This window comes from Faecalibacillus sp. (assembly GCF_047023275.1).
GTDB lineage: Bacteria > Bacillota_I > Bacilli_A > Erysipelotrichales > Coprobacillaceae > Faecalibacillus.
This window is the reverse complement of record NZ_JBKYAR010000008.1, coordinates 1-57671: the sequence shown is the minus strand read 5'-3', so window position 1 is coordinate 57671 and position 57671 is coordinate 1. Positions and strand designations below refer to the sequence as shown.

General features: G+C 28.6%; 55 protein-coding genes, 1 rRNA gene, 2 pseudogenes and 1 other annotated feature (1 of these 59 running past the window's edge). Of the genes and pseudogenes, 45 read left to right on the top strand and 13 right to left on the bottom strand.

From position 1 onward, the window contains the following. The 3 genes in view from ACLVEP_RS04120 to ACLVEP_RS04110 are tightly spaced (at most 10 nt apart) and all read left to right on the top strand, a layout consistent with a single transcriptional unit that may run on beyond the window. Positions 1-408: the 3' portion of an SDR family NAD(P)-dependent oxidoreductase gene (locus tag ACLVEP_RS04120; RefSeq protein ID WP_412583018.1), read on the top strand. Its footprint begins 363 nt before the window's first position; the window shows 408 of its 771 coding nt (coding positions 364-771); the start codon falls outside the window, past its left edge; the stop codon is at positions 406-408. Between the two features lies 1 nt (position 409). Beyond that, the gene (locus tag ACLVEP_RS04115; RefSeq protein ID WP_412583016.1) at positions 410-724 is read left to right on the top strand and encodes a hypothetical protein; all 315 of its coding nucleotides are present in this window, start codon (positions 410-412) and stop codon (positions 722-724) included. 10 nt (positions 725-734) lie between these two features. Continuing rightward, on the top strand, positions 735-1574 hold the full coding sequence (locus ACLVEP_RS04110) for an N-acyl homoserine lactonase family protein (protein WP_412583014.1): 840 nt from the start codon (positions 735-737) through the stop codon (positions 1572-1574). An 11-nt stretch (positions 1575-1585) separates the two neighbouring features. Here ACLVEP_RS04110 and ACLVEP_RS04105 read toward each other — a convergent pair whose 3' ends face one another. Continuing rightward, positions 1586-2203, bottom strand: coding sequence for a TetR/AcrR family transcriptional regulator (locus tag ACLVEP_RS04105; RefSeq protein ID WP_412583012.1), 618 nt, complete (start codon positions 2201-2203; stop codon positions 1586-1588). A gap of 153 nt (positions 2204-2356) precedes the next feature. Between ACLVEP_RS04105 and ACLVEP_RS04100 the strand changes: the two genes are divergently transcribed. The 8 genes and pseudogenes from ACLVEP_RS04100 to ACLVEP_RS04065 form a co-directional block, all read left to right on the top strand. Then, on the top strand, positions 2357-4450 hold the full coding sequence (locus tag ACLVEP_RS04100) for an efflux RND transporter permease subunit (RefSeq protein ID WP_412583010.1): 2094 nt from the start codon (positions 2357-2359) through the stop codon (positions 4448-4450). A 1-nt stretch (position 4451) separates the two neighbouring features. Beyond that, on the top strand, positions 4452-6023 hold the full coding sequence (locus ACLVEP_RS04095; RefSeq protein WP_412583009.1) for a hypothetical protein: 1572 nt from the start codon (positions 4452-4454) through the stop codon (positions 6021-6023). A 203-nt stretch (positions 6024-6226) separates the two neighbouring features. After that, positions 6227-6598 carry a DUF6465 family protein gene (locus ACLVEP_RS04090; protein ID WP_412583007.1) on the top strand — a complete coding sequence of 124 codons (372 nt, stop codon included), beginning with the start codon at positions 6227-6229 and terminating at the stop codon, positions 6596-6598. A 117-nt stretch (positions 6599-6715) separates the two neighbouring features. After that, positions 6716-7584, top strand: a pseudogene (locus tag ACLVEP_RS04085) (aldo/keto reductase). Positions 7585-7674: 90 nt separating this feature from the next. Continuing rightward, positions 7675-7907, top strand: a binding site (T-box leader). A gap of 33 nt (positions 7908-7940) precedes the next feature. After that, the gene (gene lysS / locus ACLVEP_RS04080; RefSeq protein WP_032091192.1) at positions 7941-9431 is read left to right on the top strand and encodes a lysine--tRNA ligase; all 1491 of its coding nucleotides are present in this window, start codon (positions 7941-7943) and stop codon (positions 9429-9431) included. A 525-nt stretch (positions 9432-9956) separates the two neighbouring features. Further along, positions 9957-10799 (top strand): MerR family transcriptional regulator, encoded by an 843-nt coding sequence (locus tag ACLVEP_RS04075; RefSeq protein WP_331873208.1) that lies wholly within the window; start codon positions 9957-9959, stop codon positions 10797-10799. A gap of 24 nt (positions 10800-10823) precedes the next feature. Next, the gene (locus tag ACLVEP_RS04070; protein ID WP_412583005.1) at positions 10824-12281 is read left to right on the top strand and encodes a PDDEXK nuclease domain-containing protein; all 1458 of its coding nucleotides are present in this window, start codon (positions 10824-10826) and stop codon (positions 12279-12281) included. A gap of 232 nt (positions 12282-12513) precedes the next feature. Further along, positions 12514-12678: pseudogene (locus ACLVEP_RS04065) on the top strand (amino acid--tRNA ligase-related protein); the annotation flags it as partial. 86 nt (positions 12679-12764) lie between these two features. On the opposite strand, the gene ACLVEP_RS04060 reads toward ACLVEP_RS04065, so the two are convergent. Beyond that, entirely contained in the window at positions 12765-13418 is a 654-nt protein-coding gene (locus ACLVEP_RS04060) for an EcsC family protein (protein WP_227352298.1), read from the bottom strand. A 196-nt stretch (positions 13419-13614) separates the two neighbouring features. Here ACLVEP_RS04060 and ACLVEP_RS04055 point away from each other — a divergent pair, with 196 nt between their 5' ends. After that, positions 13615-13938: a MerR family DNA-binding transcriptional regulator gene (locus ACLVEP_RS04055; protein WP_227352297.1), complete on the top strand. Its 324-nt coding sequence runs from the start codon at positions 13615-13617 to the stop codon at positions 13936-13938. Further along, complete coding sequence (locus ACLVEP_RS04050; RefSeq protein ID WP_412583003.1) at positions 13935-14858, top strand: DUF6591 domain-containing protein; 924 nt, start codon at positions 13935-13937, stop codon at positions 14856-14858. Before ACLVEP_RS04055 ends, ACLVEP_RS04050 begins: the two co-directional genes overlap by 4 nt. Positions 14859-14896: 38 nt before the next feature. Here the strand turns inward: ACLVEP_RS04050 and ACLVEP_RS04045 are convergent, their stop codons facing one another. Then, complete coding sequence (locus ACLVEP_RS04045; RefSeq protein WP_117575546.1) at positions 14897-15412, bottom strand: helix-turn-helix domain-containing protein; 516 nt, start codon at positions 15410-15412, stop codon at positions 14897-14899. Positions 15413-15541: 129 nt separating this feature from the next. On the opposite strand from ACLVEP_RS04045, the gene ACLVEP_RS04040 reads away from it, so the two are divergent. The 14 genes from ACLVEP_RS04040 (at position 15542) to ACLVEP_RS03975 (ending at position 30861) form a co-directional block, all read left to right on the top strand. Beyond that, positions 15542-15688 (top strand): hypothetical protein, encoded by a 147-nt coding sequence (locus ACLVEP_RS04040; protein WP_227352325.1) that lies wholly within the window; start codon positions 15542-15544, stop codon positions 15686-15688. Then, a complete protein-coding gene (locus tag ACLVEP_RS04035; RefSeq protein WP_227352324.1) occupies positions 15681-16067 on the top strand; it encodes a YkvA family protein in 387 nt (128 codons plus the stop codon). The genes ACLVEP_RS04040 and ACLVEP_RS04035 overlap by 8 nt, the downstream gene beginning before the upstream one ends. A gap of 67 nt (positions 16068-16134) precedes the next feature. Then, the gene (locus ACLVEP_RS04030; protein WP_227352323.1) at positions 16135-16800 is read left to right on the top strand and encodes a DUF4230 domain-containing protein; all 666 of its coding nucleotides are present in this window, start codon (positions 16135-16137) and stop codon (positions 16798-16800) included. A gap of 180 nt (positions 16801-16980) precedes the next feature. Then, positions 16981-18402, top strand: a complete 1422-nt coding sequence (locus tag ACLVEP_RS04025) for a hypothetical protein (protein WP_412583000.1) — start codon at positions 16981-16983, stop codon at positions 18400-18402. Positions 18403-19100: 698 nt separating this feature from the next. Then, entirely contained in the window at positions 19101-20219 is a 1119-nt protein-coding gene (locus ACLVEP_RS04020; RefSeq protein ID WP_227352320.1) for an aldo/keto reductase, read from the top strand. Between the two features lie 117 nt (positions 20220-20336). Next, positions 20337-20930 (top strand): metalloprotease family protein, encoded by a 594-nt coding sequence (locus tag ACLVEP_RS04015; protein ID WP_412582998.1) that lies wholly within the window; start codon positions 20337-20339, stop codon positions 20928-20930. Positions 20931-21088: 158 nt separating this feature from the next. Further along, positions 21089-21757 (top strand): response regulator transcription factor, encoded by a 669-nt coding sequence (locus ACLVEP_RS04010; RefSeq protein WP_227352186.1) that lies wholly within the window; start codon positions 21089-21091, stop codon positions 21755-21757. Continuing rightward, on the top strand, positions 21750-23318 hold the full coding sequence (locus ACLVEP_RS04005; protein ID WP_227352187.1) for a sensor histidine kinase: 1569 nt from the start codon (positions 21750-21752) through the stop codon (positions 23316-23318). Before ACLVEP_RS04010 ends, ACLVEP_RS04005 begins: the two co-directional genes overlap by 8 nt. A 91-nt stretch (positions 23319-23409) precedes the next feature. Beyond that, positions 23410-23892: an RNA polymerase sigma factor gene (locus tag ACLVEP_RS04000; protein ID WP_227352188.1), complete on the top strand. Its 483-nt coding sequence runs from the start codon at positions 23410-23412 to the stop codon at positions 23890-23892. Continuing rightward, positions 23882-24514, top strand: coding sequence for a hypothetical protein (locus tag ACLVEP_RS03995; protein WP_227352189.1), 633 nt, complete (start codon positions 23882-23884; stop codon positions 24512-24514). The genes ACLVEP_RS04000 and ACLVEP_RS03995 overlap by 11 nt, the downstream gene beginning before the upstream one ends. 52 nt (positions 24515-24566) lie before the next feature. Beyond that, on the top strand, positions 24567-25271 hold the full coding sequence (locus tag ACLVEP_RS03990; protein WP_227352190.1) for a hypothetical protein: 705 nt from the start codon (positions 24567-24569) through the stop codon (positions 25269-25271). 99 nt (positions 25272-25370) lie between these two features. After that, the gene (locus ACLVEP_RS03985) at positions 25371-26189 is read left to right on the top strand and encodes a Cof-type HAD-IIB family hydrolase (RefSeq protein ID WP_412582994.1); all 819 of its coding nucleotides are present in this window, start codon (positions 25371-25373) and stop codon (positions 26187-26189) included. Between the two features lie 57 nt (positions 26190-26246). Next, positions 26247-27671: an SWIM zinc finger family protein gene (locus ACLVEP_RS03980; RefSeq protein WP_227352192.1), complete on the top strand. Its 1425-nt coding sequence runs from the start codon at positions 26247-26249 to the stop codon at positions 27669-27671. Continuing rightward, positions 27655-30861, top strand: a complete 3207-nt coding sequence (locus ACLVEP_RS03975) for an SNF2-related protein (RefSeq protein ID WP_412582991.1) — start codon at positions 27655-27657, stop codon at positions 30859-30861. The genes ACLVEP_RS03980 and ACLVEP_RS03975 overlap by 17 nt, the downstream gene beginning before the upstream one ends. Positions 30862-30881: 20 nt before the next feature. Here the strand turns inward: ACLVEP_RS03975 and ACLVEP_RS03970 are convergent, their stop codons facing one another. From ACLVEP_RS03970 to ACLVEP_RS03955, 4 genes are all read right to left on the bottom strand, one after another. Beyond that, complete coding sequence (locus ACLVEP_RS03970; RefSeq protein WP_227352194.1) at positions 30882-31658, bottom strand: transglutaminase family protein; 777 nt, start codon at positions 31656-31658, stop codon at positions 30882-30884. Beyond that, a complete protein-coding gene (locus ACLVEP_RS03965) occupies positions 31659-32318 on the bottom strand; it encodes an alpha-E domain-containing protein (protein ID WP_227352195.1) in 660 nt (219 codons plus the stop codon). Next, positions 32300-33616: a circularly permuted type 2 ATP-grasp protein gene (locus tag ACLVEP_RS03960; RefSeq protein ID WP_227352196.1), complete on the bottom strand. Its 1317-nt coding sequence runs from the start codon at positions 33614-33616 to the stop codon at positions 32300-32302. Before ACLVEP_RS03960 ends, ACLVEP_RS03965 begins: the two co-directional genes overlap by 19 nt. A gap of 79 nt (positions 33617-33695) precedes the next feature. Next, positions 33696-34322 (bottom strand): DUF5052 family protein, encoded by a 627-nt coding sequence (locus ACLVEP_RS03955; RefSeq protein ID WP_227352197.1) that lies wholly within the window; start codon positions 34320-34322, stop codon positions 33696-33698. Positions 34323-34411: 89 nt separating this feature from the next. On the opposite strand from ACLVEP_RS03955, the gene ACLVEP_RS03950 reads away from it, so the two are divergent. The 6 genes from ACLVEP_RS03950 to ACLVEP_RS03925 all read left to right on the top strand — a co-directional run bounded on the left by ACLVEP_RS03950 (position 34412) and on the right by ACLVEP_RS03925 (position 38576). Next, a complete protein-coding gene (locus ACLVEP_RS03950; protein WP_227352198.1) occupies positions 34412-35299 on the top strand; it encodes a LysR family transcriptional regulator in 888 nt (295 codons plus the stop codon). An 82-nt stretch (positions 35300-35381) separates the two neighbouring features. Next, positions 35382-35933: a flavodoxin family protein gene (locus ACLVEP_RS03945; RefSeq protein ID WP_412582988.1), complete on the top strand. Its 552-nt coding sequence runs from the start codon at positions 35382-35384 to the stop codon at positions 35931-35933. Then, positions 35926-36438 carry a flavodoxin gene (locus ACLVEP_RS03940; RefSeq protein WP_412582986.1) on the top strand — a complete coding sequence of 171 codons (513 nt, stop codon included), beginning with the start codon at positions 35926-35928 and terminating at the stop codon, positions 36436-36438. The genes ACLVEP_RS03945 and ACLVEP_RS03940 overlap by 8 nt, the downstream gene beginning before the upstream one ends. Before the next feature lies 1 nt (position 36439). After that, entirely contained in the window at positions 36440-37186 is a 747-nt protein-coding gene (locus ACLVEP_RS03935; RefSeq protein WP_412582985.1) for a carboxymuconolactone decarboxylase family protein, read from the top strand. Beyond that, complete coding sequence (locus ACLVEP_RS03930; RefSeq protein WP_412582983.1) at positions 37186-38016, top strand: SDR family oxidoreductase; 831 nt, start codon at positions 37186-37188, stop codon at positions 38014-38016. Before ACLVEP_RS03935 ends, ACLVEP_RS03930 begins: the two co-directional genes overlap by 1 nt. Before the next feature lie 2 nt (positions 38017-38018). Next, on the top strand, positions 38019-38576 hold the full coding sequence (locus ACLVEP_RS03925; RefSeq protein ID WP_412582981.1) for a sugar O-acetyltransferase: 558 nt from the start codon (positions 38019-38021) through the stop codon (positions 38574-38576). Between the two features lie 201 nt (positions 38577-38777). Here the strand turns inward: ACLVEP_RS03925 and ACLVEP_RS03920 are convergent, their stop codons facing one another. After that, positions 38778-40343 (bottom strand): DDE-type integrase/transposase/recombinase, encoded by a 1566-nt coding sequence (locus ACLVEP_RS03920; RefSeq protein WP_412582242.1) that lies wholly within the window; start codon positions 40341-40343, stop codon positions 38778-38780. A gap of 209 nt (positions 40344-40552) precedes the next feature. On the opposite strand from ACLVEP_RS03920, the gene ACLVEP_RS03915 reads away from it, so the two are divergent. The 4 genes from ACLVEP_RS03915 (at position 40553) to ACLVEP_RS03900 (ending at position 44275) form a co-directional block, all read left to right on the top strand. Beyond that, positions 40553-41734, top strand: coding sequence for an iron-containing alcohol dehydrogenase (locus ACLVEP_RS03915; RefSeq protein ID WP_412582979.1), 1182 nt, complete (start codon positions 40553-40555; stop codon positions 41732-41734). A 52-nt stretch (positions 41735-41786) separates the two neighbouring features. Then, positions 41787-42047 carry a hypothetical protein gene (locus ACLVEP_RS03910; RefSeq protein WP_320096965.1) on the top strand — a complete coding sequence of 87 codons (261 nt, stop codon included), beginning with the start codon at positions 41787-41789 and terminating at the stop codon, positions 42045-42047. A 51-nt stretch (positions 42048-42098) separates the two neighbouring features. Next, on the top strand, positions 42099-43145 hold the full coding sequence (locus ACLVEP_RS03905; RefSeq protein ID WP_412582977.1) for a MerR family transcriptional regulator: 1047 nt from the start codon (positions 42099-42101) through the stop codon (positions 43143-43145). Positions 43146-43249: 104 nt separating this feature from the next. Continuing rightward, entirely contained in the window at positions 43250-44275 is a 1026-nt protein-coding gene (locus ACLVEP_RS03900) for a MerR family transcriptional regulator (protein WP_412582975.1), read from the top strand. Here ACLVEP_RS03900 and ACLVEP_RS03895 read toward each other — a convergent pair. Continuing rightward, positions 44272-44964, bottom strand: a complete 693-nt coding sequence (locus ACLVEP_RS03895) for an alpha/beta fold hydrolase (RefSeq protein WP_412582973.1) — start codon at positions 44962-44964, stop codon at positions 44272-44274. The two genes, ACLVEP_RS03900 and ACLVEP_RS03895, sit on opposite strands and share 4 nt — an antisense overlap. A 2-nt stretch (positions 44965-44966) precedes the next feature. Next, entirely contained in the window at positions 44967-45410 is a 444-nt protein-coding gene (locus ACLVEP_RS03890) for a MerR family transcriptional regulator (protein ID WP_412582972.1), read from the bottom strand. Positions 45411-45513: 103 nt separating this feature from the next. Between ACLVEP_RS03890 and ACLVEP_RS03885 the strand changes: the two genes are divergently transcribed. The 4 genes from ACLVEP_RS03885 (at position 45514) to ACLVEP_RS03870 (ending at position 49141) form a co-directional block, all read left to right on the top strand. Further along, the gene (locus ACLVEP_RS03885) at positions 45514-46056 is read left to right on the top strand and encodes a flavodoxin family protein (RefSeq protein ID WP_412582971.1); all 543 of its coding nucleotides are present in this window, start codon (positions 45514-45516) and stop codon (positions 46054-46056) included. 91 nt (positions 46057-46147) lie between these two features. Then, positions 46148-46489 carry a cyclophilin-like fold protein gene (locus ACLVEP_RS03880; protein WP_412582970.1) on the top strand — a complete coding sequence of 114 codons (342 nt, stop codon included), beginning with the start codon at positions 46148-46150 and terminating at the stop codon, positions 46487-46489. Between the two features lie 6 nt (positions 46490-46495). Next, entirely contained in the window at positions 46496-47587 is a 1092-nt protein-coding gene (locus ACLVEP_RS03875; protein ID WP_412582968.1) for an MBL fold metallo-hydrolase, read from the top strand. An 87-nt stretch (positions 47588-47674) separates the two neighbouring features. After that, on the top strand, positions 47675-49141 hold the full coding sequence (locus ACLVEP_RS03870) for a glycoside hydrolase family 1 protein (protein ID WP_412582967.1): 1467 nt from the start codon (positions 47675-47677) through the stop codon (positions 49139-49141). Positions 49142-49180: 39 nt separating this feature from the next. Here ACLVEP_RS03870 and ACLVEP_RS03865 read toward each other — a convergent pair whose 3' ends face one another. After that, entirely contained in the window at positions 49181-50539 is a 1359-nt protein-coding gene (locus tag ACLVEP_RS03865) for an MATE family efflux transporter (protein WP_412582965.1), read from the bottom strand. 9 nt (positions 50540-50548) lie between these two features. Beyond that, positions 50549-51118 carry a histidine phosphatase family protein gene (locus ACLVEP_RS03860; RefSeq protein ID WP_412582963.1) on the bottom strand — a complete coding sequence of 190 codons (570 nt, stop codon included), beginning with the start codon at positions 51116-51118 and terminating at the stop codon, positions 50549-50551. Between the two features lie 236 nt (positions 51119-51354). Between ACLVEP_RS03860 and ACLVEP_RS03855 the strand changes: the two genes are divergently transcribed. From ACLVEP_RS03855 to ACLVEP_RS03845, 3 genes are all read left to right on the top strand, one after another. After that, on the top strand, positions 51355-52896 hold the full coding sequence (locus ACLVEP_RS03855; protein WP_412582961.1) for a prolyl oligopeptidase family serine peptidase: 1542 nt from the start codon (positions 51355-51357) through the stop codon (positions 52894-52896). Between the two features lie 223 nt (positions 52897-53119). Beyond that, positions 53120-53878, top strand: a complete 759-nt coding sequence (locus ACLVEP_RS03850; protein WP_412582960.1) for a hypothetical protein — start codon at positions 53120-53122, stop codon at positions 53876-53878. A gap of 25 nt (positions 53879-53903) precedes the next feature. Next, a complete protein-coding gene (locus ACLVEP_RS03845) occupies positions 53904-54605 on the top strand; it encodes a hypothetical protein (protein ID WP_412582959.1) in 702 nt (233 codons plus the stop codon). A 25-nt stretch (positions 54606-54630) separates the two neighbouring features. Here the strand turns inward: ACLVEP_RS03845 and ACLVEP_RS03840 are convergent, their stop codons facing one another. Next, a complete protein-coding gene (locus ACLVEP_RS03840) occupies positions 54631-56271 on the bottom strand; it encodes an aryl-sulfate sulfotransferase (protein WP_412582957.1) in 1641 nt (546 codons plus the stop codon). A gap of 315 nt (positions 56272-56586) precedes the next feature. Here ACLVEP_RS03840 and ACLVEP_RS03835 point away from each other — a divergent pair. Then, positions 56587-57671: ribosomal RNA gene (locus ACLVEP_RS03835) — 16S ribosomal RNA — on the top strand; the annotation flags it as partial.

Sequence of the window (57671 nt, the reverse complement as noted above, 5' to 3'; positions counted from 1 at the left end):
AAACAAATGAAAGAAAGAGGTCAAGGTAGAATTTTAAATATAGCTTCTGTTGCTGCATTTTCTTCAGGGCCTTATATGTCGTTGTATTATGCAAGTAAAGCTTTTGTTTTATCTTTTTCACAAGCTATAAATAAGGAGTTGGAAGATACAGGTGTAACCGTAACTGTCATGTGTCCTGGTCCAACGATAACAGGATTTGAAAAGAATGCGAATATGAAGCAAGCAAAGATGTTTCATTTATTTCCTCAAACGGCTAAAAGTGTTGCTAAGGCAGGATATAAGGCAACAATGAAAGGCAAAAGTCTTCAGTATCATGGAATTGTTACTTATAGTTATAATATTCTGGCGAGAATTTTACCAAGAAAATTAGTAAATCAAATGGCTTATAAAATAGATAAAGGAGAGTAAAATGGTTAAGATAGGTATATTATTTATAATTATTTTATTTATGATGAAATTAGTAAATGATGAAGAAATAAAAAAATATTTTTTATATGGACATATAGGATTGGGATGTTTATTGATTGTTTATGGAATTATGCATGGGATGCATTATTTTTTAACTGCAAGTATTATGAAAAAAATAAGTGGAATTTTAATATTGATTGTATTATTAAGTGAAATACTGTTAGGTATTTTTGTTATGAAAGGCAAAGGAAGAAAAATTCATAGACTGCTGGGGATTACTTTAATTTGTTTTATAGTTTTACATGTAATTGGATAGGAGATATTTTATGGATAAAAAAATCAAAATACATATATTTGAAGTAGGAAAGGTATGTGTAAGTCCAGCACTTCCTTTTGGTGGTCAGAATTGTTCTTTAATCAAAGCATCAGGAATTTTTACAAGGAAATCAAAAAGAATGTGGTTACCTGTATCTTCTTATTTGATAGAACATCCTAAAGGAAAGATTTTAGTGGATTGTGGATGGGATAGAAGTATGTCACCTTGTAGAATATATGATCGCCATGCTCAAATAAAATCATTGGGGTCACCAATATTATATTTTGTAAATCAGGGAGTTGTAGATAAAACAATTGATGAGTATTTAAAAGATATGAATATAAAAACAAGTGACTTAGATTATGTTTTATTAACACATTTAGATTGTGATCATGCAAATGGATTAAATCAAGTGAAGGATGCAAAAAGAATAATGACTGCAAAAGATGAAATGAATTTTGCTTTAAAGCATTCATTTGTTCGTTATCAGAAAAAATGGTGGAAAGATATAAATATTCATTTATTTGATTGGAAAGATCAAGCAGGTCCCTTTTTAAAATCTTATGATTTATTTAATGATCATAGTATAGAATTAATAAATATTCCAGGTCATAGTGATGGACTATTTGCTGTAAAGATTACTAATGATGAAGGGAAGTATGTCTTATTATATTCTGATGGTGGTTATGCGAGAAAATCATGGGAGAAACTTATTCCCTCAGGTGTGGCAGCTAATAGAAAAGATCAAATGAAGTCTTTAAAATGGATTAAGGAAATGAGTGAAAACGACTTATGTGTAGCATCATTAGCTAATCATGAAAAGACAAATCAAAAAATAATTGTTATATAAAAAGATAGAAATTAATCTATCTTTTCATTAATAAGTAAACGGATTGTTTTATAGAGATGAGGTTTAAATTCATCTATTGGAAGTGGTTGTTTTTCAACAATTGAAGTAAAAACAGTTGAACTGACAAGTTCAATAATCATAAATAAAGTCATTTCAGGATATTCTAAAGGAATATCCTTTTCTTTTACTTCTCTTACAAATAATTCCTTAATTCCTAATTCTTCACTGTCTAATAAATCAGTTAATTTTTCACTATAAAGTCCTAAAGACAAGTTCTTTTGAATAAACTTAAGAATGTTAGGACGATCAATTAATTCATTAATAATAGAATCAATAATAAAAACAATTTTATCATCTAAACGATCAAAGTGATGTTGATTGGCTTTTTTACAAGCATTTGCAAAAAATTCATGAGAAGTCTTTGCAAGTAAAACATCTTGAAGTTCATATTTATCTTTAAAATACAAATAAAAAGTTCCTTTAGCAATTCCTGCTTCATGAACAATATCTTGAATAGATGTTTTTTTAATTCCTTTTTCAGTAAATAAATGTAAAGCGGTATTTAAAAGCTTACGTTCTTTTTCTTGTTTATTATCATTTATCTTTGATTTTATATCTTGAATTGCCATTTTAACACATCCTTTTAGAAATATTTTATGTTCTAAAATTTGAAAAGTCAAATAAAAATATAAAAAAATGACTTTTAGTCATTTGTATATTGACCAATGGTCATTTTAGTGCTACTATCATAACTGACCAAAGGTCATTTAGGAGGGTGAACTATGAAAAAGCTAGGAGAAGCAATTGGTAAATTTGTTGTAAAACATAGAATACTAATTGTTATTGCATCAATTCTTCTATGTATTCCATCATTATTTGGATACATCAATACAGATATCAATTACGATATTCTTGTTTATTTACCAGAAGATATTGATACAATGAAAGGACAAGATATATTAGCTAAGGATTTTGATATGGGATCTTTTGCAATGTGTGTTGTCGAAAATATGTCATCAAAAGATGTCTTAGATTTAGAAGAAAAATATAAAGATATTGAGGGAGTTGTCAAAGTTGTATCAGCCAATGATATGATTGGAACAACGATTCCTAAAGAAATGTTACCAAGTGATGTAACAAAACAGTTTAAAAAAGGTAATAGTGAATTGATGTTGGTTACTTTTAAAGATAGTACAGTAGCCATTGATGCAATTACGCAAATGAGAGAAATCACCAGTGATGAAGTTGTTCGAATTGGTGGAATGTCAGCTTCTACTTTAGATACAAGTATTGTTGCTGATAGTGAAATTATTACTTATGTTATTGTTGCTGTTATTTTAGTTTTAATTGTTTTAATGGCATCGTTAGATAGTTATGTTGTTCCATTTCTATTATTAGGAAACATCGGACTCGCAATTCTTTATAATATGGGATCTAATATTTTCTTAGGTCAAATTTCATATATTACAAAAGCCATTGCTGCTGTTTTACAATTAGGAGTTACAACAGACTTTTCAATTTTCTTATATCATAAATATGAACAAGCTAAATTGAAAGTAAAGACAAATGATGAAGCTATGACATTAGCCATTGGTGATACACTTGTTTCTATTGCAGGAAGCTCACTTACAACTATTGCTGGATTTTTAGCGTTATGTACAATGCAATTAACATTAGGTTCAGATATTGGTATTGTAATGGCAAAAGGTGTCTTTATTGGGGTTCTTTCAACAGTTACAATTTTCCTAGCATTTTTATTAGTGTTTGATAAACTTGTCTTTAAGACAAAACATAAACCAATTATTCCATCATTTAATGTTGTTAAAAATTTTGTTGTTAAACATTATAAAATTATTTTATTAGTCGCATTAATTGTTGCTTATCCAGCTTATTATGGAAATGCACATGTTAAAAGCTATTACAATTTAACAAAAGATTTACCACAAGATTTAAAAAGTTGTGTCGCTAATAGTGAATTAAGTGATGAATTTGATTTAGTTGCTTCACAAGTTATTTTAGTAAATAAAGATATTAAAGATAATGATTTAAATAAAATGGTTGATGAAATAGAAAATGTTGAATCTGTTAATCTTGTTTTATCACCATCAGAGTTATCAAATCTAGCAATTCCTGATGAAATGATCCCGGATGATGTAAAAGATATCTTTGAAAGTGATCGTTATAAAATGATATTTGTCAATTCTACTGAAGAGATTGCAACCAATAAATTAAATAAAGTGATTGATAAAATTGATCATATTATCAAAAAGTATGATAAAAATGCTATAATGGCAGGGGAAGGTCCATGCATGAAGGATTTGGTTAATATAGCAGATGAAGACTTTAAGAATGTAAGTATTGCATCTATTGGAATTATCTTTGTCATTATGTTATTTGTTTTAAAATCGGTTTCACTTCCAGTATTGTTAGTTTCTGGAATTGAACTTGCTATCTTTATCAATATGGCAATCAGCTATTATACATGTGATGTTTTACCATTTGTTGCCTCTATTGTTATTGGAACAATTCAACTTGGAGCAACAATTGATTATGCTATTTTACTTACAACAAAATATTTGGAAAATAGAAAAAATGGTATTGATAAGATTAAAGCAATGGATAATGCAATTAGTAATTCTGCAGGTTCAATCTTTGTTTCTGGAATGTCATTCTTTGCAGCAACATTTGGAGTAGGAATGATTTCTAAATTGAATATGATTGGATCATTATGTAATTTAATGTCAAGAGGAGCACTTATTTCAATGTTTATTGTTATTTGTGTTATTCCAGCAATCTTACTTGTATTTGATAAAGTTATTATTCATACTTCTATCGGTTTTAAACAATTAAAAAATAATGTAAAAGGGGAATGTTAAGATGAAAAAAGCAAAATTAATCACTTCTTCAGCAGTTGTAATGACAATGGTCATGAGCTCAATTGTTCCTGCCTTTGCCTATTCAAAAGAAGAAACAGTTTATAGTAAGTTAAAAACAAATGGTTCAGAAAAAACAACAGTTGTTTCTGAACATCTTATCAATGATCAAAATGAAACATCATTAGATGATGAATCATCATTAAAAAATATTAAAAATGTTAATGGTAAAGAAACATTTAAACAAGATGGTTCTAGTTTGGTATGGCAAACAACAGATGGACAAGATATTTATTACCAAGGTAAAACAACAAATTCATTACCTGTTTCAATGAAAGTAACTTATAAATTGGATGGTAAGAAAACGAAGTTAAAAGATATGCTTGGTAAAAAGGGTAAAGTAGAAATTCAAATTGTTTATACAAATAATGAAAAACAAACTGTTGATGGTAAAGAACTTTATGTTCCTTTTGTCGTTACAACAGGAACAATGTTACCAACAAAAACAAATTCTAATATTGAAGTTACAAATGGTAAAGTAATTAGTAATGGTTCTTCTAATATCATTATGGCAATTGCTGCTCCAGGATTATCAAAGAACTATGATAATAATAAAGATTTAGAAAAATTAAATTCTGTAACAATTAAATATGATACAACAAAGTTTAAATTAAATAGTTTAATGTCAGTAGCAACACCATCATTATTATCTGAAACAGATATTAATTTTGATGATTTAAATGATGTTTATGATAGTGTAGATACATTAAATTCATCATTTGATCAAATTATTGCTGGTGGGCAAACATTACAATCAGGCTTAAAACAATATGCTTCTAAATACAGTGAATTTGATCAAGGCGTAGAATCTTTAAAAACAGGTGCAGCTTCTGCTTTTGTAGGATCACAAAAATTAACAACAGGTATCGAAACACTTTATAATGGATTAATTACTTTAGATGGACAAAGTGCAACATTAGTTGGTGGAGCAAAACAAGTATTTAATACTTTATTAACAACAACACAAACACAAATTAATAATCAATTGGCTGCTACAGGAATGTCTATTGAATTGACAATTGATAATTATCAAACAGTTTTAAATGGTTTAATGGCAAAATTACCAGCAGAAAATCAACCATCAATCAAAACAGCTTTAGCACAATTAGATTCATATAACAAATTCTATCAAGGATTACAAAGTTATACAGGTGGAGTTGCTCAATTAAAAGAAGGAGCTAAGAGTGCTGTTGATGGTTCTAAACAATTAAGTGAAGGATTATCTTCATTAAGTGATGGATCTAATACTTTAGTACAAGCAAGTAGTCAATTAAAAACGGCATCAAATCAATTAGCTCAAGGTAGTGATGCTTTAGTTGATGGTTTAACTTTATTTAAAAGTAAAGGTTTAGATAAGATTTCTAGTGTTTTAAATGATACAGTGAAAAAAGATGTAGATACAACACAAAAACTTGTTGATTTAGCTAATGATTATAAAACATTTGCAGATAGTAAAGATGGTGTAGAAGCTAAAACTAAATTTATCATGATTATTGATTCAAAATCTAAGAAATAGAATTGGGTTTCCAATTCTATTTTTTTACAAATTAAGATAAAAGGTTTGAAGATAAAACAATATTTTATTATTATGATAAGTGATTAGAGAAAAATGTTGATTTCATGCGCTTTTTCTTAAGAAAAACACTTTACAAATAAAAAAAATAGTATAGAATACTTACCAAGGAGGAAGTAAAAACTGAGGTTTTGAAGTGAGAGAATATGAAAACAATGATCGAAGTACAATACCAAGAAAAAAATGTTAAAGATGGTGATTTAGATAAATACGTTAAAGAAACTTTAAAAGAACAAGGTGTAAAAACAACAGAAGTTGAAACTTTAAATATTTATTACTTACCTGAAACTGCTAAAGTTTTCTTTGTAGCAATTAAAAAAGATGGTTCTGAATTAAAAGGTGAATTAGATGTTAATGCTATGCCTGAATATCCAGTAGTTGTTAAAAAACCAGCTGCAAAAAAAGCACCAGCTAAAAAAGCTCCTGTAGCAAAAGCACCAGCTAAAGCTGTAGCTGCTAAAGAAGCTAAACCAGTTGTTAAAAAAGCAACAACTGCTAAAAAAACTACTAAAAAATAATAGAGGAGAACCGAGAGGTTCTTTTTTTATGCTTTAAATGTATGATAGATGATAGTTAATAAGTATTTGAAGATTTATATAGATGATTTAAAATATAAGCAAAAGGGGGATCATATAATGGAATATGTTACATTAAATAATGGTTTAAAAATGCCAATGGTAGGTTTTGGTGTTTTTAGAGTACTAGATAAAAAAGAATGTGAAGAATCAGTTTATCAAGCAATTAAAGCGGGATATCGTTTAATTGATACAGCTGCTGCTTATTATAATGAAGATGCTGTGGAGCTGCTGTAAAAAGAGCAATTGCTGATGGTCTTTGTACAAGAGAAGATTTATTTATTACTTCTAAATTATGGGTACAAGATATGATGGATTACGAAAGTGCCCAAAAAGGAATTGAAGCTTCTTTAGAAAAAAGTGGTTTAGAATATTTTGATTTATATTTATTACATCAAGCTTGTGGTGATTATTTCAGTGCTTGGAGAGCCATGGAAACTGCTTATCAAGAAGGTAAATTAAAAGCAATTGGTGTTTCTAACTTCTATCCAAATATACTTACAAACTTCTGTGAAGTTGTTAAAGTAAAACCAACAGTTAACCAAGTAGAACTTCATCCATACTATACACAAGAAAAAGCATTAGAAACAATGAAATATTATGATGTTATTCCAGAAGCATGGGCACCACTAGGTGGAGGAAGATATAATCCATTTGAAGATGAAATGTTAAAAGGAATTGCAGCTAAATATAATAAGTCTGTAGGACAAGTAATTCTAAGATGGAATGTACAAAGAGGAGTTGTTGTTATTCCAAAATCAACACATGTAGAAAGAATAAAAGAAAATATAGATATCTTTGATTTTGAATTAAATGAAGAAGAAATGAAACAAATTTCATCATTAGATATGGGATATTCAGGATCAAGAGCTAAACATTTTGAACCTGATTTTGTAAGAATGGTTTTAAATAATAAGATTCATGATTAATGCACTTATGTGCATTTTTTCATTATTAAAACTAATTTTATCGCTTATATTGACAATAAATTTGAATTAAGTTAAGATAACGAAGTAGAAATAAAGGCAATGAATAGATAAGTAATAATAGCCCTTCATTCAAAGAGAGTCTTGGTTGGTGGAAAAGATAATGAAACTATTATGAATAAAGACTAGGAGCTGCATCTTGGATGTTTTGATAAGATGACGTAAGCCACGTTATAGGCAAGACTATTAATAGATAGTTATTGAGGTTAATAGGGTGACCTATTAATGAATTTGGGTGGTAACACGATTTAGCTCTCGTCCCATGGGATGGAGAGTTTTTTATATTTTAGGAGGAAATTATGGAAGAAAGAAAGTTTAGTGAACAAGAACTTGTTCGTAGAGAAAAAATGCAAGAACTTATTGATAAAGGGATTGATCCTTTTGGTCAAAGATTTGATGTAACTGCTTATTCAAAAGGTATTAAAGAACAATATGGTGAAAAAACTCATGAAGAATTAGAAGAAATGGCTGTTGAAGTATCTGTAGCTGGTAGAATTATGACTAAACGTCGTAAAGGTAAAGTATGTTTCATGCATATTCAAGATAGAGATGGACAAATCCAATTATATGTAAGAAAAGATACTATTGGTGAAGATGCTTATGAAATCGTTAAAAAAGGTGATATTGGAGATATTATTGGGGTTAAAGGTACAGTATTTATGACAAATACTGGAGAATGTTCAATTAAAGTAAGTGAATATACACATTTAACAAAAGCATTACGTCCTTTACCAGAAAAATTCCATGGTTTAAGTGATATTGAAGAAAGATATAGAAGAAGATATGTTGACTTAATCATGAATGAAGATGCTAAAAAAATTGCGTTTACAAGACCAAGAATCATCCGTTCAATTCAACATTATTTAGATAGTAAAAACTATGTAGAAGTTGAAACACCTGTATTAAATCCAATCTTAGGTGGAGCAGCTGCAAGACCATTCGTTACACATCATAATACATTAGATACTGATTTCTATTTACGTATTGCTACTGAATTATCTTTAAAGAGATTAATTGTTGGTGGTATGGATGCTGTTTATGAAATTGGGCGTTTATTCAGAAATGAAGGTATGGATAGAACTCATAACCCTGAATTTACTACTATTGAAGTTTATAAAGCATTTAGTGATCTTGAAGGTATGATGGATTTAACTGAAGGTATTATTTCTAATGCTGCTATGGAAGTTAATGGAACTTATGAATTAGATTATAAAGGACATCATATTTCTTTAGCTCCAGGATTTAAACGTGTTTCTATGACAGAAGCTATTAAAGAAAAAACGGGTATTGATTTCAATGAACATATGTCATTTGAAGATGCTAAAAAATTAGCTGAAGAACATGGTATTGAAGTAGAAGCTCATTTTGGTTATGGACATATTATCAATGAATTCTTTGAAAAATATGTAGAAGAAACAATTGTTGAACCAACATTTGTATATGGTCATCCAATTGAAATCTCACCACTTGCTAAAAAGAACTTAGAAGATCCACGTTTCACACAACGTTTTGAATTATTCATCTGTGGAAACGAATATGCTAACGCATTTACTGAATTAAATGATCCAATCGATCAATATGAAAGATTTGCTGATCAATTAAAAGAAAAAGAATTAGGAAATGACGAAGCAAACGAAATGGATTTAGATTACGTAGAAGCTCTAGAATATGGTTTACCACCAACAGGTGGAATGGGTATGGGTATTGATAGATTAGTTATGTTATTAACAGGACAAGAATCTATTCAAGAAGTTATCTTATTCCCTCAAATGAAGCCAAGAAACAAATAAAACATCGATAAAATCAACGCTTTTTAGATTTTGAATTTGTGTTTGATACATAAAAGTAAGACACATTTATTAATGATAAATATACTTAAAATAATACTTATATTAGGTATAAAAATCATTGATTAGATGTGTTTTTTTTATTGCTTAAAAGAAGTAAATAAACATTAAAATTAGGGTAAATGGCCTCAAAATGACCAACTTTTTTGATAAAAAATGTGGACAGTTACGTTACTTGGTATGTTCGATAAAAAATATATATGATTCGTATCAAAGTGATATTATTTAATAAAGAAAAAAATTTTTTAATGACAACTTCATTTTAATATTAAAAAAAATAAAAGACCACTTTTCACATAAATTAAAATTTATAGTAATTAGATAACAGTTTGTAATTTCAAGAAAATCTAAAAATAAAATTTTTTGTTTAGTTACAATCATGAGAAAGATGGTCTTTCACTTAAAAAAATGTTGACTATATTCCTAGCATATAGTGTTTAATGAAGACAAAGGAAGGAAGATTTAATTATGAAAACACATGATGTAGAAGAACAATTAGGTATTACTAAACAAGCATTGATTTATTATGAAAAAGAAGGATTGATTAATCCTATAAGGGATAAAAATAATTATCGACAATATACTCAAAATGACATAGAAATCCTTCAAGTTATTTTATTGTTACGTTCTTTTGAAATTTCTATCGATGAGATAAAGCTTATTCTTTCAGGAAAACTGTCAATAAGAAGTTGTCTTGATACTAAACAAAATTATTTAAAAAATGAAAAAGATAAGATAAAAAAAATAGAAGAAAAAATTAAAGAATATACAAAAAGAACAAAAGTGGAAATTGGTAACAATGGAATTGAATTAGAGGAAGATTATATTCGTTTTAGTTATTTTAAGGAAAAGATGAAATATGGGAAAAATGAAATAAATGTCGATGATGTTCAATCTGTTGATATTTCATTATGTTGTTCAAAAGGTGAAAAAGATAAGTATTTTATTATATATAATCTATATTTTATTTGTCTTGATATTAATACTATATACGATACTTATTCCATTCAAATAATGAACAATAACCAAGTAGTGCGTTTCTTTAAATACTTAAAATCATTGGATTGTACTATCAATGATCCGATGGAACTTATTAAACTCTTTGAAGAGAAAAAAGAATATATAGAAGCTTATTATTCTATCAATAAAAACTTTTCTAAGTGGCAAAAGCAATATCATTTAGAAATACAAAATAATATTATTAAAGAATATATGGAATCTTCAAAAGTTACGAAAAATGAAGATGTTCCAACAATAAAGGAACAATTATTAGAATTAAAAAATGAATATAAGAATATTTTAAAAAAGTGACAAAATAGAAAAGAAATCAAAATTATGAGTTACATGGAAATTAGAAATTTAAAGAAAGTATATAATCCTTATGGTATTCATCCAAAGGTAGATTTAAATGGATTAAATTTTGAAGTAGAAAAGGGAGATTTTATTTGTATCATGGGAACCTCTGGTTCAGGGAAAACAACACTGGTTAATATCTTGTCAACGATTGATGAAGCAACTCATGGACAAATTCTTCTTAATCAAAAAGATTTACTTCTTTTATCAGAAAAGGAAAAAGCAAATCTAAGAAAAGAAGGAATTGTTTTATCTTTCAAAACTATAATCTTTTTGAATCGTATATCTCTTTTATGTGTTATTATATTTATAATAAATTGCAATTTTAAAATAAAATATAAAGGAGCAATGAACATGAATAATAAATTAGAAAAAAACGTACAAAATAGTTTTATGGATAATTTTATTAAAACAGATGATATCTTAAATGATATGTGTGGAATTATTGAATCTTCACAAAAAGCAGCATATCAGGTAGTTAATATTGCACTTGTTCAAAGAAATTGGCTCATTGGATATCGAATTGCAGAGGAAGAATTAGGTGGAGATGAGCGTTCTGAGTATGGAGTAGAAGTAATAAATGAAATTTCTAAAGAACTAACAAAAAGATATGGAAAAGGCTATGATAGAAGCAATCTATATCATTGTTTAAAATTTTATAAAACCTTTCCAAAGATTGTCGACACAGTGTGTCGACAATCTGGTACTTTACTTTCGTGGTCACATTATAGAACTTTATTACAGGTTAAAGATTCTGAAGCTCGTAATTGGTATGAAAAGGAAGCTATAGAACAAACATGGAGTGTTCGTACTTTGCAAAGAAACATTTCTTCTCAATATTATTATCGTATGCTTCATACTCAAAAAAAGGAACTTGTAGAAAGTGAAATGAAAGAACTCACATCAAAGTATCAAAATGATAAGTTAGAGTTTATCAAAAATCCAGTGGTTGCAGAGTTTTTAGGATTTTCTCAAGATACAGATTTTACAGAAAGTGATCTTGAAAAAAGTATTCTTTCTAATTTGCAAAAGTTCTTAATGGAACTTGGAAAGGGATATGCTTTTGTAGCAAGACAACAACATATTCATACAGAAAAGCAAGATTATTATATAGATCTTGTGTTCTATAATTACATCTTAAAATGCTTCGTTCTTATTGATTTGAAAACTGAGAAAATAACACATCAAGATGTGGGACAAATGGATATGTATATTCGAATGTATGATGAATTAAAACGAAGTGAGGGTGATAATCCAACAATAGGGATTGTCCTTTGCTCAGATACAGATGATGATATTGCTCGTTATTCTGTTATGCATGGCAATGAACAGTTATTTGCTTCAAAATATAAATTATACTTACCAACAAAAGAAGAACTAAAAGCAGAAATTGAAAGTCAAAAGGCGATATTTTATCTTCAACAGCAGGAAAACAAATAGAATAAGTGTGGTAGTAAAATGGTATTTTTAAGAAAAATATGGTAGAAGAACGGTAGAAAAAACGGTATTACGAAAAGAAGTATGGTAGTAATTATAAAATTCACTGATAAATGGTAGTGGCCATTAATTTGGCCACACTTTTCTTATTTGTTCAGGTTATCATAAGAAATAAATCAAAAATGTTGTTATATAGCGCCTTAATATATTGTGTATAAATACACAATGTAGACATGATATAGAAGAAATGGACTTAGATTATGTTGAAGCCTTAGAGTATGGTTTGCCACCAACAGGTGGAATGGGTATGGGTATTGATAGATTAGTTATGTTATTAACTGGACAAGAATCTATTCAAGAAGTTATACTCTTCCCTCAAATGAAACCAAGAAACAAATAATTTGAATATATAGAAATTCAAAAAACACCGATAAAACCTAGATAAATCAGGGAATATCGGTGTTTTTTAATTTGATGTGTTGATTATTATGATAAATTTCCTTTCATGAACCAAGCATAGGCTCTATCAGCAATAATTTTTGTTTCAAATAAATCAAGTCCACCACCTACAACGGCGCCAATACCAGGTATTAGCTTACCTAAATTAACAACACCTGTAGTTCCAAATTTTGTAAGTAATCGAAATCCTACTTTTTGGTTGATTTTTGTTAATACGGTTCCTGGGATTTTTTTTATTATGTTCGTTGATACTTTAACTCCGATTTTTATACCTGCTTTTTTAACAACGCTATTTATTGCTACACCTGCAAGACAGGCATAAACAAATGTTTGTGTTTGATCACAATCTAAATCATAACCAGCCATATATGCAACGCAGGCAATCATGCGCATTTGAACGTATATGACACTTCCAACATTTGCTGGGATTGCAACAGGAAGCGTTATAAATCCACCAAGCCCAGTTAGTGCACCAGATGTAGTACATTTAATAATTTGATTATGTAGCATAGCTTTACAAGCTTCTTCTTTATTCTTGTGCTTTTTTTGGTAATCAGCAGCCATTTTATCCACACTTACACTAATTGCAGGAATTCCATTTAAACATTTTTCATAACAAGAGTCTAATAGATTCATAATATCTTCTTGCGTAACGATTTGATTTGTTTTTTTTGTGTCCATAAATTCACCCTCTATATAAATGTTAATTAAATGATAACATAATAATTTAAGAACGCTAAATATTTCTATGTTTTTGCCTTTAATATTTGTAAATAATTAATGATAAATTTTAAATGTAGATAACAAAGAGGTGTTGTTTAGGCTTTACCCTCTAGTTAGCTAGAATGATAAACTAAAATTAGAGGTGATAGAATAGTTGTTAAAAATTAGGGAATTTTCCAAACTTTGTAACTGTAGTGTTTATACTCTTAGATATTATGATCAAATAGGAATCTTAAAGCCTTCTATCATAGATACAAAATCAGGATATAGATTTTATGATGAAAAACAGTTGAATGATTACATAGAAATAAAAGACTTCCAATCTATAGGATTTAGTATATTAGAAATACAAAGCTTTAATTCAAAAACCAATAATGAGATATTACAAATGATTGATGAGAAAGTAGAACAGCTAGAAGCAAAGTTGGAGTTATCAATATATATTAAAAAGAAATATTTTGGAGGATATGAAAAATGAAAAGAGGAATAAAGTGCATAATTTTAATATGTATGATTGTTATAATAGGTGGATGTAGTTCTAATAATAAGAAAAATAATACGAATAGTGATTTGGAAGAACAATCAAAAATTAATATAGAAGATATAGATTGGAAAGTTAGACAAGGAATTGTAGATGGTGATCGATATGCATTGCTAGATTATAAAAATAATACGCCTTATACGATTACACATTTTGAATTAACTTTTGAAGAAAAAGATGATTTAAAAGAAGAAGATAAAGAAAAATTTTATAAACATATAAAAGATGTAGTAAATGCAGATGATGAAGGCATGGAAGAAATAAAAAATAAAAAAATTGAATTTTATGCAGAATCTAATAGAATTGTAAATAAAAATAAAACAGTAAAAAATCAAAGAGTTTATTACTATAGTGGTATATATTATTTACAAGATGCAAGTTATATTAATTTAGCTAATCCATCTACAGCAACTATAGAATATATAAGTAACGATAAAATACATACAGTCTATTATGATTATAAATCAAAAGAATATACAGAAGATGAAAAGACTGAAAAAGCTATCTATTGGACACAAGGAACATTTAAAGATAAATTACCTAAACCTAAAGCACAAGTTATTAAAAAAGATTATATAGATAATAAAAAAAGTTTTTCTTTTGTTGCATGTGGTTTAACTAAAAATGACTATGATAGTTATGTTGAAAAATGTAAGAAAATGGGTTATACAGTGGATGCGGATAGCTATGATGATTTTTATTATGCTAAAAATAGTGAAGGGTATAAGATTGATATTCGTTATGATGAAGATGATTTTGAATTAAATGTTACAATCTCTGCTCCTAGTACAAATAATGAAGATCAAGATACTACGGATACAACAGATGATGATCAAGAGATAGACGAAGAAGATTAGTAAATAAAATATACGTAGAAAATTTATCTACGTATATTTTATCTTTTATATTTATCTTTATATTTTTTCAATAATTCACCATTTAATTTGTTTTCTAAGCTTGTGTTTTTTACCCATAAATTTAAAGAATCAACGGCAAGAGTAATTTCTTCTAATTTACAACAAATGAAAGCGAAGTCTTCAATTTCATCATCAGTAACTCTACCATCTCTTCCAATTTGAATTAGTCGGTTAACTTGTGGCGCCATTTCATTGAGACTGTCAACAGTTTCTAAAATAATATGTTCTAATTCAGAAGTTGCAATTTCAGGTATATTGTCTCTACCGATATCACATTCGTGGACACAATAATAATTTAATAAATTGGGTTTTTTATAGCATTTTGCCATTTTTACTATATCTAAGGGTGTAGCATCTTGACTATAGGTTTCAATTTTTTCGATTCGTCTAACAGGCATATCTAAAAGTTCACTTGCTTTTTCTCTTGTGTAACCTGCTTCTTTTCTATACCTATAATATATACTTTTATCTTCTAATTCTTCATTTTTTCCCATGCTAAATCTCCTTTTCACCTCACAAGGTGAAATGCAAGCGAGATGTCTCCTTGTGAAGTGTTCATATAATGATATAAGAAAATTATAATTTAAGTGTAATAGAAAAACAAGACAGACAGAGGGGATTGAATGAATGTAAAAGAAAGAATACAGCTATTAAAAATAATAGAAAAGATGGAAGAACATCCTGAATATTCAAAAAAGGTTGGATTAAAAGATATATCTAAATATCAATTTAGAAAAATTGGAAAAGAGAGGAAGAAATATGATGAATAATATTAAAAATGTTGAAGTTCAAGCAGCTGAGCAAATAAAGAAAAATAAAGAGGAAGCAAAAAAGGTTATTAAAAGTCCAGATAAATTTGATTTGTTGATATCAGAAACTTATAAAGTTGCTGAAAATATTCCATGTATTGGTAACATGTTATCAAAAATTCTTGTTATGGTTTCAATGACAAAAGATTATATCGATGGTACATATGACAAACCGCCTGTTTCAACTGTTTTAACAATCGTTGCATCACTTATTTATTTAGTATCGGTTGTAGATTTAATTCCTGATGCTATTCCAGGGATTGGCTATATTGATGATGTGGCTGTTTTATCAGCTTGTTGGAAAATTATTAATATGCAAATTAATCAATATATGATGTAGAAAAATATTAAGTTATAGGAAGTAAGAAAAATTTTTAAAAAATATAATTATAAGGGAGAAAGAAAATATGAATGAAATTAATTATAAAAAAACAGAAGAAAATGATGATAAAGAAAGTAAAAAGAAAAAATTTTTTTCTAAGTTATTAAGTTTATTAAATAAGCGAATAATAACAATTTTAGTAATAATTCTAGTATTGATTCTAGGAATTATTGGAATAAAAAAATCATTTTTTACTGAAAGCAAAACAACAAAATTAGGGTTTGAAGATATTGGAGAATTGGCAACAGAATCATGTGTAATGACAGAAATTGATGTGGTAGACAAATCAAGAAAATTGTACGGTGTAAATGTACCTTTTACACAAACAAAATATATTTATAGTTATGATGTTATCGTTAAGGCTGGAATAGATTTCTCACAAGTTGATTGGGATGAAGCAGAAAATAACACTGTTAATGTAATTGTGCCAGAAGTTAAAGTTTTAAGTAAGGAGCTTAAAAAAGATTCTTTTAAAGTTTATCATGAGGAAGAGAGCATTTTTACAAATGTTACTTTAGAAGAAAATAATAAAGCACTAACTAAATTAGAAGATACTGCATTGAAGGATGCAATTGACAATGGCTTATATGACAGAGCAAAAGAAAGTGCTAAAAAGCAATTAAAATCATTTATCAAAACAAATGATAAATATAAAAATTATAAAATACATTTTGAATATAGAGGCAATTAAATGAAAAAGTACATATTAATAGCATTGATCGTTATAGTTGGTTTGCTTGTTTTCTTTTATAGTGGTTTATTAATCACAAGATAGTTATACATAGTTACAATAATAGAATATATAAGAAATGTAATTAATATTAGGCATAATATGATTACATTTTTATTAATAGAGAAAGGAAATATCACTATGTTATTTAACAATAAAGACTTACAAAGTAATTTTGATATAGGAAAAGATTTATCTAATGAACAAGCAAATATTAATTGTTTAGCTGAAGAAATAATAAGGCTAACAGAGAAGATTTATAATATAGAAGGAAAGATTGTTTGTAGATATAAGGATCAAAATAATAGGGAAGTTTTTGTTGATAAAGTGAATATTGATGAAGCTACTTGGGATAGAGGAAAAGAAGAAATAAAGCAAATACTTGTAAGAAATGATAAAAGTAGATTTGCTTTAAATAATAGATTAGAGTATTTAGGTGTTTATGAACCTAGTGAGCCATTAGAATATAAAAAGTATTTAAAAGTGCTGTATTTCTTTTATATGATGAATTATTTTATTTTTCCTAAAGAAAATATATTTAAAAGTCTTTCATTAGAAAATGTCGATTATAAAAAAAGTTATGAGGAAGGTGCTTTAAAAGGAAATCATTTATCATTTATTGTTTTAAATTTATTTGATGATGACGAAGCATTTTACTATTTTTGTAATACTAATAATAAATTTAATAACATATCATATCAAATTGAAAAATTGATTGAAAATATGGCATATAAAAGATTTGATTTGGCTAGTAACAATAAATTAGAGAGCATTATAGAAAATATTATTTATGAAAATCAAATAGAAGTAAAAGAATATAATATTAATCCAATTATTCAGTTAGTAGAACATTGTAATCAATATAATCATTTAGTCTATTGTGTTGATCTTTTAAGTAATTTAGATGATGATAATTTATACAATTTATTTTATACAGAAGAATTTGAAATATTACCACCTGATATTTGGAAGAATATGCATATTTCATTAGAAGATTTAAATGAATTTTTAATGAGTGATGACTTATTCTATTTTTGTAAACAAACAATTGGAAAAATAGAAAGTAAACAAAGACATAATTTTTTAAATAGTAATGCTGTTAAATTTCTAAGGAATGCTATTGAGTATGATAAACAATGGATTGATACATTTGGTGAAAATGAAGGATTATATATAGAAAAGATAGATGATAAATATACTATTTATCCTTTAAAAGTAGGTATTTTTCTAAGAACATATGATGAATTAACAAATAAAAGAAAAGTAAAGATATTAAGTGGAAATAAAAAGTCTCAATTATTAAAAACACTTTTAACGACTAATAATAATCCATTTCCACAATCATTACCAATGCAAATATTTAATTTGGTTTGTCATTTTCAATATGACAATATTACAAAAGAAATACCATTTGGATTTTATAATTATACAACGTTATTAAGTGAACGACTATTTTGTACAATAATGATTAAAACAACGGAAACATATAATTTTGATATGAATATCAAATACTTAAATACTCTATATGATGATTTATGTGATTTAGTAGAAGTATTAAAATAATTGTTGTTAAATATTAATATTCTTTTTCTTGGATAATTGATACTAATTTTCTTATATTTTAGATATAAAAGAGAAAGTGATAATTAGTCAGTAAAACTAAAGAGAAGAACAAAAATAGAAATTCAATTTTTAAAGGAGTTATATGATATAAAGAATAAATTTTTTGATAAAGTAATTTTTGAAAGAAAAAATAAAAATTTAAGTGAATGTACAATAACTTGTGTACTATACACATAGTATGGTATACTTTATTTGCAAATCTGAGAACAATTGCATCAAAATGAAAAGGTAAGGATGAGTAAGATCCTTACCTTTTCTAACTTTTAGAGTGGTCTAACACTAGGCTAGTTATCGCTTAAATCTTTTGTCTAACCATTTGCATATGTAATAAACTAAAACACCTGCCACGACAGATACAACTAAATCTGAGAACAATTAACACCACCTCCTTTCAGGGAGGACGATAACAAACAATTATATCAAATTATGTTGACAAAGTATGGTTGAACAGTAAAGTAAATGGATAAAAATAGTATTTTATAAACTTTTAATTAATGCTTTTTTATTTATTGATTACTTTACAAATTTGCTAATGTCGTCTGTCATATTAGCAAGAATGTAAAGTTTAAATCTATCTTGACATGAACTTAGCTTTAGGGTTTACAATAAATGTAGGTTAATTTAGGGAGGATAAAAGGATGGAATATAGTAAAATTGATAAACTTAATGTCAATCCTTCATTATTAGGATTTGGTTGCATGCGTTTTCCTAAAAAGGAAGATGGCACTATTGATGAAGTAGAAGCAGAAAGAATGTTAGATCATGCTATTGAAAGTGGTGTGACTTATATTGATACAGCTTACCCTTATCATGATGGCGAAAGTGAACCATTTGTAGGTAGAGTTTTAAAGAAATATAAAAGAGAAGATTTTTATCTTGCGACAAAGTTACCAATGTTTAAAATTGATTCATTGGAACAAGCAAAAGAAATCTTTGAAGAACAAATGAAAAGATTGGATGTCGATTATGTTGATTTCTATTTATTACATGCTTTAAATAAAGATACATGGAAAAAAGTCATTGAATTAAATATTATTCCTTATTGTGAAGAATTAAAGAAACAAGGAAGAATAAAAAACTTAGGGTTCTCATTCCATGATGATTATGAAGTCTTTGAAGAAATTATTAATTACCGTGATTGGGATTTCTGTCAAATTCAATTAAATTACATTGATACAGATATCCAAGCAGGAATGAAAGGATATAAGCTTACTGAAGAAAAGAATGTTCCATTAGTTATTATGGAACCAATTAAAGGTGGAGCTTTAGCTAGTCTTTCTGATGATATTGAACAAGTCTTTACAGACTATAATCCAAATGTCAGCATTTCAAGTTGGGCTTTACGTTTTGTAGCCTCACTTCCAAATGTAAAAGTTGTTTTAAGTGGTATGTCTACTTATGATCAAGTAGAAGATAACCTTGCAACTTTTAAAGACTTTAAACCATTAGATCAAGATGAAGAAAAACTTGTAGAAAAAGTAGCTAATATGATTAAAGCAAAAACTAAAAATGGATGTACAGGATGTCGTTATTGTATGCCTTGTCCATTTGGAATTGATATTCCAGGTAACTTCAAGTTATGGAATGAGTATGGTATGTTAGGTCTTAAAGATACAGCTAAAAGACGCTATACAAATCTAGGGGACGCACAAGCTGAATTCTGTAAGAAATGCGGTAAATGTGAAAAGCTTTGTCCACAATCAATTAAAATCAGAGAAGATTTACAACGAGTAGTTCAAGATATTAAGAACTTATAAGAGAATGGCGTTATGTCATTCTTTTTTTGTATTATGTTTTAGTAAAATAAATAGTTATATGTATGGTATGATGTATTTATAGATAAAAGTGAAACAGGATATACGAGGAGACAACTTATGAAAATAAAATATATGGGGAAATTAGATCCAGAAACTAATCCACTTCCAACAAATAAGCTTAAAGAAGGGGCTATTCGATTTAATGAGCCAACGGATAGAAAAAAACAGAATATACAAACAAGTATTGTTACTTTTATTATTATATGTATTATGTTTGTACCAGAATATTTAAATGTTCTTTTTAGAGATGTTGATTCTATGGATTTATCAAATCTTTTTAGCTATTTTATACTCGCAAATATTTTATTAGTTCTTTCAAAGCTATGTCAGTTTTATTTTTATAAAGAAATTTATATGTTTAAAATACCACGTGTTGGTTTTGCAGGAGTATATACAACAGAGTTTACAAAGAAAAAATATATAGCTATCAATCTTATTCCTGATATTTTATTTGGTTTAGTTCCTTATTATATTTCATTAACAACATGTAAGTTTTTTTTAGGAATGGCCGCTATGTTTGTTGTTGCAAATTCAGCAGTAGATTTCATGAATGTATATCATGCATTTGTAGAAATGCCACCGGGTTCAAAAACATTCTTATATCAGTTCAATAATTATTGGTATTTACCAAAAAAAGATAATAATAACTAGGTCGAGGGAAACAGTATGATACTGTTTCTTTTTTATATGAAATATGATGGAATAGAGTTGAATCTTTAAGATATCATAATATAAAATAAAATTATTAAAGAACTTACACAAAGATTACAAATAAAGAAAGTATATTAAAGATGAAGGGAGGCATTGTTATGAAGATACTACTTGCTGAAGATCATGATCATTTAAGAGAAATACTAGAAGATTACTTAGTAGAAAATGGGTATGAAGTAAAAAGTTTTGATAATGGAGAAGATGCTTATTATTGTTTTTTAATAGAAAGTTTTGATCTTATTTTATTAGATGTAATGATGCCTAAGATGGATGGATTTACTTTATGTCAAAAGATACGTGAAAAAGAAGAAACACCGATACTTTTTATTACAGCTAAAGTACAAGAAGTTGATCAATTAAAGGGTTATGAATTAGGTTGTGATGATTATATTATTAAACCATTTTCCTTACCTGTATTACTTGCTAAATGTAAAGCTATTACAAACAGAAAACATTATCAATATGTCAAAAGAGGTATATTAAAGTTAAATACAAGAGAAAAACAAGCATATCTTAATAATCAAAATTTGAATTTAAAAATAATAGATTATAAAATATTAGAATATTTTATAAAAAATCCAAATCAAATCTTATCTAGAGAACAAATTTTATTAAAAGTATGGGGATTTGATTATAAAGGTCAAGAAAGAAGTGTTGATACACATGTTAAAATATTAAGAAAAGCCTTGGGACCTTATCAAAAGGGAATAAAGACAGTGATTAAACAAGGTTATTGTTTTGAAACGAAGGTGTTTGAAAATGGTTGATTTTTTAAGAGCGTTAAGTATTGTTTTATTATTAGGCATGTTTTATCTTGCCTTTAAAAATAAGAAATTTAAAAGATTTTTATTAATTGAAAGTGTGTTAATTATTGTTTTTATTATAGGTAGGCAGATGTACACGAGTAATCTTAATACAATGGATACTGTTATGTGGTCACTAGCAAGTGATGTTACGAATAAAATGATAACGCAAAGTGATAAAAATATTGGAAATAATATGCATGATGTACTATCTACTATTTATGATGGTAATGGTTTTGATATTAAACAAAATATAGCTTTTGAATATAAAGTAAAAGATAAATATAAATTAAATAATAAAAACTTTATTATCTTTTTTAAAGATAGTACAAATGATAAGTATACTCTTTTTAATCTAGAAAAATCTTTTAATAAAAAAGATATAAATAATTTATTAGACTTTTATAATCAAAATCAAGATGGTTGTACTATAAAAAAGATGAGTTTTCATTCAAAAGATAATCAATACATCATAGATCAAATTGTCTTTTATGATGAAAATAGTCATATGACTTATAAACTCGGTAACTCACAAGGAACAATGAATTATTATTCATGGTATAAATATCAAAATAAAAAAGCAAACGATCAAAATAGACTTGGTGATTTTGAATTAATGTTTTTTAATTCAAAACAAACACTAGAAAAGAATCCAAAAGAAAAAGATATTAAAGTAGAACAAGAAACATGTGCTATTTCTTCTGATAAGTCAAAGATATATGTTCATTATGTAAATAAAGAAAATAGTATAAAACTTAATATGTTTATCGATACCCCAAATATTGTTTTAGATAGTCTAAAAGATAGATTTATTTTAATGTTTAGTTTAGTACAAATTATTCTATCATGTATTTATTTTATATATATGTATCTTGAAAATGAAAGAGAAAAGCTTAATAAAACAAGAGATTTATTTATTAATGCCATGGCTCATGAAATGAAAACACCGAATGCTGTTATTTTAAATAGTGCAGAGATATTATTAGAAAATATCAAACCTGAAAAACAACATAAATACTTAAGAATGATCGAAGATGAATCTAAGCATATGAATAATCTTTTAAATCAAATGTTGATATATACAAGAACGACAAAGTCTTATCAGTTGCATAAACAAAATTATAATCTTTCGCCAATGATTGAAGAAGTATTAAAACATTATGATTTAGAATCAAAAATCATTACGATTGATATTGATCCTAAAATCAATATTTCATGTGATCAACAATTGATGATGATTGTCTTCGATAATCTAATCAACAATGCTTTTAAATATGCAAATAAAAAAATAAATATTGTTTATAGACAAGAAAAAATAATTATAAGTAACGATGGATCAAAAATAGAAAATAAAGATATTAATCATATATTTGAACCTCTCTATAAAGCAGATGTATCCAGAAATGATACACATTCTACAGGAATGGGATTAGCGATTGTTAGAAATATTTTAGATTTACACAACTATACTTGTAAAGTTGTACAAGACGAAGAAGTTCATTTTATCATAGAGATGAATAAGTAATAAAAAGTTTATGTAGAAATACATAGACTTTTTGTTACCTTTTTTCTATATAAAACGTATTATAAGTGAAAGAGCTCTTGAGGAGGCAGTTATGAAGATAGATACAGAACAAGTGATTGCAACATATAAAGATCGTATTTTTGCGATAGGATTAACGATGTTAAAAAATCCTGATGATGCTGAGGATGTTGTTCAAGAAACTTTTCTTAGATATCATACATATAAAAAAGATTTTGAATCAAAGGAACATATAGAATCTTGGTTATATAAAGTAGCAATTAATAAAGCTAAAGATATTCAAAGAAAGTTTTGGAAAAGAAAACAAATATCTATGGAAGATTATATGGCAACGATTCCATTTGATAGATCACAGGATGAAGAATTATTTCAAGCAGTGATGGCTTTGCCATCAAAGTATAGTATTGTTATTCATTTGTATTATTATGAAGATTATTCAATTAGAGAAATTGCTCAACAATTAAAATTAAATGAAGGAAATGTCAAAGTAAGACTTTCTAGAGCAAGAAAATTATTAAAAGAACAACTTAAGGAGAACTGGAACGATGAAGAATAAAGAAGCGTATAAACAAGCATTTAAACATGTTCACTATCAAAAAGAAGTTAATTTAAGTCAAAAAAGAATTCCTAAATCTCTTGTAACCATTATGACTTCATTCATCGTATTACTTTCTACCTTTACTGTAGCTTATGCTTTTGATGTAGGAGGTATTCAAAGTAAATTAGAAGTATGGTTTCGAGGAGAAAAAAGAAACGTTCAATATAAGGAAGAAGATAAAAATGCTTATCATTTCTATACAACAGATGAGGACGGTAATGTAGTTGATATGGGTATAAACATGGGATTTAAAGGAACACTTACAGGAATAGAACCAATGAATGGTGATGAACTTGCAGAAAGTATGAATGATGATAGTGAAATTGTTTATAACGAAAAAGAGGATAAATATTTATTCTATTATCAAAATAAGGTAGTGGATATTACGCATATGTTTGATAAAGAAAAGGAATGTTATTTAGTGATCAATAATGGTGAAAAAGATATCTATTTTGTTATTAGTTATAAAGATCAAATAGATGAGGATAGTACTATATCACAGTATAGTGATGAAAATGCAGCAGTTACACAAGGTGTAACGGTTAAAGATATTAAGGATCGATTTGTAAGAATTAAGTAAAAATGGAGGTTTCCTCCATTTTTTGATACAATAAGATAAAGGAGGAAATCTTATGGAATTACTTTTTGTTTTCGCAATGATTCTTATTGTTCTTTATTACTTTTATCAAAAAAGACCTAAAACCCATTTTCCAAATATCTCCTATCAAGATCATAAAAAACATGCAATCAACTATAAAAAAATAAAACCCAATAATAAACAACCACAAGATTTACAATATACAACCTATTTACTTTCATTAATAAATGAACTTCCTCAAGATGAATTTATTCTTATTTATGCATGTTTAAAAAAATGGGAAAAACAAGGAGAAGTTATATTAGAGGATGTTGATGGAGAACTCAATATTCATTTTAATAAAACTTATACAAATAATCTTGTTGAAGATCAATTATTCCAAATGCTTTATCGTTTAGAAATAGATCATATTGTAGAAAATGAAGTTATTAGAAAATGGATAGAAGCGGATTTTGATAAGGTGGTTCAATGGGAAAAAGCTTATCTAAAAGATATGCAAAACAAACTCAAACAAGAACATAAATTTGTAGATGAAAGATATAGTATAGAAATCTATCATGATTTAGAAAACTTACTCGGTTATAAAAAATATTTAGATGCGTATAAAGAAGTAGAAACAGAAGATGAAAACATCTATGCAATGTTATTTGGATTAAAGGAATGTCCTTATCATATGTATACTTTCTTTGTTATGGAAAATACAGATGATAAGCCAATGATAAAAAGCTCATTAAAATAGAATCAGATTTTGTCTGATTCTATTTTCTTTCATATCATGAAAGTTGTGTAAATATAAATTCTTTTTTTGATAAGATAAAAGTAAGAAAAGAGGGATAATATGTATAAAATTATAGCGTGTGATTTAGATGAAACATTGTTAAGTGATGATCGTACTATTTCTAAAGAGAATATTGAAGCCATTCAAAAAGCTAAAGAGTTAGGGGTTAAATTTGTTCCAGCAACTGGAAGAGGCTTTAATACAGTTGGTGGAACACTCAAAGATTTAGGGTTGTATGATTTAGAAAATGAATATGTGATTTCTTATAATGGTGGAGCTATTACTGAAAATAAAGGAAGTAAGTTACTTCATTTTGAAGGAATTTCTTTTGAAAAAGCCAGTGAGCTTTATAAAAGAGGTTTAAGTTATGATGTTTGTATTCACGTTTATACAAAAGATATGGTTTATGCTTATAAATATGTTCAAGAAGAAAAAGATTATTTAGCAGGTAGAATGGAAGTTACTGAAATCTTTGATGATAATATTGATTTTTTAAAGGGACAAGAAATTGTAAAAGTCTTATATATGAATACAGATTATCAGTATTTAAAGAAAATTGAAAATGATTTAAAAGAGATAACAGGTGACGTAGATGTCAGTTATTCATCTAATCGTTATATTGAATTTAATCATCAAGGGGTCAATAAGGGACAAGGTTTAAAGAAACTTGCAGAATTGTTAGGGGTAGATATAAAAGATACAATTGCAATTGGTGATAACTTTAATGATTTATCAATGATCAAAGTAGCGGGTCTAGGTGTAGGTGTACAAAATACAGTTGAAGAAATGAAAAAAGAATGTGATATTATCACTAAGGCAACAAATAATCAAGGAGCTATTGCAGAAGTAATCAATCAATATATTTTAGGCACAAATTAAGTTTTGTGCTTTTTTTCTTTCTTGATATAATGGAGTAAATACGAAAAGAGGAAGCCTATGAAAGCATTTTTTACAGAGACTATATTAAATAGAGGAAAAGCTTATTTTGAACAAAATAGAGTTTTTTCTGTCAATCAATATGATAACCAAACCTATACCGGAATTATTTTAGGAAATGAAGCTTATCATACTAAAATCACTTTAGATGAACATTATGATGTCATGTCTGCTACGTGTGATTGTCCTTATGCGATAGAAGGAAAACATTGTAAACATGAAGCAGCACTTTATTTTGCAATCGAAGAGCGTCTTCCTAAAGATGAACAACAATACTTCGATATTAATTCTTTATTAAAAGATATTCGTAGAAGATCGCGTACGAGTTATACAATAAAACGTGAATTTAATCAAGAATTTAAAAAGTATTTAAAACATATGATGCAATTAAATAAACAAGGGAATTTTCATATTACGAATTATCAAAAAGTCATTGATGAATTCTTAAGTTCTAATTATCCTAAAGATTATCGTCATGAAATACTTCATATCATGTTTCAAGGGTATTGTAAGTTATTAACGAGTGAACATAGTAAAGAATTAACAGTTCAATGGCTAAAAGAAAATATGAAATATCAAAGATATGAAAATGTTTTTAGTTATATGATGTCTGTTATTTATTTGTTAGATGTTGAAGACCAAATAGATATTATTAAAGACATGCTTTTAAATAATAGAAAACCTGATTTATTAAATACATATTTTAAAATTATCAATGATCATCATTTAGATATGAAAAAATATCTAGATGATATTCAAATTTATAATAACAATGAAGATTATATTATAGAAATGATCCGTTATTATGTGGATCGTCAACAAGTGGACAAAGCGCGTTCATATTATAAAAATCATGAACAAAATATTAGAAAAAAAGAAACTAAGGCAAAATTGGATTCCTTACTTATTCCTGAAAATGAAGATGCTTATTTAAATTATATGTGTTCAAATTTAAGTTATTATAATTCATCTAATATACCATTGTATTATGATGATTTAAAACAATTTTATGGGGTAAAATTTGAAAACTATGTTACAAATTTTATAAACGAAATACGACGTTTTTATAGCGATTATGAAATAGGTTTAATGTTTAAACGAAAGAATGAAGCAAAATATTTAATTTATGTTTTACTTCAAAAATTTGATTTGGAACTCTTTGAGCCAACAAAAGAGATGATTAGAGAGTATAGTTTAGAAATGTATTTAATGTTTTATGTAGAATATATAAAAGAGTATATAAGACAGGGAACTAGAAATTATTATCTAAAAGATCATATTTATGAATTATTTCTTGATTTAGATAGAATGTCAAAAATAGAGTTTGTTGATATGATTAAGAAAGAATTTCCTAGAAGAAAGAAAATACATGAAATATTAGATGAATGTTTAGAAGAAGGTGATGAAATTGAAATTCAATATTAATTTAGATGTTGTAAAAAGTAAAAATAACTTAGAGATTGCTAGAAAATATCATCATTATGATAATGTTGAAAGTATGCACATTACAATAAATGATGATACATATCATATAGATGCAGTGGTTTCAGTTTTTAATCATCCACAAAAATGTTCATTAGATATTAAAGATAATCAAGTGGTTTCTTATACTTGTTCATGTCCTTTTAATGATGAGGAGTCAATGTGTGGTCATTTAGGGGCTGTTATTATGAAACTTAATGAATTAGAAATCAATGATTTTCCTTTTGATTATCAAAGTGAAAAATTAGAAAAGATGAAAGAGATTGAAAAAGAAAATCAAAGACAAAGAAGAAAAGCACAACTTAGACAATTGGCACAAACATCCTCACGTCTCATTGATCTTAGTAAAAGTCAATATCAAACAGATTTACAACTTTCTATTAATAATGAACAATATGATTTAACACCTACTATCTACCTTAATGAAAATGAAATCAACGTAGAGTATAAAATAGGAAATGAAAAGAAATATGTATTAAAAAATATTACAGATTTCATCGAACGTATCAATAATCAAGAAAACTATAAGTATGGTAAAGCATTAGAATTTGTTCACAGTGAAAAGAATTTTACTGAAAATGCTTTAAAACAAATTAGTTTAATGAAAAAAGCAATTGAATTACGTAATCAAGATATAGAAGAATATCGTTATTATTATGAACCAATCAAAAGAAATATGATAATAGATACACGTGTATTTGATGAATTTTATGATGCTAATAAGGATGATAGTTCTTTTAGTGAATTAGAATCTAAGATGGATATGCATATTATAAAAGAAGAAGATTATTATGTTGTTAAAGTAGGTACTGACAAGCCTGTCTATGTTGGAAGTAAGCATGGTTATTGTTATGGTATGAATAATGGAAAGTTTTATATGGAACGTATAACTTTTGATGAGGAAGGCACTGTTTCTCGTTTTTTAAACGGTATTATGGATAGTGATGGACAATTGGTTATCTTAGAGGAACAATATCATGATTTTTATAAGTATGTCTTATTACCAATTCTTTCGTATTTTGAAGTATTTGATCAAAGTCAAGAAGAAATACCAACTTATGATGAAATTAAAATCTATGGAGATATTGATGATCATCAAACAATTTATTTCCAACCAGTTTATGTTGATGAAAATCAAAATAGAGTCTATGGATTTAATGATCAGTTGATGACAACTTATCAACAAGATTTGGTAGAAAAATATATCGAACGTTATGCTTCATCAATTGACATGCAAAAACATCGTGCGTATTTTGATACGAATAGTCAAACAACGTATGAATTTATTTTTGAAGGTTTAGATTATTTAAAACAATATGGGGATGTTTATGTATCTGAAGCATTAAAAAGAATAGGAAAGAAGATTTCTTATAATTTACGTGTAGGCGTTAGTATTGAACATGATCTTTTAAAATTTGATATTTCATCTCATGAAATACCAAAGAAAGAACTACAAGAGGTTTTAAATCAATATCGTCGTAAAAAGAAATTCTATCGTTTAAAAAATGGGGAACTTCTTTATTTAGATTCACCTGATTTAGAAGAATTAAGTCAATTTATGGATGATTATCATATTGATGTCAAAGACATTGATGATGGTGAATTTTCTATGAATAAACAAAGAATGTTGGCTATTGATGAAGAAAATGATTTTGAATATGTTGAACTAGATAGAGAAGAATCTTTTATTGAAACATTGGATCGTTTTAAATCAGCTACTCAAAAAGAATATCCTCTTTCTAGAGATTATGAAAATATTTTAAGAGATTATCAAAAAGAAGGATATGTATGGCTTCATACTTTAAAAGATTATGGGTTTAATGGCATACTTGCTGATGATATGGGACTAGGAAAGACATTACAAATTATTACTTTATTAGATTCATTAGAAACAAAAAGACCAAGTTTGGTTGTCTGCCCTTCTTCACTTATTTATAACTGGGAAGATGAAGTCCATAAATTTTCTAAGAAATTACCAGTTACCTGTATTACAGGAAATATACAAATAAGAAGTGAATTAATTAAAAAAATTAAACAAGGATTATATGTAACTTCTTATGATTATATGCGAAGAGATTTTGAATTATACCAAGGGATAGAATTTGAATATGTGATTTTGGATGAAGCACAATATATTAAAAATCAAAAGACTAAAAATGCTCAATCAGTTAAAACATTAAAAGCTAGACATAAATTGGCTTTAACGGGTACACCGATTGAAAATAGTTTAGCAGAGTTATGGTCAATCTTTGATTTCTTGATGCCACAATATTTATTTAATTATCACTATTTCCAAAAACAATATGAAAATGACATTGTTAAAAATAATGATGAAGAAAAAACAAAACAACTAAAAAAACTAGTCACACCATTTATTTTAAGAAGAAATAAAAAAGAAGTTTTAAAAGAATTACCTGATAAAATAGAACAAAATATCATTCTTCCATTTAATGATGAAGAAGAAAAAATTTATGTAGCTAATCTTGCTAAGGTCAATGAAGAATTACAACAACTTTATGACATTGAAGGTTCAGATAAGATGCAAATTTTAAAAATGCTTACAAGACTAAGACAACTTTGTCTTGAACCACGCCTTGTATATGATAATATTGATCAACCTTCTTCTAAATTAAAAGCTTGTATGGAACTTATTAAAACAATGCAAGAAAATAAACAAAAAGTTTTGTTATTTTCATCATTTACATCTGTATTAAATTTAATTGCTGAAGAATGTCAAAAAGCAGGAATTACGTATTATATGCTTACAGGAAGCACCAATAAAGAAGATAGAAGAGAGCTTGTTTCAAGATTCCAAAAAGATGATACAACACTTTTCTTAATTTCTCTTAAAGCAGGGGGAACTGGTTTGAATTTAACATCTGCTGAAGCAGTTATTCATTTTGACCCATGGTGGAATGTCTCTGCGCAAAATCAAGCAACAGACCGTGCTTATCGTATTGGTCAAGAAAACAATGTTCAAGTCTTTAATCTTGTGATGAAAGATAGTGTTGAAGAAAAAATCATTGAACTACAAAAACGTAAAAAAGAACTCGCTGATATGTTTGTTGAAAACAATAGTGGTGGTTTATCACAAATGTCAAAAGAAGATATTTTAAGTTTATTTACAATGTAAAAGACGGGGGAACCCGTCTTTTATACTTCGTTTACTTTTACATGAATTTCCATCTTTTGATGACATTGACCGTTGGAATTAAATAATCCTTTATCTAAAATACAATCATTAAAATCTCTTCCATGAGAAAGTTTAATATATTTTTCATCTGCTTCACAATTATTTGTAGGATCTAAATGAATAAAATGATCTTTTACATAGGCATCTACCCAAGCATGTGTTGCCCCTTCACCTATCATCATTCCAGCAACATAACGTGCAGGAATATGTAAGTATCTTAATGCACTAATAAGAATATGAGCATAATCTTGACAGACTCCATTTTTTAATTGAAAAGCATTTGCTGCAGTTGTTGTATTGTTGGTTGAACCAGGAACATAGTGCATATGTTCATAAATTTTATGCATCAAATTCCATGCTGTTTTTTCATCAGTATCTAATTTATTGTTTTTTGCAAATTCTTTTATTTCTGCACTTGGCTTTGTAAGTTGAGTAAAGTATTTATAAATTGGATAACATGTATGGGAATTATTTAATGGAATATTACTTGTTATCATTTTACCATTTACATGAAATTCAAAAATAGGATGAGGTTCTATACAGCTTCCTACATAGGTAGGATTTCCAAAACCATCATTGATGCGTGTTACTTTTGTTGATGGTGTGATTTCATAATGAATATCTAGGACTTTTTGGTGAGTTCCATCACGAGGAATACAGCGTAATTGAAACTGATGTTGATCAACTTCGTTATCAAATTCTATTTTATAATGATATTCAAATTCTAAAGTTTTCATTTAGTATACAAATGCGTAATTAATCGAATAAATAAATTCTATTAGATTAGAATCATCAATTGATTCTAAATTTAATTGATTTAAAAGAATTGTTTCATTATAAAGTTTATTCGATACATCTAAAAGCTTATTTTTAAGGGTATCAACCAGCTTTTGAGAATAATGAAGTCTTAAATATAAATCGATTCGTTCTACATATTCACCAAGTTTAATAATATCTAGTGCTGTTTCATCATCTATAAATTCATACATACTTCCTCTAAAAGCAAGTAAATCATCAATTACATTTTGTAACAATAAAACAGGTGCATCTGATTCACTCATCTCTTCAAATAAATTCACGCCCATTTGAATATAAGATAAAACCTTTGAAGAAATCTCATCTCTTAAAACAATAGCATTATCATAAGCTCGTTTTAAATTACTAGCAATACTGTCAGGATTATCAATATCATAAAGATAAGACATCAAAAAATGTGCATCATTTAAATAAATATTAGGAATTTCTAATTGATGACAATAATCAATATAAAGTGTAGGCTCCTTATCAAGCATACAATCAAAAATATGCATATAATGAAGCGTTGTTGTATAAACTCTTTCAATATAACGTCCTAGCCAAAAAAGATTATTGGCTTTTTCTATTGTGATAGCACCCATGTGTCTTTAAATCCTCCTCCCTGAGATGAATTAACAACAAAAGAATCAGGCTCTCTTGAAAAACGTGTCAATCCTGAACACCATACTTTAGTTGTTTTCCCACTTAAGACAAAAGCACGTAAATCAGCTTTTCGTTTAACTGTTTGATTTTGATCATGAATATCCAAATCAATAAAATCAATAATTTCTTGTCCAATCCATCTTCTTGGCTCTTTTTTTATAAGTTCAATTAGTTCATTTAATTTATTTTCATCTAAATCTTTACCAAAAACAACACCATATCCTCCAGCTTCAGCAACATCTTTAATAACTAAAGATTTAATATTTTTTAAAATATAATCCCTGTCTTCTTTAAAATAAGGTAGATATGTCGGAGCATTTTTTAAAATAGGCTTTTCTTTCAAATAATATTCAATCATTTTTGGTACAAAGTAATAAATTCCTTTATCATCAGCGACGCCATTACCTGGAGCATTCATAATAGCGACATTTCCTGCTCGATAAACAGACATCAAATTAGGCACACCAATTAAAGATTCTGGTAAAAAGGTCATAGGATCCAAATATTCATCCGATATTCTTCGATATAAACAACCCACTTTAACTTTTTTACCAACTGAATTTTTATAATAAAGATAGTTATTATCAACAATAAGTTCATTATAAGTAGCCAAAATAGCACCTGTTTTTTCAGCTAAATAACTATGTTCAAAATAAGCAGAATTAAATCTTCCAGGTGTTAGAATGCAATTAATACCCCCACAGTTAACATAATCCATTGTTTCTTTTAATAAAGTACCATAATTTCTATTATCTAGTACATGATGATGAATATATGTCATAGGAGATGCTCTACGTGTGAGTTCTCTAGCAATCATAGGATAACTTGCACCAGAGGGAATGCGTAAGTTATCTTCAAGAATATACCATTCCTTATTTTTTCCTTGAACAAGATCTATTCCTGAAATGTGACTAAAAATGCCTTTGGGTGGTATAATTTTATGACATTCAGGAAGATAACCTTTCGCAATAAAAATGAATTCTTCTGGGATAATACCATCATGGATAATCTTATATTCTCCACTATAAATATCTTTTAAAAAAGCATTTAAAGCATCAACTCTTTGAATTAATCCTTTTTCTAAATAAGTGAATTCATCTTTAGAAATAATACGTGGAATAGTATCAAATGGGAAAAATTGTTCTTTGAATTGATTATCTTTATAAATACCAAATTTCACACCATAACGTTTCAATAAATCATTGATATTTTTTTCATATTTAATGAGCGATTTCATAGAAGCACCTCCTGTATATGAGAATAAATTATCACGATAATAAATAAAAGTCAACAAAAAAAGAACAGCTCCTGTTCTTTTAGTTTAATAACGATGTATCAATAATTTGATAATTTGCACGGTGAATATAAAGAGCTTTACCATCAATCATTAATTTTGTCATTTTAGGTAATTTTTTAGGAACAGTCCAATAAACTTCATCTCCTGAATAAGCCGTAATTGGTTGACCTAATTGAGATTTGATGACAACAACTCTTGATTTACCAAATTTATTTTTATACTTATTAATAATATTAGCGATATATGTATTATTTGAAAGCTTTCCATTATCATTACTTTCAATATCTTCTTGTGTAAAATCAACATTGGGTTTTAATCCTTTTTGAGTAAAGATACAAGTATCCCCACAAGATTCAATTTCTTGACCATCAATAGTAATGGTAATAACAGAAGATAATTCATAACCCGTAATAATACTTCCATCACTATCATAAGAAGTTGTTTCTACTGGATTTCCTTGAATATTGATTTTATCTCCTGTAGTTGTCATCACTCTTTTTCCATAGTTATCAAAGGTATCAATGGTATAACCGTTTCCTACAAGATTGCCTTTAATATCATTGATTTTGGATTCAAACATCGCACACCCTGTTAAATTCAATGCCATGACACCAACAATCAATAGACTTATTATTTTCTTTTTCATTTTTTCACTCCCTCTATTTATACAAATTATAACAAATTTTGATACAAAGAATGAATAAAATAAGGTAAAATAAAAAAGAGGTGAAGACCATGTTGCTTAAACAAATGAAATATTTTATCACTGTTGTGGATTGTCATAGTTTTACAGAAGCAGCAGAACAATGTTTTATTTCTCAATCTGCTATTTCTCAACAGATTAAAGCATTAGAAAAAGAATTAGGAATTCGTTTATTTGAAAGAAACAAACGACAATTTTCATTGACACCAGCTGGTGAATATTTTTATCGTCATGGAAAAGTAATTTTAGATGAGATTGAAGATTTTAAAGAAGAAACAATTCGTCGTGGAGAAGATCAAGAATTGAATTTAACTATTGGTTATCCTAAAAACTTTAGTACGAGTGAGCTTCATCAAGCTATTGTTGAATTCAATCGTATTTATCCTGAAGTTAATATTTCAGTAGTAAGTGGAACGCATGAAGAATTATTTGAACTTCTTGTACAACATCATATTGATGTTAAAATCAGTGAACAAAGAAGAACGTTTAATGAAGATTATTATAATTATGAATTAAAACATAGTGAATGTTTTGTAGAGATATCATCAATGAATCCACTTTCTAAAAAAGAAGTTCTTACAACCGATGATTTAAAAAATATGTCTTGTATTCTTATTGTTTCTAAAGATAAAGAAGATTCAGAAAGAGAGTTCTATGAAAAATCGCTCAATCTTTCAAGAAGATTTTTATATGCAGATTCATTAGAACAAGCACGTTTAATGGTAGCGAGTCAAAGAGGATATTTACCAATTGATCAAATAGGTCATTTACCAAAGACAATGGAAGGTATTGAAAGAATAGCTTTACATTATAAAGGAAAACCAATTCAAAGAAATTATTTTGCTTGTTGGTCTAAAGAAAATACGAATTATTATATTGAAGAATTTGTGAAGATGTATAAAGAACTTTTAAATAAGTAAAACTTATGAAGATGATTAGGAATTGAAATTGTTTCAATTCCTAATTTTTTTTATTATATAGGTGGAAAAAGGAGAGAGCAATATGGCACAAGTTCTTGTATTAATGAGTAGTCCTCGAAAAAACGGTAATACTGATCGTTTAGCAAATGCCTTTATAAGAGGTGCTGAAGAAAATGGGTATACCACAGAAAAGGTCTACGTTAACTATCAAAATATTAAATCATGTTTAGGATGTAATGTATGTCAAAAAACAAAAGAATGTATTCAAAAAGATGACATGCAAGAAATTTATTCAAAGATGTTAGAAGCAAAAATAATCGTCTTTGCTTCACCGGTGTATTTTTACACATTTAATGGTTCAATGAAGTTATTAATTGATCGTACATTTGCGATTGAAAAAACAATTCATGACAAAGATTTCTATTTACTTACTACGGGATTAGCTCCTGAAGAAAGTTATTTTAGAATTATTAAAGATACTTTCCAAAAGTATATTGATTGTTTAAGAGTTGGAGGTAATCGCTTTGTTGATTATGTTTTAGGTTTTCAAACAGGAAATAAAGATGATATTGAAAAAACAGATGCAATAGAAAAAGCATATAACATGGCAAAGGAGATAAAAATCAATGAGTAAAAGTTTAATTGTTTATTTTTCACATAATAAAGAAAATTATTTCTCGGGAAATATTGTTAATTTAGAAAAAGGAAATGTTAAAGTGATTGCAGAAACATTATCTACAATGATTGATGCAAATATTTATGAAATCAAAGAAGTAGATGCTTATCCATTTGATTATCATGAATGTACATCACGTGCAAGTGATGAGCTTAAAAACAATGCCCGTCCACAAATATTAGATCCATTAGAAAGCATTGATGAATACGATACGATTTATTTAGGATATCCAAACTGGTGGTCAACAATGCCAACGATTGTTATGACATTTTTAGAAAGTTATGATTTCACAAATAAACATATTTATCCAATTTGTTCACACGAAGGAAGCGGTATGGGAAGAAGTGAAAGTGATATCAAAAAACTTTGTCCAAACAGTATCGTTCATAAAGGATTAAGTATTCATGGAAGTCATGTCGATGGATGTAGACAACAATTAGAAAGATGGTTAGGAGGAAAATAAGATGACAGATAACGCTAAAAATTACCACGAAAAAATGTTTCCAGGATATGTTTCAGATTTTTTAAGAACTGATCCTGAATTTATTGAAGCTTTTGATAACTTCGCTTTTGATGAAGTTGTTAATCAAGATGATTTAGATGATAAAACAAGATTTATTTCAATTCTTGCAGTTTTATTAGGATGTCAAGGAATTGATGAATTTAAAGGAATGTTGAAAGCAGCTTATAATTTTGGAGTTACTCCTGTTGAAATGAAAGAAATTGTTTATCAAGCTGTAGCTTATTTAGGAATAGGTAGAGTTTTTCCTTTCTTAAAAGCAGTGAATAGTTTTATTGAAGACACTTTAGGTTTAAAGCTTCCTTTAGAAAATCAAAATGATCCTAATCCTAATCGTTTAGAAAAAGGAGAACAAGCTCAAGTAGCTATTTTTGGTGAAGGAATGAAAGGATATGCAACAAGTGGAGATCCTAAAACAGTGCATATTCGTAAATGGTTAACTGATAACTGTTTTGGAGATTACTATACAAGAGGTGGTTTAGATTATAAACAAAGAGAAATGATTACTTTTTGTTTCCTATATGCACAAGGTGGATGTGAACCACAAGCGATTGCCCATGCAAAAGCTAATATTCGTTTAGGAAATGATCAAGATTTCTTAATTAAAGTTGTTTCTCAAAATGTTCCTTTTGTAGGATATCCAAGAAGTTTAAATGCAATTGATTGTATAGAAAAGGCAGGTAATGAATAATGAAAGAAGTTATGATTGTGGTTGGTGCTGGTCAAATTAGTATGGCTATTGCTAGAAGAATGGGTGCCGGTAAAAAAATTATTTTAGGTGATAAAAATATTGAAAACGCAAAAAGTATTCAAAAAACAATGGTAGATGCAGGATTTGATGTTGAAATCATGGAAGTTGATTTATCAAGTAGAGAAGATATTTTAAAAATGATTGAAACAGCTAAAAGCTTTGGAAAAATCAAAATGCTTGTCAATGGTGCAGGGGTTTCACCTTCACAAGCACCAATTGAAGCTATTTTAAAAGTCGATCTTTATGGAACAGCTGTTTTATTAGAAGAAGTAGGAAAAGTTATTGAAGAAGGTGGTGTTGGTGTCACAATCTCAAGTCAATCAGGTTTCCGTATGAAACAACTTACAGCTTTAGAAGATGAACAACTTGCTTGTACACCAACAGAAGAATTATTAGACTTAGAAATCTTACAACCAGAAAATATCAAAGATACATTACATGCTTATCAAATCGCAAAAAGATGTAATGAAAAACGTGTGATGGCAGAATCTGTAAAATGGGGAAAACGTGGAGCAAGAATCAACGCTATTGCTCCAGGTATTATTGTTACACCACTTGCTATTGATGAATTCAATGGACCAAGAGGAGATTTCTATAAAAATATGTTCGCAAAATGTCCAGCTGGTAGACCAGGAACTGCTGATGAAGTCGCAAATGTTGCTGAATTATTAATGAGTGATAAGGGAGCCTTTATTACTGGATCTACTTTCTTAATGGATGGTGGAGCAACAGCATCTTATTACTATGGACCATTAAAACCTGAGGAATAAAGATGAGTGATATTTTTACAAAATTAAAAAGTGGACAACCTGTGCATATGATCAATGAAAAGGATTATCATGGTGTTGCTCATAAGGAAATGGATTTTTGTAGAAAACAATGCTTTAAAATCAATCATACATTTCCTGATAAAGAAGAAATCTATAAATTAGAAAATGAACTTTATAAAGGAAGATTACCTAAAACTTCCTTTATAACACCACCTTTTCAAGTGGACTATGCTTGCCAAATGGAAATCAGTGAAAAAGTTTTTGTGAATCATGATTTAACTTGTATGGCTGCAGGTGGTATCATATTAGAAGAGGGAGTTATGATTGGACCTCATGTTTCTTTGTTGACTGTAAATCATGATTTCAATGATTTACAAGTACTTCTTTGTAAACCAGTGATCATCAAAGAAAATGCTTGGATAGGAGCTAATGCAACAATTTTACCAGGAGTAACTATTGGTAAAGGAGCTATCGTTGGTAGTGGTTCAGTGGTGACAAAAGATGTTGAAGACAATATGATTGTCGCTGGTAATCCAGCAAAAGTGATACGTAGTAAATAAATTTGGTAGAGTCTAAAGTTTATGAAAACTATATAAAATCATAGGTTTCAGGACTCAATGAACGATGTGAAATCATCCAAAAAGTTATAAAACTGAATATTTCGGAATTTTCTAAACCAACGGATTATAAAAGACAATAAAAAAAGCCTGAAAAAGGCGCAATGAGGGTATCGTCTCTAGGAACATATCTTAGAGAAATGATCAGTTGGCTGTATTTGTCGGATGATAATGATGTGATATTTCAATAAGTTTAAGCCATTGATCAGGCATAAGCATATCATTATCAAATAATCCTGTGACGGGTGTTTTAAATCCTAATGATGAATGTGGTCTTAGAAAGTTAAAAAAGCATACAAAAAGAATCATGTAGCTGTTGGCACCTTCGATTTTGTCATAACCATTAGTTCCATAATAATTCTGCTTATATGTACGATTGAGCCTTTCTTCAATCTGCTTGAAAGGTCTATATTTTTTAGATGTCTCATCTTTATTTTTAACACCGATGACTTGATGAAGATCAAACTTGATATCATTGATATCAAAAAAGACCTGAGTGGCATTATAGATGGGGTTGCCATCTGTAATAAGAGTAAGGTTTTCAGGAATATTACCATTGTAATGTTTCAAACAGTCATAGATGGATCTACAGGCACATTCAGTATCACGAGTTGGATAAATCGTATGGGATGTAATAATTTTGGAATGAGGATCTGACCAAAAGAAAACATACTGATTTTTACCCCTGACTTTGATGTAAGTTTCATCCCCTGCAAGAAGTGAACCAATCTTATAAGGATAATGATCAACCATATCTTTTACAAGAGATGATACACCATTGGCATAGTTGATGACGGTCTGGTGAGAAATACGCACACCATGAATTTGTTTCATGATGAGAGCAGTTTTTCTGGCACCAAGACCATAATTGACGTAATACGTCAAAATAAGACCAAGGACTTTATGATCAAAATGGATTCTGGAAATATTAAATCCTGTATTTAAAGACTGAGATACCTTTTTAAGAGATTTCATATCAAATTTGAATTCGCGATAGTGATATCTAAGACGATACTGATTACTGGAGGTAATAAGAGAATCCCTGTCATCACTGTCTAAAACTTCTTTATTATGTTTGTAATAGGAACAGTCCTGATTCATGCAGACGTAAACAAAATAGCCATTGCGATCATGATGTAAAACAAGCTTACGTTTGCAGTGAGGACAGTAGATACCAATCTCATCTTTGATAGTCGTTTTAACGGTAAAAGTATTCTTGCAAGCCTTGCATTGATATTGACCTTTGCCTTTATTATTGTCATAAATATATTCTTTAGGAGCACCACAATAAGGGCATACACCGTCAAATGCAAAAGATTCAGGATTTCTTCGCCTGATAGGACCAATATTCTTTTTGTTGATGATGTCTTCAAAAGAAAGCTGTTCAACCAGTTCATTTTTGAATAGAGGAGGTTCATCGACCTTGAAATCAGCATAGGGGATTTGGACATCTTTGTTTTTAGAAGATTTAAGATGAGAGATTTCTTTTTTTGTAACAGGATTGATATTGTCTTCAAAGAACCTGTTGAGCCAGTCAATATGTTTAGAGGCCTCATCAAGATGATAGATAAAATCAATATTGTTCAAATGATCAGAAATAGAGTCAGAAATCCTGTTTAAGATGTTCAGAGGCTGAAAATATTGAGAGAATTTAAAATTTTGTTTAGAAAAAGATTCAATAGAATCAATTAAATGTGTTATACTTTGCATGATGAAATATCCTTTCGTTAGATTATTGTTAGCGCAAAAAAGTATAACATAGGAATTTCATCTTTTTTAGTATAAAACGAAAAAAAGATGATTACTAAGATATACTCAGTAATCATTTTACTGTTTATATAGATAAATTGGAGGGTAGTGTATTTACGCTATTTAATATAGATTTTTGACACTACCATAAATTTCAGGAGGAAAATAAAATGAATGATTTTCAATTTCAAAACACAACAAAAGTTTATTTTGGTAAAGACCAATTAGGTCATTTACATGAAGAAGTTTTAAAATATGGAAAGAGCGTCCTTGTTGTTTATGGTGGCGGATCAATCAAAAAAATTGGACTTTATGACAAAGTCATGAAAGAATTAAAAGATAATCATGTAGAAGTTTATGAACTTGCTGGTGTAGAACCAAATCCAAGACATACAACTGTCAATAAAGGAGCAAAGCTTTGTAAAGAAAACAATATTACAGCTGTTCTTGGAATTGGTGGAGGATCAACAATTGATGCTTCTAAAGCGATTGCTGCTTTAACTCTTGCAGATACAGATAATATTTGGGATTTAGTAGAAAAGAAAGTTGCTTGGCATGATGCTTTACCTGTACTTGCTATGCCTACAATTGCTTCTACTGGAAGTGAAATGGATAAATCATGCGTGATTGCTAATGTAGAAAAAGGTGTAAAAAGTGGAATTAATGGAGATATCTTAAGACCAAGAGCATCTTTTCTAGATCCTACAAATACATTTAGTGTTTCACCTAAACAAACAGCATGTGGTGGATTTGATATCATGGCTCACTTATTTGATATGAACTATTTTGTAAATAGCGATAAATATCCTTTACAATTTAATGTTGTAGAAACATTATTAAGAACAGTTCGCCAACAATTACCAATTGCTGTTGAAGAACCTGAAAACTATTCAGCTAGAGCAACAATGTTATGGGCTGCTTCATGGGCTTTAAATAGTTTCTGTACATCAGGATATAAAACTCAAGCACAACTTCATGCTCTTGAACAATTCTCATCAACTTATGATATGACTCATGGTTTAGCTCTTGCAATCATTACTCCTAAATGGATGACTTATTTACTAAATAAAGATGAAACTGTGGCTGGAGACTTTGCTCGTTTTGGTTTAAATGTGATGGGTATTCAAGATCAAGGTAATGATAAAGATAATGCAAAAGCTGGAATTGAAGCTTTACAAAACTTCATTAAAGATGAACTTCATTTACCTACAACACTTAGTGAAATGAATATTACAGATGAAAAATTTGATGAATTAAAAGTAAAAGCATGTTATGGTCAAGATTCTTTACCAAGAGCTTATCGACCATTAACTCAAGAAGATTGTTTAAATATTTATAAAATGTGTTTATAAAAGGAGGCGTTGTGCTTCCTTTTTGTTTATAATAAAGTAAAGGGGTGGTTTTATGAATAATGTTGTACACTTTAATATGATTCTAGAAATCAATCAATTACTTAAAGAAAATAATATAGAATATTCAATTCATGGTGTTGGAGGATGTACATGCTGTGGTTTAGAACTTAGACAAGAAGGTAAAAGTTATCCTACAGATAAGATTTTAGAAATCATTAATGGTTATTTAAAAAATCATTGGATTTATGTCCAAGAAAACAAAAATCAACCAGGTTTTCTTACAGTTCATTCTAAATTTGATAAAAAACCTTGACTATAAAGTAACTCTATAGTGTTAGATAGAGTTAAGGAAGGGGTGTTATCTATGAAAACACACGAATTAGAAAAGGAATTAGGAATCTCAAAACATACCATCTTCTATTATGAAAAAGAAGGAATCGTTACCCCACAAAGAGATGACAATGGCTATCGTAGTTATAGCCAAGAAGATCTTCAAAAATTGATTATGGTAAAATTCTTGCGAAACCTTAATATTTCAATTGATGATGTCAAAGCCATCTTAAATAATGAACTAGATTTTAAAGAATGTTTAAAAATCAATCAAATACATCTAGAAAAACAAATAAAAAGTTTAGAAGAAGTCCAAGAAAATATTGAAATGTATGTAAGTAAAGATTTACCAATGTTACCTGCTTTACAACAAATTCAAAGAGAAGCTAAGAATTATAAATTAGGTTATCAAAAAACAACAGATACTGTTTCTCTTGGAAGAAGACTTACAAAGAAACTTGCACTTAGAAAATTTTTATATAAGATTCCTGCGGCAATCACCCCATCATTTATCTTGTGGATTTGTACAGTTGCTCTATTTGATGAAAATTTTGAAAATCCAACAACATTAATCATTATCTTTATTTTATTAATGATTCTTTTTGTGAATATCTTTGTTGCAACAGAATTTCAATTTTCACAAATATGGTTAAAAATGCCATTGGATCAAACAATGAATCAATCTGTAGAATTTTTAAGAGATGGAATTCGCTATTATCAATTTCATGGATATTTTAATAATTTAAAATATTATTATGGTGTTTTATTTAATAAAGCAGAAAAATATATGCAATTTTATAAGTATGAAGATATTCAAAGTGTAGAACTTCTTTTAAAACATCGTTATGAAAGTTATGGAACACCAATTGCGAAAGATTGGTATGTTCTTGACTATCGCTTTGAATTTAAAGATGGCAATCATTTCTATTTCTATTGGCCGATTACATTAGATGATGATTCTCGTTTTATTGGAACAATCTTAGATGAAAAGGTAGAAAATGTGATCGATAAAGATCATGTGATTGAGGCTTTGAAAAATGGTATTCATTTAAATGACTATGTAAAAAAGGCTGAAAACTAATTCAGTCTTTTTATAAATAATATTATTTATAATAAATTTGATAAAAAACTTGACTATAAAGTGACTCTATAGTGTTAGATAAAGTTAAGGAAGGGATGTTATCTATGAAAACACATGAATTAGAAAAGGAATTGGGAATTTCAAAACATACCATCTTCTATTATGAAAAAGAAGGAATCGTTACCCCACAAAGAGATGACAATGGCTATCGTAGTTATAGCCAAGAAGATCTTCAAAAATTGATTATGGTAAAATTCTTGCGAAACCTTAATATTTCAATTGATGATGTCAAAGCCATCTTAAATAATGAACTAGATTTTAAAGAATGTTTAAAAATCAATCAAATACATCTAGAAAAACAAATAAAAAGTTTAGAAGAAGTCCAAGAAAATATTGAAATGTATGTAAGTAAAGATTTACCAATGTTACCTGCTTTACAACAAATTCAAAGAGAAACAAAGAATTATAAATTAGGTTATCAAAAAACAACAGATACTGTATCTCTTGGAAGAAGACTTACAAAGAAACTCGCACTTAGAAAATTCTTATATAAATTTATTCCTACATTTTTAATTGTTTTATTCTTTAGTGCTGTAAATGAGCAAGATATTTTAACAAGAATATTTTCAGTATTAGTGATTTCATTTGTACTTACAAATGGATTTATAGCTGCTGATTTCCAATTTTCACAATTATGGTTAAGATTACCATTAGATCAAACATTAAGTCAATCTGTAGAATTTTTAAATGATCGTATTCGTTATTATCGTTTTAAAGGTTTTATGGATAATGTGAAATATTTTTATGCTGTTTTATTTGGAAAAGAAGATAAGTTTATGAATGAATATAAATATGAAGATATTCAAAGTGTAGAACTTCTTTTAAAACATCGTTATGAAAATTATGGAACACCAATTGCAAGAGATTGGTATGTTCTTGATTATCGCTTTGAATTTAAAGATGGAAATCATTTCTATTTTTATTGGCCTTTTACTATTGATGATGATGCACGTTTTATTGGGACAATCTTAGATGAAAAGGTTGAAAATGTGATTGATAAAGATCATGTCATTGATGCTTTAAAAAATGGTATTCATTTAAATGACTATATGAAAAAGACTGAAGATTAATTCAGTCTTTTTTTAATAAAGTTGTCTATGGCTTTGATTGTTTGATTTTGTTGACTTTTACGAGAAATGGTTGCCTGTGCATCTCCTTTTTGATGACCATAATTTCCAAAGTTAGCATGATTGCCACCTTGAATCACCACGATATTTCTTTTATAGTTGATTTTCTTTTTTACACTTGTATTTAAAGATCCATAGATGGTAAGTGCATCTTGATCTGAAACATCGCCATAAATATACGAACCTAAAAGAATTAAGCCATCTATTTTTTCTTTGTTTTTAGAAACATAAGAAGAAGCCATCGCACCACCCATAGAATGACCACAAACATACCAATGTTCTATATGAGGATATTTTTCAATAATTTTATTAGCAGCATTTTTATTAAAAATAGCCATTTTAAAAGGCATATTGACTAAGTAACAGTTATATCCCTTCTTTTCTAATTGTTCAAGTAAAGGAAGATAAGCTGTATTTTCTACTTTAGCTCCAGGATAGAAAATAATACCCACATCACTAGTCTTTTGAGGAGTTAAAGTAATAAGATTAGAATTTACTTGTTTTACTTCTTGGTGATTTAAGATTTCTAAAGCATCCTCTTGTGCATGATAATAATCATTGACATAAAAGCCAAAACCACCTACACATAGAATGAGAATAATTGATAAGGTAATCAGTATTTTCTTTTTCACGTCTAACAATCCTCATGACTATGTTTATAGTATTGTTGGATTTGAGGTGGAAATTGGTTAAATGGAAGAGCTTGAACATAAGCTTCATCATTTTTTTCAATAGCTTGATCGTAATACCAACATTTATAATTGAGCATAGAAAGGACTTTTTGAAGTTTTTCCATTTCTTGTAAAACTTCTTCTTTTTGTTTTTCAAAGATTGCTTTTCTTTGTTTTAAAGTTTTATTTCCTAAAGAACATAAAGACATATATTCCTTTATTTCTTTAATTTCTAAGCCTGATTTTTTTAAACAATCAATAACACGTAAAGTTTCAATTTCACTTTCACTAAATTGTCTAACGTCGTTTACTCTTTTTAAATGAGGAAATAATCCTTCTTTATCATAATAACGAAGAGTTGAAATAGGTAATTGAAACATTTTTGAGATTTCACCAATAGAATACATATAAGTTCCTCCTTTATACTTGACCTAAAGTCAAGTTTAGATGTTATGATAAATGTAACATAGAATGAATGAATATTCAAATCTATGATGGAGGAAAAGGAAAATGGCTAAAAAAATATGTGTGATTAAAACAAGTTTAAGATACAACAGTAATTCTGATCAACTAGCAGATGCTTTTATTCAAGGAGCAAGAGAAAGTGGAAATAGTGTGGAAGAAATAAGTTTAAAAGATAAAAATATTGCCTTTTGTAAAGGTTGTCTTGCTTGTTTAAAATTAGGTGAGTGTGTCATTAAAGATGATGCGAACAGTATTACTGAACACATCAAACAAGCTGATGTTATCGTATGGGCAACACCTATTTATTATTATGAAATGTCAGGACAAATGAAAGTTATGATTGATCGTGCAAATTCACTTTATGAAACAGATTATCAATTTAGAGATGTTTATTTACTTTCGACGGCTGCTGAAAATGAAGAAGGTGTTGATTGTCGTGCTATCAATGGATTAAAAGGATGGGTTGCATGTTATCCTAAATCTCATTTTGTTGGAAGTGTTTTTGCTGGTGGAGTTGATGGTCCAAATACGATTAAAGACCATCCTGCTTTAAAGAAGGCTTATGACATGGGAAAAGCAATTCAATAAAAAAGGTTTATTTTAATAATTATTTGAGGTTTATGTTTTTTATAAATAAACAGATTCATCAAAAAATATAGGGAAAAAGGAGAGTGAAGCGATGTTATTAGAAGTTAATGGTTATACATTTGAGGTTGAATTAGAAAATAATACAAGTGCCAACGCTTTAAAGGAATATGTTTCTAAAGAAAAAAGAATACTTATTTTAGATGATTATGGAAACTTTGAAAAAGTAGGAGAATTAGGAACAATACTACCACGTAATGATGAAACTATTACGACAAAAGAGGGAGATCTTATTTTATATCTAGGTAATAAATTATGTCTTTACTATAATCAAAATACTTGGGATTTTACAAAATTAGGTCATATTAAAGATACAACGCATTTAAAAGAAGCTTTAGGAAAAGGAAGTGTTCAAGTAACACTTGCAATGGAATAAAAAATGATGAAGAAGATATTAAAAATCATAGGTATTGTGATTGTAAGTATTGCTATTGTTGCTGTGTTGTTTATTGAATTTTGGCCAAGTTTAGGTGGAAGTGTGACAGATAAAGATCAAAAAGAATATAAAGCAAGAAATTCTTTATATAAAAAAGGAATATTTCATGGAAATCCTGAAATTCAATTAATGACAGGGAAAAAGAGTGAATATAAAAATGAAGAAAAAGTTCCTAAGGGTGAAATACCTGTTCATCAATTGAAGAAAATAGAAAAAGCAAAGAAAGATGAACTAAAATGGATTTGGTTTGGACATTCAAGCTCTATGCTTCAAATAGAAGGAAAGAATGTCTTAATGGATCCTGTTTTTTCAAACTATAGTTCGCCGGTTCCTTTTATTGGACCAAAACGTTTTTCTAAATTACCCATAGATATAGAAAATATGCCAAGTATTGATGTTCTTGCCATATCACATGATCACTATGATCATTTAGATTATCAAACAATTAAACAAATAGATAAAAAAGTTAAAGAGTATTGTGTTCCTTTAGGCGTCGAAAAACATCTTCTTCGTTGGGGAATCAATGAAAAGAAAATTCACGTTATGAATTGGTGGGATGAAGTAAAAATAGACGGACTAACGATTACTTCAACACCAGGTAGACATTTTACCGGACGTGTTCCTTGGAAAAACAATACAACATTGTGGAGTGGTTATGTTTTTAAAAATGATAAATATACAACTTATTTTACAGGAGATACCGGTTATGGAAATCATTTCAAAGAAGTTTATGAAAAGTTTGGTGCCATTGATTTCTTAATGATTGAAGATGGACAATATGACAAGTCTTGGTCTAACATTCATATGTTACCAAAAGATGGTATTCAAGCAATGAAAGATCTTCATGCAAAGTGGACAGTTCCTGTTCATTGGGGTGCTTTTTGTATTTGTAATCATGCATGGGATGATCCAATTAAACAAATTACCGCAAGATCACAAAAAGAAAACTTAAATGTGGCGACACCAAAGATTGGGGAAATTGTCGATTATAGTCATATAGAAACTTATCAAGAACATTGGTGGGAAAATGTTGAATAGTTTTTTTCATATTATGAAAAAAATTTTAACGATTTTCCTTTATAATGTTTATAGAAAAAATCAAATGGAAACAAGGAGGTAATGAAAATGGGATTTCCTAAAGGATTTTTATGGGGTGGAGCAGTAGCTGCCAACCAATGCGAAGGAGCTTATTTAGAAGATGGTAAAGGTTTATCAGTACCAGATATGTTATTAGGTGGGGATGTTAATACACCAAGAACATTCTTACCAAAAACAGATCCAGAAGCTTTTTATCCTAGTCATGAAGCAGTAGATTTCTATCATCATTATAAAGAAGATATTGCTTTATTTGCTGAAATGGGATGGAAAGTATTCAGATTATCAATTAACTGGGGACGTATTTTCCCAAATGGGGATGATGAAGAACCAAATGAAGCAGGTTTAGCTTTCTATGACAAAGTATTTGATGAATGTCATAAACATGGTATGGAACCATTAGTTACTTTATGTCACTATGAAATTCCATGGAACATTGTAACAAAATATAACGGATTCTCAGATCGTAGAGTCATTGATATGTTCGTTAAATATGCAACAACTTGTATGAAACGTTATAAAGATAAAGTTAAATATTGGTTAACATTCAACGAAATCAATAATCCATGTGGAGAAGATGCTGGTCTTGGTAATCTTTACGGACTTGGATTAATGGATCCAGAAGATGTCAATGCAGATCATAGAATTCCATTAAATGAATTAAAATCAAATGAACAAATTATGTTTGAAGCATTACACAATGAATTTGTAGCAAGTGCAAGAACAGTTATTGAAGGTCATAAAATCAATCCAGATTTCATGATTGGTAATATGATTGCACATACAACTTTATATCCACTTACACCAAATCCAAAAGATATCTTAGCTGCATTTGATGAAGATAACTTTAAAAATAATTTCTGTGGAGATGTACAAGTACGTGGAGAATATCCATCATTTATCTTCAGATATTTTAAAGAACATAATATTGATACTTCATATATTACAGAAGAAGATAAAAAAATCATTAAAGAAGGAACAGTGGACTTCTATACATTCTCATATTATATGTCAAACTGTGTAACAGTAGATGAAAATGCTGAAACTACTGCAGGTAATATGTCAAAAGGTGCTAAAAACCCATACTTAAAAGCATCTGATTGGGGATGGCAAATTGATCCTGATGGTTTAAGATACACATTAAACTTATTACATGATCGTTATCCACATACTCCATTAATGATTGTAGAAAATGGTTTTGGAGCATTTGATACAGTAGAAGAAGATGGATCAATTCATGATGATTATCGTATTGATTACTTCAAAGGACATATTCATGCAATGAAAGAATCTATTGAAGATGGTGTACCATTAATTGGATATACAACTTGGGGACCAATTGATTTAGTATCAGCTGGAACAGGACAATATGCAAAACGTTATGGATTTATTTATGTAGATAGACATGATGATGGAACTGGAGATTTCTCTAGAAGTAAAAAAGATTCATTCTATTGGTATAAAAAAGTTTGTGAATCTAACGGTGAAGAAATTTAATATAATAAAAGGACGATGCGTGCGCATCGTCCAATTTTTTTAATTATTTTTAATATAAGGATTATGGTAGAAAGAATAGACGAGTTGAACTGTCATTACACACCAGATAACTGGTTCACAGAAAATAACAGCCATATATTGAAAACGTGGAATTAAAAAGATAACAAAGATAATTTTTCCAAAGAATTCAATGACACTTGAAATTAAAGGAAGAATTTTTTGTCCAATTCCTTGAAGCGCATAACGTGTTTGCATCAATATTCCAAGTACAGCATAGAAAGGACCTACAATTGTAAGATAAAGTGTTCCATTATGTAAAACAACTTCTTTACTTGAACCAGATATTAATTTCACTAAAGAAGAACCAAATAATAAGATAATACAAGTTACAATAGCTGCACCAACAATGTCATAGATATAAGCATAACGGAGTGCTTGTTTAATTCTATCTTTTTGATTAGCCCCTTTGTTTTGAGAAACAAAAGTTGAAATAGCAAGAGCCATCGCTGTAAAAGGCATATTAAAGAACATGTAAAGCTTTCTTGCAGCAGTATGTCCAGCGATAATTAAATAACCTAAATTATTAATACCATATTGTAAAATGACAGAACCAGCTGAAACAATACAACTCATAAATCCCATTGAGAACCCTTGACCTAATAATTCTTTATAAAGATCTTTATCAACTTCAAAATGTTCTTTTTTAGGAAGTAATAAAGGTGTCTTTTTAAACATATAAATAATACATAAAATAACGGAAGTCCCTTGGGAAATAACAGTTGCCACCGCAGCACCTTGAACCCCCATATTTAATTGAGTAATAAATACTAAATCTAAAATAATATTTAAAACAGATGAAACAACCAAGAAAACAAGAGGCATCACACTATTACCAATGGCTCTCATTAACCCAGCACATAAGTTATAGGCAAACATTACAATAATAAATAAAACAATAAAGAAAATATAACTATAAGCTTCGTCAATAATGTTTGCAGGTGTATTTAATAAATGAAGAAGTGGTTGTAAGAAAATCAAACCAATAAGAGTAAGTCCTATTGAAACAACAATTCCAATAACTAAAGAACTAGCAACTGATTTCTTTAATAATTTTTCATCTTTAGAACCAAAACTTCTTGCAGTAACAATAGCAAGACCATTTCCAATTCCTAAAGCAAAACCAACAAGTAGATCATAAATAGAGGTACATGATCCAATGGCTGCTAATGAAGCATCTCCTAAAAAGTTTCCAACAATCATGGTATCAACAGTATTATAAAGTTGTTGGAAGATATTTGATATAAATAGTGGTAATGCAAAGATGATGAGTGATTTAAAGATAGGTCCATGAATCAAATCAACATTTGCATTAAATGATTTACGTTTTATCGAATCCATATTCTTCTCCTATTCTGTAATATTTCGATTAAAGATTTCAACAAGTGTAAAAATACCATCTTCATATTCATATTTTTGAATACAACAATTATAAAATCTTTCAGTCTTCTTTACTTTAGCATGTTCTTCCCATGCACGATAGAACTGAGCACACGCTGCCCCATGAGAAACTGCTAAAACTACTTGATGATCATCCTTACTCATGATTTCAGTTAATGTTTTATTCATGCGTTCTCTAAGTTCAAGTTCACCTTCGCCACCAAATTGTTTAAAGAAATCACCATAAGGTAGTTTAGGATTTAAACATTCATCTTTTCCTTCAAAAGCGCCAAAGTTCCATTCTTTTAAACCTTTTAACCTTGTATAAGGCATATCTGTAATGATTTCTAAAGTATCTGAAGCTCTTTCAGAAGTAGAAGCATAAGCATGATCAAAAGTAATATTTGTAAAGTATTCTTTTGCCATTTGTGCTTGTTTAATTCCTAAAGGTGTAAGAGGTGCATCACACCAACCTTGTATTTTATGTTGTAGATTGAACAAAGTCTGTCCATGTCTCATTAAATAGAGTGTTTTTTTCATGATAAATCTCCCCCAAGTTTACTTTAATCGATAATATTATAAAAGTACAATACCTAAATAGCAATCTGCTATAACTGAAAATAATAGTAAATATAGAATTTAAAAAGTACCATAAAAAAATACCAAATACAAAATATTAATATATAGTAAAAAAATAAGAAACAATAGATATAATATTGTAATCGCTTACAGTAGGCAAAAATGATAACATATGTCTTGCGAAAGGGAGGAAAAGAATGATGAAAATAATGAAAAAAGCATTTGCAATGTTTGTTGCTGTATTTACATTACTAGCAACATTATGTATGATTCCAGTTTCAGCTGCTGGAACAGTTGTTGCTCAACTTTATGGACGTATCGAAGATAATGGGCAAGCAATTTATAAAATGGTATTAGATTATGGAAATGTTAAAGTATCAGGAGTAGATAAAGATACATATACTGTACATGCAAAAACAAGTACAGAAGGAAAAAGACCAGCTGATGAAACAGCATATGGAGATAAAGATCAAGATAGAACTATTGTTCGTGTAGAAGAAAAAGGAACAAAAGTTGAAATTTATTTTGATGAAAATGATGGAGCTGCTGGAACATTATCATATTTAGCTACCGGTGCTAGAAATATTCCTGTAGATATTGAATATACAGTTACTCAAAATACTCCAGTTAAAGTAAGTGCAATGGATGGAACAGATTTAGGAGAAGACACTTTTGTTTATTCATGTACTAACACAGTTGAAGATGAAGAAACTGCTAAATTTACATCTGTAAAAGTAGACAATGGTATTAATTACCAATACTATGATGCAGGTGATGCAGATTCATTAATCGTTTGGTTCCATGGAAATGGTGAAGGAGATTATAAAGGTTCTCAAAATAACGTTGCTCAATTATTAGCTAACAGAGGAACAGTTGCATGGGCTACAGATGAAGCTCAAGAAATTTTTGGTAAAGCACATGTTATGTCTTTCCAAGCACCAGATACATGGTACTATGCACAAAAAGATGGTTTATTAGAAAAAGCATACAATGAAATTCAAGAAGTTATTTCTAAAAAAGGAATCGATCCTAAAAAAGTATATGTTTCAGGATGTTCTGCAGGTGGATATATGACAACACGTATGTTAATTAAATATCCAAACTTATTTAAAGCTGCAATGATCAACTGTCCAGCTTTAGATGTTGCTACTAAACGTGGTGGAGAAACACCAACTGATGAAGAATTAGCATCATTAAAAAATTCTCCAACAGCTATTTGGTTAGTTCAAGGTGCAACAGATGGAACAGTTAATACAGAAGATTGTTCAAAACGTTTATTCAAAGCATTAACAGATGGACAAGAACTTGTAGAATCAAGACATGAACAAGCATTAGATTCTGATTTCACTACAACTGAAACAAAAGATGGTAAATATAAAATTTCTTTATATGATACAACTGAAGCAGGTAAATTACAATTTGGTGAAGATTTTGATCAAGATGGTGTAAAAACTCTTGTAGAATTCAGTAATCACTGGTCATGGATTTATACATTAAATAATAATCCAGAATCTGCTGATGGAACAAGTATTTGGAAATGGGCTGCAAATTACAATGTAACTGATACATCTACAAAAACAGATGATAAAACAGATAATACACAAAAACCATCACAACCAACAACTGATAAAACTACTAACAGTGTTGAAACAGGTGATAATACAGTGATGAGTTCATATGCTATTATGATGTTACTTGCAGCAGGTGCTTATACTGCTATTAAAAAAACAGCTGAATAATATTAAAATAAAAAAGCATAAAGAAGTTCAGTTTTCTAAAAAAGAAAATTGAACTTTTTCTTTATGTTTTTTAATAACCCAATTAATCGTAAGTTTCTTTTTTATAAAAAATTTATATAAAATATTTCTAATGTTACATTCGATGTAATATGTGACAAATAAGTTGTTTGGATTGTTTTTTATGATATATTAAATATGTATGATTATATAAGGAGATCTATCTATGAGTAAAACCAATTTGACAATAGAGTACATTCTTAAAGCAGCTAACAATATGGAATTTGATAATTCAGATACTTATATATCCAGAATACTATTTGAACATTATAATAAAATACCAACTTATACATTAGAAAACATTGTTACTGTTTTAAATGTATCAAAACCTAAATTTAAAACATATCTTAATCAATTGGGATGTAAAAATTATACTTCTTTTAAAGATGAAGTTATTTTTGAAAGAATAATAAGAATTAAACAAATTAAAGATAGATATGAATTATTTGAAAAAGATAAGATTATAAAAATAATGAATCAATTTAGAAAACAACCAATTGATATGAATAAAGTAGATAAAATATGCAAACAAATAAATGAACATGAAAGATTTATTGTATATGGATCACCAACACTTTTAAATTTATTATTTGATTTTCAAGTAGATATGAAAATATTTGATAAAACGGTTTTGTTAAGTTCAGTAAATGATGGAAAAATTTTAGTACCAAAAAATAATGATCTTATTGGTCTCTTTACAGCAACAGGAAGATTATTAGGTTGTTGTGATGCAAAATTTCAAGAAATTGTTTTAGATACAAAAAATACCAAAATACTTTTCAGTAAAGCTCAAATAAATAGTGAATATGTTGATTTTAATTTTTCTATGGATACAGATAATGATTATTATGAAATGCATTATGTTTTTTTATTTTTATTTGATTTAATTAAAGCAAGATATTATGAATTATATATAAAGGAATGAAAATATGATTATAGGAAAAATAATGATGATACAAAATAGTTGTTCAAAAGATAGTGTTGATTATCTGATTAGTAAGAAAATAATGGAATTAAAAGGTAATATTAAGGATTATACATTAAATAGATTTATAGAAGAAGTGGGTGTGTCTAAGACTTCGATGGTCAGATATTTAAAAAATATTAATATTAATAAGTTTTCTTATTTTAAAAATGTTATGTACGAAGAATATATGCATGCGGAAGTAGATATGAAAAAGATGAAAAAGGTTATTAAAAATAATTTTTCTCATGAACAAGTACAAATTTTTAAAAAGATCATGGAATGTAAAAGAATTGTTATATTGGGAGATGGGAATAGATTTGCTTTATTGGTTTGTCAAAAAGCATTAACATATTTAGGATATCCTTGTGAGATACCTGTATATCTTGGTAGTGAAGAAGAAATTATTGATCAGCTTCAACTGGATGAAGATGATTTAGTTATTATTATAAGTTTACATGAAACATATGATGATTTTTGTACAAATAGATCTGTTTTTTATCAAAATGCTAATTATTTAGATGTAAAAATAAAACCTAAAATTGGATTTATAGGAGTTGCTCCTAAAGAAAATCATCTTTATTTTAATTATAATACTGCACAAGAAAGTTTTGATAAACGCATTAATGCGTTGCAACTGTTTTTCTTAAATCTTGTACAATATATTCTTTATAAAAAAGGAATATAAAAAGGTGTATTTATGCTACACCTTTTTATTGAAACCAATAACCTAGATAATCATATTTAAAAACACGATATACAAATTTGCCACCAGTTGTCTTAAATGTTTTAAGTAAAGTACCATCCTGACTGTATTCACCCCAAGACATTGCGATACCACTATCAATAATTACATTTCCATCTAATTCTTGAACACTACTTACATATCCTGAATATGCAACAGGAATACTACTTACAAGTTCAACCGTACGATCATTTTCATTAACTAAATATTTATAGTAATAAGATGTTCCTTTCTTTAAATTGTAGTAAGCATTTGAGTAATTTGAATCACTTTTCCAATCATAATCAGGTCGTGTTGTACTTACAGCCAGGTTATTATTATAAAGATAAAGATAATATTGACCTTGAGGTAGGGAATTATCTTCTACATAAGTGACACAATGTTGACCAGCTTGCATTGAAAAATCACTTGTTTTATTTAAAAGCAGTGAATCATAACCACTTTCTTGCCAAAAGTTATCAGAACCAATCATATAATCAATTGTTGGGTTTGAATAGATATTATCTAATTTAATAATTGTTGATGTTTCTCTTGAACTAATAATTAAACTTGTTTTATCAACTAATGCTAATGAATTAATATGCATCCAATCTAAATCATCTTCACCATCAGGCATTGAAGTTGTTGAATAATAATCAGGTAATAGATCAATCAAATCAACAAGTTCTGTAATATTACCAGAATCTTTTTCAATCATAATAATTTTATCTTCACTAGTTTTAGCATTTTTTTTACTTGCTAGAACAAGGATGTTGTTATTGCTATCAAAAATATAATCATGATGTAATTTATAATTACCTGTATCGTAGATTTTAGAAACATATCCAGTTTGATTCATAGCAACTATTTTTGTACTAGAAATACTAAAATACATTGTGTTGTTTTCAAAAAGAATACGATGACTTCTATAAGAAACAATAGGAATTTCACTACGAATAATACCGTTATTATCATAAAGTCTCATGTAAGCTTGTTCTTCGCTATCTTCAGTGACATCATTTCCAAGAACAGTATAGAGCCCATTGGATAATGATGATGTAGAATTTTCGTCACTTGTTGAAACAGTTAAATATTGATTACCACCTTGAAGAGCAGGAGCATTATAAGACCAAGATAATGTATCAACGATTTTTCCCTCTTTATTTGTAAGTGTTACTGTAATGATATTTGTTTGATTAGGTATTGCACCTATAAGAAGATATTCATGTTCAGTTGTATAACCGCTTAAAGTATTACAATTTAATGTTTGAGAAAAATCTTCATAGTTATCACAATGAATTGTATAGCTTGCTTGCAATTCCTCATTGGTTTTGAAATACATATACACAGATGTTGTATTTGTTCCATAAGGGTTTCTTATTAATAAGGGATTTTGAAAAGTGTAATTATTTAATCTTTTTTGTTTATTAATTTGATTATGTATACGAGTTTGGTATTTTTCAGTATAAATTGTTGAAAGATTCGTACTTGTATTTTTTAGTTTAACATAGTTAATAGAGTTGTTATCGTTACTTGATGCTTCAATAGTTGTAGAATTTAAGAATAGTAAATATAGTGAAGCAATTGAAATTGTTAATAATAATAAAAATATCTTTTTGAATTTATGCATACTTTTAACCTCCGAGCAAATTATGACTATAGAATATGTGAAAAATGTCGAAAACATTTAAACAAATATAAAAAAACAATGAATATAAGGTATAAAAATTGTCTATATAAATAATGTATAAAAAAATAATGAAAAAAATCAAAAAAAGCTTTACAAAAGAAAAAAGAGATGGTAATATAAATGGGTACTCGACGATAGAGACGAGTGAGAGGACATTGAAAACTGAACGAGAAAGAATGAAACACAACGTCAATTAAAAAAGTTTAAACAGAAAAGAGCTAAACAGACTAAGAGATTGTCTGAAAGATATAAGAGACAATGGAGAGTTTGATCCTGGCTCAGGATGAACGCTGGCGGCGTGCCTAATACATGCAAGTCGAACGCATCACTTTGGTGATGAGTGGCGAACGGGTGAGTAATACATAAGTAACCTGGCCCATACAGGGGGATAACTGCTGGAAACGGCAGCTAAGACCGCATATGTGTAGAGATCGCATGAACTCTATATGAAAAGTGCTAAGGCACTGGTAAGGGATGGACTTATGGCGCATTAGCTAGTTGGCAGGGTAAAGGCCTACCAAGGCGACGATGCGTAGCCGACCTGAGAGGGTGACCGGCCACACTGGGACTGAGACACGGCCCAGACTCCTACGGGAGGCAGCAGTAGGGAATTTTCGGCAATGGGGGAAACCCTGACCGAGCAACGCCGCGTGAAGGAAGAAGTAATTCGTTATGTAAACTTCTGTCATAGAGGAAGAACGGTGGATATAGGGAATGATATCCAAGTGACGGTACTCTATAAGAAAGCCACGGCTAACTACGTGCCAGCAGCCGCGGTAATACGTAGGTGGCGAGCGTTATCCGGAATTATTGGGCGTAAAGAGGGAGCAGGCGGCACTAAGGGTCTGTGGTGAAAGATCGAAGCTTAACTTCGGTAAGCCATGGAAACCGTAGAGCTAGAGTGTGTGAGAGGATCGTGGAATTCCATGTGTAGCGGTGAAATGCGTAGATATATGGAGGAACACCAGTGGCGAAGGCGACGATCTGGCGCATAACTGACGCTCAGTCCCGAAAGCGTGGGGAGCAAATAGGATTAGATACCCTAGTAGTCCACGCCGTAAACGATGAGTACTAAGTGTTGGGGGTCAAACCTCAGTGCTGCAGTTAACGCAATAAGTACTCCGCCTGAGTAGTACGTTCGCAAGAATGAAACTCAAAGGAATTGACGGGGGCCCGCACAAGCGGTGGAGCATGTGGTTTAATTCGAAGCAACGCGAAGAACCTTACCAGGTCTTGACATCCTTCTGACCACTCCGTAATGGGAGTCTTCCTTCGGGACAGAAGAGACAGGTGGTGCATGGTTGTCGTCAGCTCGTGTCGTGAGATGTTGGGTTAAGTCC

Bases quoted from the DNA above. Each gene is read 5' to 3' on its own strand.
- ACLVEP_RS04115 (WP_412583016.1), top strand. From the start codon at position 410: ATGGTTAAGATAGGTATATTATTTATAATTATTTTATTTATGATGAAA.
- ACLVEP_RS04110 (WP_412583014.1), top strand. From the start codon at position 735: ATGGATAAAAAAATCAAAATACATATATTTGAAGTAGGAAAGGTATGT.
- ACLVEP_RS04105 (WP_412583012.1), bottom strand. From the start codon at position 2,203: ATGGCAATTCAAGATATAAAATCAAAGATAAATGATAATAAACAAGAA.
- ACLVEP_RS04100 (WP_412583010.1), top strand. From the start codon at position 2,357: ATGAAAAAGCTAGGAGAAGCAATTGGTAAATTTGTTGTAAAACATAGA.
- ACLVEP_RS04095 (WP_412583009.1), top strand. From the start codon at position 4,452: ATGAAAAAAGCAAAATTAATCACTTCTTCAGCAGTTGTAATGACAATG.
- ACLVEP_RS04090 (WP_412583007.1), top strand. From the start codon at position 6,227: ATGAAAACAATGATCGAAGTACAATACCAAGAAAAAAATGTTAAAGAT.
- lysS (WP_032091192.1), top strand. From the start codon at position 7,941: ATGGAAGAAAGAAAGTTTAGTGAACAAGAACTTGTTCGTAGAGAAAAA.
- ACLVEP_RS04075 (WP_331873208.1), top strand. From the start codon at position 9,957: ATGAAAACACATGATGTAGAAGAACAATTAGGTATTACTAAACAAGCA.
- ACLVEP_RS04070 (WP_412583005.1), top strand. From the start codon at position 10,824: ATGAGTTACATGGAAATTAGAAATTTAAAGAAAGTATATAATCCTTAT.
- ACLVEP_RS04060 (WP_227352298.1), bottom strand. From the start codon at position 13,418: ATGGACACAAAAAAAACAAATCAAATCGTTACGCAAGAAGATATTATG.
- ACLVEP_RS04050 (WP_412583003.1), top strand. From the start codon at position 13,935: ATGAAAAGAGGAATAAAGTGCATAATTTTAATATGTATGATTGTTATA.
- ACLVEP_RS04045 (WP_117575546.1), bottom strand. From the start codon at position 15,412: ATGGGAAAAAATGAAGAATTAGAAGATAAAAGTATATATTATAGGTAT.
- ACLVEP_RS04040 (WP_227352325.1), top strand. From the start codon at position 15,542: ATGAATGTAAAAGAAAGAATACAGCTATTAAAAATAATAGAAAAGATG.
- ACLVEP_RS04035 (WP_227352324.1), top strand. From the start codon at position 15,681: ATGAATAATATTAAAAATGTTGAAGTTCAAGCAGCTGAGCAAATAAAG.
- ACLVEP_RS04030 (WP_227352323.1), top strand. From the start codon at position 16,135: ATGAATGAAATTAATTATAAAAAAACAGAAGAAAATGATGATAAAGAA.
- ACLVEP_RS04025 (WP_412583000.1), top strand. From the start codon at position 16,981: ATGTTATTTAACAATAAAGACTTACAAAGTAATTTTGATATAGGAAAA.
- ACLVEP_RS04020 (WP_227352320.1), top strand. From the start codon at position 19,101: ATGGAATATAGTAAAATTGATAAACTTAATGTCAATCCTTCATTATTA.
- ACLVEP_RS04015 (WP_412582998.1), top strand. From the start codon at position 20,337: ATGAAAATAAAATATATGGGGAAATTAGATCCAGAAACTAATCCACTT.
- ACLVEP_RS04010 (WP_227352186.1), top strand. From the start codon at position 21,089: ATGAAGATACTACTTGCTGAAGATCATGATCATTTAAGAGAAATACTA.
- ACLVEP_RS04005 (WP_227352187.1), top strand. From the start codon at position 21,750: ATGGTTGATTTTTTAAGAGCGTTAAGTATTGTTTTATTATTAGGCATG.
- ACLVEP_RS04000 (WP_227352188.1), top strand. From the start codon at position 23,410: ATGAAGATAGATACAGAACAAGTGATTGCAACATATAAAGATCGTATT.
- ACLVEP_RS03995 (WP_227352189.1), top strand. From the start codon at position 23,882: ATGAAGAATAAAGAAGCGTATAAACAAGCATTTAAACATGTTCACTAT.
- ACLVEP_RS03990 (WP_227352190.1), top strand. From the start codon at position 24,567: ATGGAATTACTTTTTGTTTTCGCAATGATTCTTATTGTTCTTTATTAC.
- ACLVEP_RS03985 (WP_412582994.1), top strand. From the start codon at position 25,371: ATGTATAAAATTATAGCGTGTGATTTAGATGAAACATTGTTAAGTGAT.
- ACLVEP_RS03980 (WP_227352192.1), top strand. From the start codon at position 26,247: ATGAAAGCATTTTTTACAGAGACTATATTAAATAGAGGAAAAGCTTAT.
- ACLVEP_RS03970 (WP_227352194.1), bottom strand. From the start codon at position 31,658: ATGAAAACTTTAGAATTTGAATATCATTATAAAATAGAATTTGATAAC.
- ACLVEP_RS03965 (WP_227352195.1), bottom strand. From the start codon at position 32,318: ATGGGTGCTATCACAATAGAAAAAGCCAATAATCTTTTTTGGCTAGGA.
- ACLVEP_RS03960 (WP_227352196.1), bottom strand. From the start codon at position 33,616: ATGAAATCGCTCATTAAATATGAAAAAAATATCAATGATTTATTGAAA.
- ACLVEP_RS03955 (WP_227352197.1), bottom strand. From the start codon at position 34,322: ATGAAAAAGAAAATAATAAGTCTATTGATTGTTGGTGTCATGGCATTG.
- ACLVEP_RS03950 (WP_227352198.1), top strand. From the start codon at position 34,412: ATGTTGCTTAAACAAATGAAATATTTTATCACTGTTGTGGATTGTCAT.
- ACLVEP_RS03945 (WP_412582988.1), top strand. From the start codon at position 35,382: ATGGCACAAGTTCTTGTATTAATGAGTAGTCCTCGAAAAAACGGTAAT.
- ACLVEP_RS03940 (WP_412582986.1), top strand. From the start codon at position 35,926: ATGAGTAAAAGTTTAATTGTTTATTTTTCACATAATAAAGAAAATTAT.
- ACLVEP_RS03935 (WP_412582985.1), top strand. From the start codon at position 36,440: ATGACAGATAACGCTAAAAATTACCACGAAAAAATGTTTCCAGGATAT.
- ACLVEP_RS03930 (WP_412582983.1), top strand. From the start codon at position 37,186: ATGAAAGAAGTTATGATTGTGGTTGGTGCTGGTCAAATTAGTATGGCT.
- ACLVEP_RS03925 (WP_412582981.1), top strand. From the start codon at position 38,019: ATGAGTGATATTTTTACAAAATTAAAAAGTGGACAACCTGTGCATATG.
- ACLVEP_RS03920 (WP_412582242.1), bottom strand. From the start codon at position 40,343: ATGCAAAGTATAACACATTTAATTGATTCTATTGAATCTTTTTCTAAA.
- ACLVEP_RS03915 (WP_412582979.1), top strand. From the start codon at position 40,553: ATGAATGATTTTCAATTTCAAAACACAACAAAAGTTTATTTTGGTAAA.
- ACLVEP_RS03910 (WP_320096965.1), top strand. From the start codon at position 41,787: ATGAATAATGTTGTACACTTTAATATGATTCTAGAAATCAATCAATTA.
- ACLVEP_RS03905 (WP_412582977.1), top strand. From the start codon at position 42,099: ATGAAAACACACGAATTAGAAAAGGAATTAGGAATCTCAAAACATACC.
- ACLVEP_RS03900 (WP_412582975.1), top strand. From the start codon at position 43,250: ATGAAAACACATGAATTAGAAAAGGAATTGGGAATTTCAAAACATACC.
- ACLVEP_RS03890 (WP_412582972.1), bottom strand. From the start codon at position 45,410: ATGTATTCTATTGGTGAAATCTCAAAAATGTTTCAATTACCTATTTCA.
- ACLVEP_RS03885 (WP_412582971.1), top strand. From the start codon at position 45,514: ATGGCTAAAAAAATATGTGTGATTAAAACAAGTTTAAGATACAACAGT.
- ACLVEP_RS03880 (WP_412582970.1), top strand. From the start codon at position 46,148: ATGTTATTAGAAGTTAATGGTTATACATTTGAGGTTGAATTAGAAAAT.
- ACLVEP_RS03875 (WP_412582968.1), top strand. From the start codon at position 46,496: ATGAAGAAGATATTAAAAATCATAGGTATTGTGATTGTAAGTATTGCT.
- ACLVEP_RS03870 (WP_412582967.1), top strand. From the start codon at position 47,675: ATGGGATTTCCTAAAGGATTTTTATGGGGTGGAGCAGTAGCTGCCAAC.
- ACLVEP_RS03865 (WP_412582965.1), bottom strand. From the start codon at position 50,539: ATGGATTCGATAAAACGTAAATCATTTAATGCAAATGTTGATTTGATT.
- ACLVEP_RS03860 (WP_412582963.1), bottom strand. From the start codon at position 51,118: ATGAAAAAAACACTCTATTTAATGAGACATGGACAGACTTTGTTCAAT.
- ACLVEP_RS03855 (WP_412582961.1), top strand. From the start codon at position 51,355: ATGATGAAAATAATGAAAAAAGCATTTGCAATGTTTGTTGCTGTATTT.
- ACLVEP_RS03850 (WP_412582960.1), top strand. From the start codon at position 53,120: ATGAGTAAAACCAATTTGACAATAGAGTACATTCTTAAAGCAGCTAAC.
- ACLVEP_RS03845 (WP_412582959.1), top strand. From the start codon at position 53,904: ATGATACAAAATAGTTGTTCAAAAGATAGTGTTGATTATCTGATTAGT.
- ACLVEP_RS03840 (WP_412582957.1), bottom strand. From the start codon at position 56,271: ATGCATAAATTCAAAAAGATATTTTTATTATTATTAACAATTTCAATT.